The sequence below is a fragment of the Marinobacter sp. Hex_13 genome, from assembly GCF_001566815.1.
Classification (GTDB): domain Bacteria; phylum Pseudomonadota; class Gammaproteobacteria; order Pseudomonadales; family Oleiphilaceae; genus Marinobacter; species Marinobacter salarius.
On sequence record NZ_LSMM01000040.1, the window covers coordinates 1 to 51423 of the forward strand.

A 51423-nucleotide genomic window follows, 5' to 3' on the forward strand; every position below is an offset into this window, starting at 1 on the left:
GGTATGTGCGGACTGCTTCACGACCTGGGCAAGCTTAAGGTTCCTGACGAAATTCTTAATAAACCTGGCGCTCTGAGCCCGGCTGAATATGCGATCATGCAACAGCACACGACGTTCGGCTATGAGCTGCTGAGCTCTGACCCGAAGCTGGATCCGATTATCGGGGACGTGACCCGTCACCACCATGAGCGTCTGGATGGCCGCGGCTATCCGCAACAACTGGAGGAATGGCAGATCAGCCGCTTTGCCAGACTGGTCTCCATCGTTGACGCGTTCGATGCCATGACCAGTGACCGCTGCTACCGCGACGGAATTCCGGCATCTGACGCCATCCGCGTTCTATACCGCAATCGCGGCCGGCAGTTCGATGCTGACATGGTAGAAGCCTTTATTCGCATGGTGGGCATTTATCCACCTGGAACACTGGTGGAGCTCAACAGCGGGGAAGTGGCCCTTATCGTGACCGTGCACCCGGGTAAAAAACTCAAACCCAGGATTGAGATACTGATGGATGCCAACAAAAAGCCGGTCCCTCCCCGAATCGTTGACCTGGCAAACCCGACAACCGAAGAGCAGCAAGCGATTCACCATCCGTTGCCGGATGGCGCTTTCGGAATTTCACTGAAGGGAAGGATTCAGCAATTGGTAACAGATCATAGCGTTTATCCCTCATAATTAGATGAATACGGCCGATATGTTAGTCACTCACCTCATCAACCGGAGCATTTTGTGGACAAACCTGCATCGGCGCTAACCCTGTTCGTGAGGGGACTGCTGAACCCGGCATTTCCGGCACTGATTTTCCTGGTGTTTCTGGGAATCGCCCTGGTTTTGCAGTACGGCATCGAAAAACAGGACCACACCCAAATCCAGTCCAATCTTGGCAGCGAAGCCAGTTCCATGGCAAAGCGGCTGGAGCGGGAATTCCGTGTTCACGCAAACTCCATCAGCCGCATGGCGAAACGATTTGAAGCCCTACCGGACACGCCAAAAGAGATCTGGGAGCAAGACGCCCGCCGATACCTGTCAGATTTTGGCGTCTACCAGGCGATCGAGTGGATTGACCGCGATTATGTCATCCGCTGGATGGTGCCGATCGAAGGTAACGAAGACGCCATTGGTTTCAATGTGGCCTTCTCCCCGGAACGACGGGCATCACTGCTTGAGGCACAGACCACGGGGAACCTCGATATCTCCGGCATTGTGAACCTGAAGCAGGGTGGCAAGGGTATGGTCATCTACGCGCCCATATTCACCGGCAACGCCAACAACGGCTTTATTGCCGGTGTGTTCCGGATGGAAACCCTGGCTAATTACATGCTTTCCAACCGCGCCCTGACCTCCTTCCACATCGAAATCCGGGAAAAAGGCGAACCCGCCTATGTGCTTAACGATTCCATGGAAACAGACTCCAGGTTTTCCCGCACCCTGGATGTTGACCTGCCAACACTTGATTGGACACTGGCGGTAACCCCCTCCATCTCGTGGGTCGAGGAACAACGCAGCCGCTGGCCATTTGTGACCTTCATCGTCATGCTGTTCATGGGCCTGCTGACCAGCCTTACCACACTCCTGGTGCAGCTGACTCTCAAGCGCAACCATGCACTGCTGAAAACCCGCCGGGAGCTGGATGCGGAAATCAGCCAACGTCAGGCGGTGCAAAAAGATCTCGCTCGCCTGGAAACCACAGATGCGCTGACCGGCCTCGCCAATCGTCGTTTTTTCATGGAAGACATGGCGCACACCCTAAGCATCGCCGACCGTCAGATGCGCCAGGCAGCGCTGGTGATGATCGACCTGGACCGGTTCCAGACGCTCAACGATTCTCTCGGCCATCAATTCGGCGACGAACTGCTCATCAAAGTCGCTGAACGCCTGAATGCCCTGAGCGACGAAAAAGTGATGGTGGCCTATTCCGGCGGCGATGAGTTCATGGTGTGCCAGCAGCATGTTGAAAACATTGATGATGTAATCAATCTGCTGGGCCAGATCAAGCAATGCTTCGAAGAGCCGTTTGCCGTGCAGGGTGAGGAACATAGTATCACTGCCACTATGGGCGTGGCTGTCTATCCTCAAAGCGGCCTGGATGCCGATACCTTGCTGCGCAATGCCGATGTGGCGCTCTACCGCGCCAAGGAACAGGGCCGCAACACCTATCAGTTCTACACCGAGGGCATGCAGGACCGGGAGGTCATGCGCCTGGAATTGGACAAGGATCTTAACCACGCGCTGGCCAACGACGAGTTCGTGCTCTATTTCCAACCGCAACTGGATCTCAACGACTCGTCCATCAACAGCGTGGAGGCTTTGATACGCTGGCAGCATCCTCGCCGTGGCCTGTTGCCACCAGTGGACTTCATTCCCCTGGCGGAGGAAAGCGGCCGCATTACCGACATTGGTCGCTGGGTGGTCATGGCCGCCTGTCGGCAACTGGCGAAATGGCAGAAAGGCCCCTACTCCCATCTGCGCATTGCGGTGAATCTCTCTGGGCGCGAACTGGATGACGAAAGCATTGTCGACCATATCCAGGAAGCGCTGGAAAGCAATGGCGTTCCCGCGAGCCGGCTGGAGGTGGAGCTGACCGAAGAGATCTTCATCCAGAATATCGAGCACAACCTGAACCAGCTGACCAAGCTACACAAGCTGGGCATGCACCTGGCCATTGATGACTTCGGCGTGGGTTACTCTTCGCTGGGTTACCTGCGGGATTTCCCAGTGGACCTGCTGAAGATCGACCGCTCCTTCATTACCGACGTTACCGAGCGCCACGACGACGCAGTGATTACCCGCGCGGTGATTAACCTGGCCCATAACCTGGGCATCCAGGTGGTGGCGGAGGGCGTGGAAACCCATGAGCAGCTGACTTTCCTCAAGAATCACCGCTGCGATCTGATTCAGGGTTACCTGATCAGCCGCCCGATTCCGGCAGGTGAACTGGAGCGAGCGCTGAGCGCTGGTTTGCTGGATATCGACACGCCGGTTGGTAGCTGATTGAAATGAGTGCCGCAATTCACCACTATTGCCGTATTCATTTTCAAGGTGTGGCCTCATGAGTTCAAAGTATCTGACGGCGGAACAGGATGTCCGTCTGCGACGGTGGGAAGCCTGGAACAAGCGTTACTTTATTTTCGCGTTCTTCTCGCTGGTCATTGTTCTGGTCTTCAGCAGCCAGCTCGGGCTGTCCAGTGGCGACAGCTGGGGGCCGCTGGGACTTCTGATTGCCGCTTTAGTTACCCCCATTATCATTCTGCAACTGCGTCTTGCATGTCCCGCCTGTCGGCAGAAGATTGGCTGGCAGGCCAAGCTGATGGCCCCGGACCAGTGCAAAGCCTGTGGCACTTTCCTGCGCGCTAAAAACTCTTCCTGAAAAACCTTTGACCTGTGAGTAGCTCATAGGTTTTAGTCTATTCCTAATGCAATGCCTGGTGGTACCCGACATTGGGTGCCTGTTCGTGATTGAAAGGTATCTGTTTCCAAAACACGCTCCTGCGGCACATCCATGTGACGCTTGGGCTCCGCCATCCATGGCTCCGCACAGTTTTGGAAACAGATACCTTCCACTCACTTGTTCGACGTTCGGAATGGCCGGCAACGTTATGAAAGTCAAAGAAATCGCTATTGGCGCCGGGGTTAACCCGGACACCGTTCGGTTTTATACCCGTGAGGGGTTGCTGAAGCCCACGCGGAACCCGGACAACAACTACCAGCAATACGATTCTGAAGACCTGCGGCGGTTACGATTTGCCCGCAAAGCCCGGCAACTCGGATTTTCACTGCCGGAAATACGACAGATTCTGGAGCAGGCAGATGATCATCATTCACCCTGCCCGATGGTGCGGGACGTGTTCCAGCAGCGGCTGGTGGAAGTGGAGCGTGAGATTGCCGAGTTACAGCAACTGCGTAGTCGTATGACCGCCGCGCTGTCCGCCTGGCAGGATATGCCGGACGGCACACCGGACGGACACACGATTTGCAGGCTGATTGAACATTGGGATGAATCCCTGCCGGACGACGGTTGGAAGGAGTAAGGCTCGATGAATGAGAAAACCGATTTGAACGACGGCCAGATTCAACTGGCCGTTACCGGCGCCAACTGTGCCTCCTGCGTGAATACGATTGAGAGCGCCCTGAAGTCGGTGGACGGCATCACCGGCGCTCACATGAACCTGGCCGACCGAACTGCCACAGCGACCGGGCATGCTGACCCTCAGGCTCTGATCAGGGCGGTGGAAAGCTCCGGCTATGGAGCCAGCCAAATCGAAGACCCTGACGCGGCGGACGACCGCAAGCAGGAGGAGGATCGTAAGCAGTACAAGACCCTGCTGGTGAAGATGGCTGTCAGTCTGGGACTCGGTCTCGGCCTGATGATCTGGGGCATGGGTTTCGGCACCATGATGGTGACCAGCGAGAACCAACCGATCTGGCTGACCCTTGGCGTGGTCACCCTGGGCGTCATGGCTGTCACCGGTGGTCACTTTTTCTCCGGAGCGTGGAAAGCGTTCCGGCACCACAATGCCAACATGGATACGCTGATCGCCTTGGGGACCGGCACTGCCTGGGTCTATTCCATGACGGTAGCCAGCATCCCGGATGCACTGCCGGAAATGGCACGGCACGTGTATTTTGAGGCGTCAGCGATGATTATCGGCCTGATCAATCTGGGGCAGGCACTGGAGCTTCGCGCCAAGGGCAAGACCTCGGAAGCCGTGCGCCGGCTGTTGGATCTGCGCGCCAAAACCGCACGCGTAATCCGTGATGGCGAGGAGCAAGACCTGCCGGTGGAGCAGGTTCGGGCGGGTGATCACATCCGCGTTCGTCCGGGTGAAAAACTCCCGGTGGACGGGGAGATTACCGAAGGCAGCACCCGCGTTGACGAAAGCATGCTCACCGGCGAGCCCATGCCTGTCAGCAAGGGCGAAGGCGACGAAGTGTCCGCCGGCACCATCAACACCCACGGCTCCATTATCTACAAGGCCACCCGCGTGGGCAGCGAAACTGCCCTCGCACAAATCATCCGTCTGGTGAAAAAGGCCCAGGGCTCCAAGCCCGCTATCGGCCGCCTGGCAGACAGGATTTCCTCGATTTTCGTACCCAGCGTGATGCTGATTGCCGTGGTATCGGCACTGGTCTGGTACAACGTCGGGCCGGAACCGGCCGTGGTTCACATGATGGTGGCCGCGACAACAGTTCTGATCATCGCCTGCCCCTGTGCCCTTGGGCTTGCCACGCCTATGTCAGTGATGGTGGGCGTCGGCAAGGCGGCCGAATACGGCGCACTGATTCGCCAGGGGGACGCCCTGCAGACGGCCGGCAAGCTGGATCTGGTGATCCTGGACAAGACTGGCACCATTACCGAGGGGCACCCGGCCGTCACCCGTTTTCATGCCACCGACGGCGATACCCGCAGGTTGCTGGCCCTGGCCGCCGGTCTGGAACAACACTCGGAGCACCCGTTGGCCGAAGCCATTATGGCGAAGGCGAAGGACCAAGGGGCAACGCCGGACAATGTCACCCGCTTCGAAGCCCTCAACGGCAAAGGCGTGCAGGGCGAGCTGGATGGACAAACCGCGCGCCTGGGCAACCGCCGCTGGCTGGAGAGCGAGAACATTGATCTGGCCGAACTGCAGGAGGAGGCCAATGCCATCACCGCCGAGGCCGGAACCCCACTGTTCCTGGCCCTGGGCAATCAAGCCCTGGGGGTGGTCGGCGTTGCCGATGCGGTGAAACAGGATTCGGAAGCCGCCATACGGCGACTGCACGACGCCGGCATCCGGGTGATGATGGTGACCGGCGACGTCGACGGCACCGCCAGGGCCATCGCCGAGAAAACCGGGATCGACGATTACCGCGCTGAAGTTCTGCCGGAAGACAAGGCCACCATCGTCAGCGAGATGCGGGGCAAAGGTTATACCGTGGCAATGGTAGGCGACGGCATCAACGATGCGCCTGCCCTTGCAGCGGCGGACGTTGGCTTTGCCATTGGCACCGGCACCGATGTCGCCATTGAAAGCGCCGGTATTACGCTGATGCGGGGCTCTCTCCACGGCGTTGCCGACGCCATTGAGATATCCCGGGCCACGGTACGCAACATCCATCAGAACCTGTTCGGCGCCTTTGCCTACAATTCGTTGGGCATACCCGTCGCGGCCGGACTGCTTTACCCACTGTGGGGGATTCTGATGAGCCCAATACTGGCCGGCGCCGCGATGTCGCTGTCCTCGGTCACGGTCGTTACCAACGCCAACCGGCTGCGACTGTTCAAAACCACCAGTAACGCAGGCAAGGAGGGGAACCAATGAACGCACTTCTGGTCAATGCCGGAGGACTGATCCTGATGGCCGCCATCGTCTGGTGGTTCTGGTTGTCACCCTCTGGCGGCGGAGAACCAAACCACGATCACAGCCATCATCATTGAGGTAACATCATGAAAAAACAACTGTTGGCCCTTGGCCTCGTCGCAACCGTCGGCTTGAACGGTCAGTTACAGGCCGAAGACGGGCTGAAAGACATCCATGTCTACAAGTCACCGACCTGCGGTTGCTGCACGGATTGGGTGGACCACCTGAAGGAAAACGGTTTCAAGGTGGAAGTCACTGAAACCAATAACCTGAATCCGATAAAGATCGACGCCGGCCTGACACCGTCACTCGCCAGTTGCCACACCGCGTTTGTTGGCGACTATGTGATTGAAGGTCATGTGCCCGCCAACGACATTCACCGGTTGATCGCCCAGGCCCCGAAAGCAAAGGGTCTGTCGGTGCCCGGCATGCCGGCTGGCTCACCCGGCATGGAAGTGGGGGATCGCAAGGACCACTATCAGGTGTTGATGTTCAACGACAGCGGCCAGACCAAAGTCTTCGCAGAACACAACTAGTTTTCCTACACACTTTGCCATGCCTGCTCTATCATACCTTCCAGATAGATCCAGACTGTGCATAAGGAAAGCTTTTGAGCCTGAAAACCCGACTACTGGGCCTGGCAGCGGCTCTGATGATCATCGCCTCAGTCGCCTCCTGGCTCGCGTATCGTGAGCTTTCAGACGACATCATCGAGCGCTGGGGGCAGCAGGTTGCCGAAATACAGGTGCGCTATGACAGCGCCCGCCTGCTGCAATCCCTGGAACGGGAAATCGGGCTCGCCCGCCAGATGGCCGACTCCTCCACGCTGGTCAACTGGGCTACCTCACCGGAAGATAAGGCGTTACAAAGCGACGCCATACGCGAAATGGAAAGCTTCCGGAGCAATTTCCGCGACAACAGTTATTTCGTCGCCCTCCGTGATTCCCGCCGCTACTACTACAACAATGCCAACAACGAATTTGCGAATGATCAGTTCCGCTACATCCTGGACCCCGACAAACCCGAAGATGCCTGGTTCTTCCAACTGATTGAGGAAGGCCGCAACTTTCATCTGAACGTAAACCCCGATACCGAGCTCGGTGTGACCAAACTCTGGATCGACGTGCTAATGCGGGATGAGGAAGATCGCATCGTCGGCATGGTTGGTACCGGCCTGGACCTGGACGCGTTCCTGCAAGATATCGTGGATATTGACCAAGAGGGAATCACCACCCTGTTCGTGGACTACAACGGCGCGATACAGCTCTACCGCGACCGCAACTACATCGACTTTGCCAGCATCATCAAACCCGAAGGCCAGAAAAGCACCGTCGACCTGCTGTTTGATAACCCGGAAGACAAGCAGAAGGTGCTCGGCATGCTGCAACTTCTGAAAAACCGGGGCGGCGCCACCGGTGCCGTGGAGAGCAGCTTTGTGACCGTGGACGGCCGAAAACACCTGGCTGGCGTGGCCTTCCTGCCTGCCATCGGCTGGTTCGAGATCACCCTGCTGGATCTTGAAACGCTCCTGCCCCGCAGTTACCTATGGCCTCTGGTTGCCGTGTTCCTGACCAGTTTGCTGGTCACCCTGATCCTGTTCCATCTGATTATCCGTTCGCGCATCCTCAAACCCCTCGTCAGCCTTGAGAGTGCGGTTGAGAAGGTTCGAGGTGGCAGCTTTGCGCTTCCGCACCTGGAAAAACCGGACAACGAGATCGGCCGGCTTGCCAGTCATTTCGAGACAATGACCGACACCCTCGAGCATTCAACCCGCGAACTGGAACGGAAGGTTGCGCAACGTACTGACGAGCTGAACAGGCTGGCGCGTGTTGACGCCCTTACCGGGCTGAAGAACCGCCGTGGTCTGGACGAAGCCCTGGATGAAGAAATACAGCGGGCAAAACGACAGAACACGGGCTTTGGTCTGATCTGGCTGGACATTGACCACTTCAAGGCCATCAACGACGAGCTTGGCCATCAGGCCGGTGACGACATTCTCTGCCGCGTGGCACTGTGGCTCAAGGCCGGCGTGCGGCCCTACGACCACCCCGGCCGCTGGGGCGGCGACGAATTCGTGGTGGTGCTCTCGCCCTGCGATGAAGATACGCTGTGCCAGATTGCCGCGCGGATACGCGAAACCATCGAAAGGGACAGCATTCGCACCGGCACGCCGGTGACCGTTAGCGTGGGCGGGTACCTCTGCCAGCCCGGTGACGACGTTGACACCATTCTGCGACAGGCCGATCAGGCGCTTTACCGTGTGAAACAGCAGGGGCGGAATAAAGTGCTTATCACGGATGGATCAGGCCAGGAAATTAACCCCGCGTAACATGGTCTGACTCATACCGCCATAACCGGTATACTCCGCAGCGACACTCAAATTTTATCCAGCCAGGTTCTGTTCATGCTCAATGCCGACGCCCTCAGCCAGTTGCGCCAGCTGAAAACCAATATCGAGGAAAACAAGGTTGTCTTTCCGGGTACCGTCAAAGCCACCAATGGGCGTTTCGGCTTTGTTGCGCTGGATGAGGGGCGAGACGTCTTCCTGCCACCGGAAGAAATGCAGAAAGTGCTGCCCGGTGACCGCGTCAAGATCACCGAGGAAGAGGGCGACAAAGGCAAGACCCAGGGCATGATCGACGAGCTGCTGGACACCAGTCTGGACACGTTCGTTGGTCGCTATCTGGTGAAAGGTAAAGGCCACTTCGTGGTGCCGGAAACCCCCGGCATCAACCGCTGGATCTTCATTCCGCCGAAAGAGCGCCAGGGTGCCGAGCCCGACGATTACATCTACTGCCAGATTCACAAACATCCGATCAAGGATGGCAAAGGCCAGGCAAAGATCCTGAAAGTCCTCGGCAAAGCCGGTGATACCGGCATCGAACGCGCGCTCACCGTTGCCACCTTCCACCTGCCAGACACCTGGCCCGACGCCGTGCAGAAACAGGCCAGTGCGCTGGATGAATCAACCGTTGAAGCAAAAAGCGAAGGCCGGGACGATCGCACCGACCAGCCCTATGTGACCATCGACAGCCCCGGCACCCAGGACATGGACGATGCCCTGCTGGCAGAGCCCAACGCCACTGGCTGGAAACTGTCCATTGCCATTGCTGACCCGACGGCTGTTATCGAGCCGGGCAGCCCTGCCGAGCAGGAGGCCTTCCGCCGCGCCACCGCCATCTATTTTCCCGGCGAACCACTACCCATGCTGCCGGATACCCTCAGTACCCGCCTGTGTTCGTTAATGCCGGACACCAAGCGCCTGGCACTGGTCTGCGACCTTCAGGTGAACAACGATGGCAGCCTCGGCGACTATCAATTTCATCAGGCAGTGATTCGCTCCCACGGCAAACTCAGCTATGAACTGGTCTCCAACCTGATCGAAGGCCGGGAAGACGACGATATCAAGGCGCTTCCGGATACCGTTTCCAACAGCCTCGACCAGCTCCACCAGATCGCCACCGCTCTGCGCAAATGGCGAAACGAGCACGCGCTGGTGAACGGCGACCGCCCCGAATTCCGGCTGCGCCTGGACGAGAATCGCCGGATACGGCTGATCGAGCCCTCCGTTCAGAACGAGGCCCATCGCCTGGTGGAAGAATGCATGATCGCCGCCAACCGCTGCGCGGCCGACTTCCTGGGGCAACGTGACAAGGGGCTGTTTATCCAGCATCCCGGTTTGCGGAACGACCGCATCGACAACGTCCGCGCCTTGCTGGAAGGCTATGCCCCACAGCTCGCCGATATCGACGCCACCAGCGCCGCAGGCTTCCGCGACCTGATGAAGCAGACCGACGGGCTGGACGCAGAGGTTCCTGTCAAAGCCATTATTTCCCGCCAGCTTGCCCGCGCCGAGCTGTCGTTCACGCCCGCCCCCCATCAGGGCATGGGACTGGCCGCCTACACCACGTTCACGTCGCCACTTCGCAAGTTCAGCGACTTCCACGTGCATCGGCTGATCAAGTCGATCCTGTGGCAGGAATCGCTGAACGAGCTCAACGATGACCAACTGGCCGAACTGCAACAGACCCAGATCCGCGCCCGTCAGGCTGCCAACAGCCTTGAGAACTGGCTCAAGAGCGATTTTGCGAAAACCCTTGGCGAGGACTCGATGACTGGCGTGATCAGCCGCACAACGCCTGCTGGGTTCTTTGTACGGCTGGAGGCCAACGGCCTGGAAGGGTTCGTGAGCTGCAAGACACTTGAAGGTAAGTTCAGCTTCGATCCCGTTACGTTGCGCTTGGTTCACAACAAAAACGGCCGTACGTTCCAGTTAGAACAACCCGTGACTGTGACCTTGTCCGGCGTCGACGACGAAAGAAAGCAGATCCAGTTCAATCTGGTGGATGCGCCGACTGAAGGCCGCGAGCCTGCGAACACCGACGACGCTTGAAAATCCGGCTCCGGAGCGCCATCTTAGTGAATAAGCGGGCACTTATTCGTTACGGAGGTGAATCCGGATGCCTATCAGCCCAACCGAGTTCCTGAAGAAGTACGGCTTCGAAGAGGAAGAAGAGGAGCGCGACCACAGCCTGCGCCACAATGCGATGGAACACGCAAAGCACTTGAAGCGCCCTCATGCTGGCACACCCCATGACTGGGAAGAGTGGGAGCGCTACAAGAAAGAGCACCCGGACGAAATCGAAGACGAGGATAGCAATTAGTTCTGTCCGAGCATCTTCATAAGCGTTCGTCCTTGGCCTGTCACTGATCCCGCCAACCACCTTCCTTCAGGCGGGCTAACATTATCTTGCAAATTTTTGCATTTCTATATATTTCATGCCTCTTTTCCAAAAAGAGGCTTATGCTTTAATAGCTTACGCAACGGACTCTTTGTTTTCCGCGACGTATTTCTAACTCGATCCCCTGCCTCGCGACCTTCCGAGCCTAACACTGTCATTAAAAATTGTTTATACAGTTACCCTGTTAACAGAGTGTCGTTGTTATCGACACCACCTCTAAATCAACACATATAAGGTATCAGGGATGACATTAAGTCCTTCTCGTTCCACCTCAAAGGTAAAACGGTCCTCGATCAAACGGGCAGGCGTATCACTCCTTGGCCTGTCTCTGGCAACCCTGCTTACGGGCTGCCAAACCTACAGATTTGATCCCGACAGTGTGAGTGCCCCCACCTCGTCATCCTATAGCACCGGGACAGTCCCCTTCACCGTTGTCGGAGACGAACGTCCTGATTGGCTGGTTCCGGAATCCGCTGATGTCCCTGAGGTTGTCGTAACCCGCACAACTGAAATGGCTGGAACACCCGATTTAAATGGTTTGAGCTTTCTTGGCTACATCTTGACGCTGACGCTGGTCCCCATCAAGGACGAAACACCTTATGCAGACGTCTTCGCTCTGACCTGGCAGGGAGAAACGCTGCTGGAAAGCCGTGTCAATTACTCTATCGACGGCTATTTCTCTGTTTACTTCCCGACGCCGATGATGTTTCTGGGTACACTGGGCGATAAGGAAGAAGAGAAATCCGTCGCCGAAGACTACGTTACTGACTATCACAGGGACAACGTTCTGGCCACCATCGACCAGCAGCGCACCGAATTCGAGCGGTTTAATCCCCAAACCACCGAAGAAATTGCAGCTTACCTATCCGGCCCCGGCGCAAACTCCGTTTACCGGCCTTCCGCCATTCTGCAGCTGATCGATCAAGCCCCTGAAACCGACACTCTCGCCTACCATGCTGCCAACAGCAATATACCCGGCTACACCGATCTCCTGCCGGTTCACTATCAAGCGTGGATGATCGGCCCTGATAACCTGCGCGGCATCGACCTTGAAACCAGATTGGCGCAGGGCGTGGACGCAGACCAACTGCTGGTTCAGATGCTTAACGCCTACCCAAATCAGCCCATTCAGTCCGGCTACTACACTGGAATGACCCGGGCTCACCACCAAGTGCTCAAGGACGCTGGCCTCCCCGAGGGGTTGGTGGATCGCATGACTAATGAGGCCCCATCCCCCCAGTTATTGGCTGCGGCGAATACCGGCAAACTCCGTGACGAAAACGGCAACATCCGGATTCCAACCCAGGAAGAGCTCCTCGAACAACTGGTGCGCAAGGACAATCAAGGCAAATACATGAGCCCCTACACCAGCGACGACGTGCTGGCCGAGTGGGTCAACTCCGCAATTAACGCCAACATCGGGTCAACCGTTGGCACCGGCGTTGGTGCAGCAGCCGGTGCGTATCTGGGTGAAAAAGCTCTCGAACAGGTTCCGTTTGTTGGGGGGTTCCTTGGCGGTACTGTTGGCGCAGAAGTCGGCAAGAGCATTGGCCGTGAAACAGCTATCAGCGCGTCCGGCGGCTGGGAAGCCATTCGCAGCACCTCCGACCGCAGCTTTGACGATATATCGTCCATGGCGCGCTATCTGAAAGCAAAATACGGGCATACCGGCAACTTTGCTGACGCGATGAATGCCACCCGACAGATCTACCCCGAACTGGCCGAAACCCTCGCGCAAGTCCGCTAACATCAAATGGAGAATGGAATGCTTAGAAAAACTGCACTCACAGCGGCTTGCGCCCTGGCAACGGCGACTCTGGTTCTGTCCGGATGCGCCGGAAACATCGAGAACGTCAAAGGTAAACCTACGGTCTACGAAGATGTTTCCAGCACTGGCCGAGTTGGCGGCGTTGGTATTGAAAGCCAGGACGTTGTTGCTATCACCGACCAGATGATGCGGGATATGCTGGCCAACCCGATGCTGACCGGTCGCTCTACTCCGCCTCGCATTATCATCGACAACGAGTACATCAAGAACGAGAGCACCTCGGTGGTCAACACCAACATGCTCACCGACCGCCTGCGTATCGAACTCAACCGGGCCGCCAATGGCCGGATGGTTTTCGTGGGGCGTCACTTCTCGGACATGGTTCAGAAAGAGCGTGACCTTAAGCGTGACGGTGCCGTGGATGGCGGTACGATTCGCCAGACCGCGGCACAGGCTGGCGCTGATTTCCGCATGGGTGGTCGCATCTCATCACTGGACGCCATCGACCGCGACACCGGTACTCAATCCCGCTACAGCCAGATCAGTTTTGAAATGGTCGATCTTGAGCTTGGCACCATTGTCTGGAGCGGACTCTATGAAATGAGAAAGGCGGCCAAAGACAATGTGGTCTATCGATAAGCAACTGGTAAAACCAGCGCTGGCCACGATTCTGGCCGGTGCTATCGCTGGCTGCGCGAGTGGCCCCAAGGTTTATGACCGTGCAACGCTCGCTCCATCTGAACAGAGCCTGGTAAACAGCAAGCCTGCGGCTCTCCGGGCTGACTTCCAGAACCTGTTTGAAGAAGGGCCTCGCAACAAGGTGCTGAACCTGATGGAAATCGGGGTCAAGGCGTACCGGGCCGGCTATCGGGATGAGGCCAAAAACACACTGACCCAGGCCCGGCTTGAGATCGAGAACGTCTACGCCGATTCAGATGCAGCCAGAAGGGCACGCAGCATCTGGTACGAGGAAGCGGAGAAAGACTTCAAGGGCGAACCCTACGAGCGGGCCATGGTGTACTTCTACCTTGGACTCATCTACCTGGAAGACGGCGACTACGGCAACGCTCGCGCCAGCTTTCTGGCGGGTCTGCTGCAGGATGCCTTCGCGGAGGAAGAGCAGAACAGCACGGATTTCGCGCTGTTGTTATACCTTGCTGGCTGGTCCGCTCTTCAAATGGGCAGTGACCAACTGGCGGCAGAGCATTTTGAAGAGCTCAAACTGTATCGTCCCGATGCTCCCATTCCGGAAGCCAACGACAATGCCTTGCTGATTGTTGAAACCGGGAAATCGCCCCGCAAACTTGGTGACGGCGTTGGTCACTATCAGTTGGTGTATCGACGGGGCAAGAACTTCCGGGATGTTGGCGCCGAAGTCCGGAATGGCGAAGAGTGGTCGTCGGTTTACCCCATGGAAGATGTCTTTTTCCAGGCCTCAACCCGGGGTGGACGCGCCATCGACCGTATCGTGGAAGGTCAGATCCAGTTCAAGGAAAATACCCGAGCCGTCGGCTCGACCCTGAGCACGGTCAGTCAGGACAGCATACTGGCGGGTGCCAGTGCCGCGGCCGGTGGTGCACTGGGTGCCGGTTTCGCTGCTGTGAGCCTGATCAGCGTGGCCGCAGATGGTCTTTCAGCCTCCGCCAATACCCGTGCCGACATACGCTATTGGGCCGGACTGCCAGACACCATTCATGTCATACCGGTGACCGCTGCCGAGGGGGAGCCAGTCGTCGTTCGCTTCCTCGATCAGTACGATCAGCCTATCCCAGGGCTCACGGACTCAACCTCATTCCATTTTGATGGTCGCGGGGCGGGCCTGGCCTTTGCCACCTCCCGTCGCCCGAATCCAGGAGAAACTCAATGAACCCTCTCGTTAAAACATTGACCGCAGCAACCATGGGGCTCGGTCTGCTGGTGGGCTGTACCAGCCTGCCCTCTGACAGCACCGATCTGACTGAGCGCACGGCGCCAGTCACCATGAATTCCGTGGTGTTCAGCGACTATAATCTGAAGCGCACCTGGTCTGGCGGCCTGTTCGGCGACGGTGAGCGCTATCGGTTGTCGGTGGTTCAGCATGGTCAGCGTGCAACCGCGACGGGCACAACCGAGGTATACGCCGTCCTGCGCAACCACACCGATTATGACTATCAGGTTGAAGCCCGAACCCAGTTCTTCGACCAGGATGGCGTACCGACTGATGTGAAGCCTACCTGGCAGCGGACGACAGTACCGGCCAACAGCCTCTCCACTTACCGCGAACTGTCTACCACCGCTCAGCCTCTGCAGTACCGCGTGGAAGTACGGGAGCTGAACTGATGAAACATCTCGCCATTGTATTCTGTGCGCTCACACCGGGCCTCAGCCTGGCCGCCAGCCAGAGTCATGAAGCGGCACCGATGATGGCGCCGGCCCAGAAGCCGTTGACCGATAGCGATCTACAAAATGAGCGCTCGGCCCCCCAACGGCTGGAAAGTGAGGAGGCGATCCTCGATCGTTTCCGCGCAGCGTTTGACGGCAACATGCCCAGAGTGGCCGTGTTCTGGAACCGGGCGTTTGACGATCAGGTTAGTGACTGGCGCAGTAGCACCCGGGGCGTAGTATCCGCTCGGGGCTCGCTGAAAGGCAACGTTCCGGACGGCAACGTCGACCTGCAGGGGCAAAGCCAGATCGCTGCGCAGGGAGAGTACCGCTCGAACCGAACGACTGGCCCGGCAAGCCCCGCCTTTGAACTGCAGAGCGGCCTGGTCAGCCAACTGACAGAAGCCGGCGTCACCGTGGTGGACCGAAATGCGATCATGCGCATCACCGACAATGCCCTGGAAACCGGCGATTTCTCACGCCTGTCGCCGGATCAACGCCGTCTCGAGATGCGAGCACTGGGTGAACACGCTGACATGCTATTGGTATTCCGCCGAATCGCCGATGACCGGTTCGAAATTGAAGTACTGGACGTTCACAACGGTTCGATTCGCGCCATGTTGAGTTCCAACGGTGTCCCTCCCGAGAAGGACAAGGCTCGTCAATGGAAAGCAACCGACCATGGTTTCCAGAAAGTGGAGCACTCCGTCACGCTGGATGAAATCGGTGGTGAACTCGCACTCCAGACCCTGGCAAGCGTTGCCCGTTAACGCTCAATACCCGACCTAACCTGAGAAGGACTGTTGTTTCATGACGTTCCAATTGAAGCCTACCTTGCTCCTGCTTCCCATCGTCGTTGCGCTGGGTGGCTGCGCCAGTAAACCTGAGACGCCCACCGATCCCGCGCTCATGTCGAGTAACCAACTGTTTTGGGCCGGTCTGACGCAGTGCGTTCGATTGGACTCGGCGGGAGAGCAGATAAAAATCTACCCGGAACAGGCAGCCGTAACGGTGCGCCCCGAATCGTTTGCCTATACATGGTGGTGTCAGGACGACATTGGTCAGTTCTTACCGTCAGACGTCAGCAGCCATCCTATTCCGGAAGCAGACAAACCCGGCGACGGTCTTATCGGCGCTTCGTTGGAAAAAACAGAGGAAGGCTTCTTTGTTTCGTGGCTGACGCCGAACGGCCCGGCAGCGACCAGTGAACAACTGGCCGTTGGTGATCAGATTATCGCCATCCGCCCGACTCTGGATGGAAAACCGTATCCGGTGGATAATCTCAAACTCAGTCAGCTCGTGTGGCTGATTCGCGGAACGCCAGGCACGGAGCTCCAGTTAACCTTGCTGAATGCCGCCAATAGCGAACCCCGGGAGGTGACACTTCAACGCGCCTTAGCCACACAAAGCGATTTCCTTCTGGTCAAGCAGCATCAAGCTGACTTGAAACACCAGGCCGAAGCCAAAGCGAGGAAAAGCCTGGTCATCCATGACAATACCGGCAGCTTCATGAGCCCTTACACCAGCGACCGAGTAACCGCCGAATGGGTGAACAAGGCCTTGAATGCCAATATTGGCGCCACCGCCGGCAGTGCGGTAGGAGCAGTGGCGGGCGCCTATGCCGCCAACAAAGCCCTTGAATCCGTGCCGTTTGGAAGCTTTATCGGCGGCATGGTCGGCTCAAAGGTCGGCAAGGACGTTGGTCGCAGTACCGCCATTGAGAGCATCGGCGGATGGGAGTATGTCAGAGCAACGTCCGACATGAGTTTCCGGTCACTGACTGACATGGCCCGATACCTGAAATCAGAGTACGGATCAGACCCAAACTTCAGCGACGTCATCCAAGCGACCAGCCAGATTTATCCTGAGTTCGCGACGGCCCTTGCCTCGTCTCAGTAGGTATTATCAGCAGAGCGGCTGGAGAGCATACGCGTCAGCCGCTCATCTTTGGCACGCCACTGCTCTGCCAGCCAGTTCTTCACGTTTTTTCGGTGCTCTGCATCAGTGGCATAATCCCGGCCCTTCAGGTGCGCCGGGATGGTAACTGTGTCGATCTCCATGCCGACTTTACTCACCCTTCCACACATGAAATCCCAGAACGTTGGAGCGCCCCCCGGATAGGCAATCGTGACATCCACCAGTGTTTCGATGGAGTCGCCCATGGCATCCAGCACAAAGGCCACGCCACCGGCCTTGGGCGTCAGCAGGTGGGTGTATTTTGATTTCTGCTTGTCGTGCTTGGCCTGGGTAAAGCGCGTGCCTTCGACGAAATTCATCACGCTCACCGGGGTGTAGCGGAACTTCTCACAGGCCGTACGGGTCGCTTTAAGATCTTCACCGCGCTTTTCAGGATGCTTGATCAGGTACTCACGGGTGTAGCGTTTCATGAACGGGAAATCCAGCCCCCACCAGGCCAACCCTATGACCGGCACCCAGATCAGTTGTTGCTTGAGGAAGAACTTCAGAAACGGTGCACGGTGGTTGAACACCCGCTGCATGGCGAAGATGTCGACCCAGCTTTGATGGTTGCTCAACACCAGGTACCAGCTTTCCCGTTTAAGCTTTTCGTCGCCGTGGACGGTCCATTCCGTGCCTTGGGTAAGTTTCATCCAGCCGGTGTTGCAGGCAACCCAGGCTTCGGCGATCCAGATAATAACTTTGGTGCACAGAACCCGGAAACCGGTGTGGGGAATAATCAGCTTCAATATCGCCGGGATGTAGAGAAGCAGGCACCAGAACAGGGTATTCAGCCCCAGGAGGATGGAACTGATGACGCCGATAACGGGAGCTGGCAGGAAGCTGAGCATGGTGGTCCTGTTGTTGGTTTTTTAAGATGGCTGAATGATACCAATGGTTGGCAGGTTTGGGCAGTGGCCTGAAGTGACCGGTTTGCCATTAGTGGTGGACGTTCTTGCCATAGTTCCGATCTGTATAGGTAGTCTAGTCTTATTCCGAACCTGTTCTCGACATAAACCTTATGGAAACCTCTATGCCCGACCCGCTCAGCTACGCTTTCAACAAAGCCTCGGGAATAACCCGCCAGACGGCACTATACGCCGGTAACGCCTTCGACCGCGTATTCCGGGCCGCCAGCCTGGTGCAGGCAGGACAGACACCGTTCGAGACCTTGTACACCGATGGGCTGGTGAGCCTGCGATACTACCCGCCGCTGGCCGAGGATTTTATCGAGTTGGACGGCGAGATGATTGATGTGGAGCGCTCGCCCCACAAGACGCCCATCGTAATCGTGCCGCCACTGGCGGTGAACATGCTGATCTACGACCTGTTTCCCCAGCGTAGCCTGGTGCGATTCCTGCGGGCCAAGGGGTTTGAGGTGTACCTGATCGACTGGGGCGTACCCACGCGCCAGCACAGTCACTACAACCTGCACACCTACGTGGCGGAGTTGCTGCCGGCATACCTGAACCGGGTGCGGGAGCACAGCGGTGAGCAGGAGCTGTCGTTGCACGGCTGGAGCCTGGGCGGCATGTTCACGCTGTTCTATTCTGCCCTCAGCCGCGACCAGCACATCCGCAACGCCATCGTGCTGGGTTCGCCCATCGACAGCCACGCGTCAGGCCTGATGGGTTTGATGTACCAGCGGGTGTCCGACGTCGCCGATTTCGTCCGTAAGCGCACCGGCTTCCGCCTGCATGACGTGAAACCTCATTGGTTCCACTCTCCGGGCTGGGCCAACACCATCGGCTTCAAACTCACCAACCCCATCGGCAGCGTGATGGGCTACTGGGAACTCATCGTCCGCCTGGGCGACCGCGACTTCGTCGCCAGCCACGCCACCACCTCCGCCTTCCTCGACCGCATGGTCGCCTACCCGGGCGGCATCGTGCAGGACGCGGTAGTACGCCTGTGGATCGACAACGAACTCTCCAAAGGCCAGATCCAGATCGGCGAAGACGTCGCCCGGCTGGAGAATGTAAACGCCAACTTACTTGCCATCGCCGGCGATACCGACACCCTGGCAACCCCCGGCGCGGTGAAACGCATCGAAGACCATGTCAGCTCGAAGGACGTCACTTTCCGGGTTACCCCCGGGGGTCACATGGGCATTCTGGCCGGCAGCAAGGCGCCGAAGGAAAGTTGGCTGGAGATGGCGGAGTGGTTGGCTGAAAGATCGGACTGAATCACACAGAACGCGCGACTGGGAGACCGCCGGCACATAAGTCGGAAGCGCGTCTCGTAGCGTCCCTTCCAAACTGTGCGGAGCCATGGATGGCGGAGCCCAAGCCGAACAGGACGTCTTGAGGCGTGTTTTGGAAGGGACGCTACGAGACGCGCCACCCCGGAAGTTAAAGGTTATCCAATGTAGCAGGTAGCTCAGAAAGACTCCGAACCACCGCATTAGGCTCAACCCCCCAATCTTCAAACACCTTCCCGGCATCCCTCTGCACCCAGATGGCCGTCAACCCCGCCGCCCGGGCACCAATCACATCCCACGCGTTGCTGGACACCAGGCACAGAGGCTTATCCATCGCCCCGGTTGCCCGTCGTGCATAGGCATACACCGCCGGGTCCGGCTTGAAGCTCTTGATGTCATCCACCGACACCAGCCCCTCAAACTGATCCAACAAATGGTTATGCCCCAGCACCTTCTCCAACGCCGGATAGGTGCCATTGGAAAAGGCAAACATTCGATACTCGCCCTGCAGGGATTCCAGTGCCGGCAACGAGTCGTCAAACGCAGGCAGGGACAGATAGGCCCCCATCAACTCATCTTCCCGCTCTCCACTTAAGCTCAACCCATGGCTGGCCATCGCATACCTTAGCGCCTGCCGCGTGCAGGCCCCGAAATCCTCGTACATGCGCATCAGCCCCTTGCGAAAGGAAAACTCCAACTGTTTTTCCCGCCACTGGGCACTCACGGACTCCGCCGCCTGGCCTGCGTCCGGCGCCAACAGGTCTGCCATTCCCATAGGGTCCACCAGGGTTCCGTATACATCGAACGCCAGGATCGGTTTCATCGGGTGCTCCTAAATTTGTTCAACCAGTGTCACGACATCGTAAACCAGTCCGCATCGTTTTTTGAATGCTTACTCAAACCACCAACAACAAAGTACTCCGGAATGGGCAACCTCCCACGCCTCGGGTACACTGCTATTCATGAACCCTGTTGATACATTTAACCTCGACATTCGCTCCCTCAGCACCTTCATTGCAGTGCTGGATGAGGGCAGCGTTTCTCGAGCTGCTGTGCGACTGGGCGTGAGTCAATCGGCTGTCAGCCACACCCTGGACCGATTACGCCAGGCCCTGGGCGACGCTCTGTTCGTCAAATCCGGCCGAGGCATTGTCCCCACCCGGTATGCTCTCCAGGCCGGCCCACACATTCGCCAGATACTGGACGACCTGCACTCCCTGTCTTCCGGGCCGCCGTTTGCCCCGGCCACGGCCGAGTTCACCTTCACCATCGCCGCCAACGACTATCAGCGCGACCTGCTGTTACCCGGACTGTTGTCCGTGATCCGACAAGAAGCGCCTGGCATCCGCTTGCAGGTTGTCCCCTCGGGCATTCCGACCGCCGACATGTTGCGTAAAGACTTGTGTGACTTGATTATTTCCCCTCACGCACCGGAAGCTACCGACATCATGCAGCGGGGCCTGATGGCGGATCAGATGGTGGTTTTCTACGATCCCGCCATCCGCCAGGCCCCGGAGTCCCTGGCGGATTACCTGAAGGCGGACCACATCGCCATCCTGTTTGGCACGGGTGAAAAAACAGCTTTCGAAGGTTCGTTAGCCGCCCAGGGATTGACCCGGAGAACCGCCGTAACCGTGTCCAATTTTTCCGGCCTGCCAGCCTTCCTGCAAGGCACTGACATGCTCGCAACAGCACCCAAGCGCATGAGTGAGGACTTACTGCAGCAGTTTGCATGGACGCCCCTACCGTTCGACTACAAGCCATTCACATTGCTGATGCTGTGGCACAAACGCAACCAGAACGACCCCGCTCACCGCTGGATTCGAAACCACGTCAACGGCGTAGCAGCGACCATCAATGGCCTCAATACCTAATTCATCTGATTTGTTCATACATTGTATGAAATAGCTGGCCGTTATCCCAGGACAGGACGAGCGTAGACTCCCCATATCAGATTGAGCGCTGGGTGAGAGCCGGCCTTCTGAAACCGTGCGGAGCCATGGATGGCGGAGCCGAGCGTACAGGGATGTATTTACAGCGTGTTTCAGAAGGCCGGCTCTCACCCAGTGCCGTACTCCAAAGATTCCGGGATCAGTAATGCTCGCACTCACCAGTGTATGGACAACGATACTATTGGCAGCCGCTGTCGCCCTCGGGCCGCTGGCGATTGATATGTACCTGCCTGCCTTGCCCGCTATGGGAGAGGCGCTCTCGGCCAATACAGGTCAAGTACAGCTTACGCTGAGTATCTACATGGTCGGGTTCGCCCTAGCGCAGTTGGTCTGCGGCCCGCTGGCGGACCGGTTCGGGCGTAAGCCCATCATGATTGGCGGATTCCTGCTGTTTGCGATCGCCAGCGTTGTTTGTGCTCTTGCGACCAATATTGAAACACTGATCCTGTGCCGCTTCCTGCAAGCGCTTGGCGGCTCGGCCGGCCCAGTGCTGGGCCGGGCAGCCGTACGGGATATCTATTCCCCACGGGACGCCGCAAAAATCATGGCTATTCTGGCCAGCATCATGGCCCTGGCACCCGCTGTTGCACCAACTCTCGGCGGTTTTATGGTGGTCAGCTTGGGCTGGTCGTCAATTTTTCTGGCACTGGGTGGCTACGCGCTCATCATGGCTGTGGTGGTTGCAGTGGGTATTCCCGAGCCGATGCGCCCGGAAAACCGGCAATCCCTTCGCGTTAGCAGCCTATGGAAGAACTACCGGGCAATTGCCTCGGACATCAGCTTCCTGGGCTACACCCTGACCAACTCCCTGACCTTCGCCGGCCTGTTTGCGTTCCTGTCAGGCTCGTCGTTCGTGCTGATTGATTTCCTGGGCGTGGAACCCCAGCACTTCGGTCTGTTCTTCGCCTGTATCGTGGCCGGTTATATTGGCGGCAACCTCACGGCCATCCGCCTGGGCCGCTCGTTTGCGCCAGATCAGATACTGGTGCGAGGCCTGACGATATCGGTTATCGGTGGCGGCTTCATGGCCGCACTGGCAGCCTCGCAGGTTTACAACGTATGGGCAGTGGTGCTGCCACAAGCGTTGTTTATGGTCGGTGTGGGCATGGTCCTGCCTCAGACCATGGCCGGGGCCCTGGCTAATTTTCCCCAAATGGCCGGTTCGGCCTCCGCACTGTTCGGCTTCACCCAGATGGTGGTTGCAGCCATTGTGGGTGCTCTCGTGGGGCACTTCCACGACGGCACGTCACTGGTGATGGCAGGCATCATCGCTGCCTGTGCCATTGCGGCCCTCTGCAGCTACCTGCTAATGGTCCAGCGCCATCCTGCTCCCGGATTTGAGCCCGCCTGAAACCAACTTAACTCGACTCCCGGATGAAAAAACATCCAAAATGGGCTACACAGAGTAAGCTGTTAAACACAAATCCATTAGACCAGTATCAGGGAGTTCCAAATGAGCAACGTCACACTCGGCGGCAATCCAATCACCGTGAGCGGCACCCTTCCGCAAACCGGCGACACCGCCCCCAACTTCACCCTAACCACTCAGGGCCTGGAAGACGTCACCCTCGACAACTGGGCTGGTAAGCGCAAAGTTCTGAATATTGTCCCCAGCGTAGACACCCCGACCTGCGCCACCTCCACCCGTAAGTTCAATGAAAAAGCCAGCAGCCTGGACAACACGGTGGTGCTGGTCATTTCTGCCGACCTGCCCTTCGCCGCCGGTCGATTCTGTGGTGCCGAAGGCCTGGAAAATGTCACTACCCTTTCCAGCTTCCGAAACTACAGCTTCCAGGAAGATTACGGTGTTGCCATCCAGGACGGCCCACTTGCTGGCCTGACCTCCCGCGCGGTGGTGGTTCTGGACGAGAACAACAGGGTTCTGCACAGTGAGCTGGTTGGTGAGATCAAGGAAGAACCGAATTACGAAGCCGCTCTTTCGGCGCTTTGATTCCCAGCACTCCGACTTACTGAAAGCGACTCCGTAATCGATGTGCGAAGGCCGGGGCGCCTTCCCCAGACCGTGCATTGCCAGGGATGGCAATGCCGAGCCCCCATGGATGGGTTCACGGCGTGTCTGGGGAAGGCGCCCCGGCCTTTGCACCCACTCACAAACCGATAGCTGCTAGAATCGCCCACCGAGCAAACACCTGGAACAGAAGCCACCAACGTGACGAACGCCACCCCACAAGCCAGCCTGCCGCGCCAGTTGTTCACCATGACCTGGCCCATGCTCTTCGGCGTACTGTCACTGATGACCTTCCAACTCGTCGACAGCGCCTTTATTGGCCAACTCGGCCGCGACCCACTGGCCGCACTGGGCTTCACACTGCCCATGCAGCAGCTCATCATCGGCCTGCAGGTGGGCCTTGGCATCGCCACCACCGCCATCATCTCCAGAACGCTAGGCGCCGGCGACCAACTCCGTGCTGAACGCCTGGGCGGTCTCGTCGTCACCGTGGGCGCCACTCTGGTGATTATCCTGTGTATCGCCCTCTGGCTGCTGCAAACCCAAATCATGGCTGGCCTGGGTGCCGAACAGAGCCTACTGCCGCTGATCCGCAGCTACTGGATACCCTGGCTGCTCTCCGCCTGGACCGGCGCCATGCTCTACTTTGGCTACAGCGTGTGCCGCTCCCACGGCGACACCAAACTCCCTGGCTATATGATGGTCGCCACCAGCGTGGCAAACATCGCCCTGGACCCGTTGTACATCTTCGTTTTCGGGTGGGGCCTGCAAGGCGCTGCCCTGGCAACCGTGACCGCCTTCGGTATCGGTTGCCTGTTTATCTACCCCAAACTGCTGCGCTCTGGCTGGATACGCTTCGACCTTTCCCAGCTGGCCCTCGGCAAGGCACTGAAACAACTGAATGGCATCATGGCGCCGGCCATGGTCAGCCAGCTGATGCCGCCAGCCTCGGCCATGTTCGCGACCGCCATGGTGGCTGGCTTTGGCTCCGCCGCCGTCGCGGCCTGGGGCCTGGGCACTCGCCTCGAGTTCTTCTCCATTGTAGTGGTGCTGGCACTGACCATGTCGATGCCGCCCATGATTGGCCGCATGCTTGGGGCCGGTGAGCTTGCGCGGATTCGCGTTCTCGTGCGATTGGCGGTTCGTTTTGTGGTGGTGTGGCAACTGGCCATTGGGTTGATCTGGCTTTTAGCGTCAGGAGTGGTCTCAGAGCTGTTTACCAGCGATCGCGCCGTCAGCGATGTGTTGGGCAGTTATCTGGTTCGGGTGCCGCTGAGCTATACCGGCCTGGGCATCTGCATGCTGATGGTGTCGGTGTGCAATGCGCTGGGGCTTGCCATGCGGGCGCTGCTGGTGTCGGTCCTGCGGTTATTCCTCTGCTTTCTGCCACTGCTTTGGCTCGGCTCACAGCTCGGCGGTATCAACGGCCTGATGAGCGGTGCGCTGGTTGGCAATCTGATGGCAGGTGTCATGGCCTACCTGTTCTACCGGCAAGGCATCCGAAAGCTGGCACTCCAGGACTAAATACTAATCGCCGAAGCGTGCGCGGAAACTCTCTGGCATCGGCACAACCGATTTGCGCTGGTAATTGAAGAACACGAAACCGTACTTGGCCAGGGCCACGGGTTGACCGCTCTCCGCCTTGGTTACGCGGAATACGAAATCCCCGCCGTATTTGTTGAAGTCCATCAGCCCCACTTCAAAGCGGAGCATCTCCGGAAAGAACGATTCCGATTGGTACATCGTTGCCAGGTCGGTCACGATAATACCCACGCCGTTTTTGTCGGCTTCCTCGACACCATAGTTCACCAGGAATTGTGCCCTGGCTTCAGACAGCATGGAGATTAACGCATCGTTTCCCAGATGGTTGGCTCCATTGATATCGGTGATCCGAACCGGCATCTTGGTTTCAAAATAAAAGGCGTTATCCGGAAAAGAGAGCTTGATGCGAGCCAAGTCGGCGTTCCTGTGTGGGGGGATTTTCTGTAAACCCAATGATACTTGGTTGTAACCATGCCGACACCCCGAGACAGCAGACCGCACATTGGTTATCTTGGGAGTTATTTTCGGCGCGTCTGGCTTTAGAGTCGCAGGGATAGGGATGGCCTTTTCAAAACACGCTCAAGCACATCCATGTGACGCTTGGGCTCCGCCATCCATGGCTCCGCACAGTTTTGAAAAGGCCATCCCGATCCCCGCTCAGGAATCTGGCGCGCACCACTATGTGAAAACAACGGACACTCCATGGATATTCGCCCTGCTGCTACGCTGGTTTTGACCAAAGACACCGACGAAGGTCCGAAAATACTGTTGCTGCAACGAACCTGGGACGCGGTATTCATGCCGGGCTATTTTGTCTTTCCCGGTGGTTCTGTCGACGATCAGGAAAACAATGGGCGGGCCCACGCAATCGGGCGGGCTGACACTGAAATCAGCCAGACAATGGCTATGGATGAAGGTGGCGCCGACTACATGCTTGCGGCTGTCCGGGAGTGTTTTGAGGAAGCCGGCATTCTGTTAGCCGTTGATGAAAAAGGGGCTGCGCTGACTCAGGACCATCCCATTCACAGCGACCGCGAAGCTCTGTTTAAAGGTGAGTTAACCCTGGCGGAACTGTGCCATCGCTATAACCTCACCATTCCCCTGGACCGTCTGGGCTACCTCGGGCACTGGGTGACACCGCCGGGACCTCCCCGGCGCTTTGATACCCGCTTCTTCATTGCAGTGGCACCGGAAGGGCAACGGGCAAGTCATGACGGCAATGAAACCATTGACCACGTATGGCTGAGCCCGGCGGAAGCCCTGGAAGATCATCGCAGTGGCCGCCGCCTGCTAGGGTTACCAACCATTGGGACGCTGCGGATACTGGCGGAGTTCGGCACCACGGAAGCCCTCATGCGCTATGTCCACGCTAATCCGCCGGAACCCTATCCCAACAAGCCTTGGCCGGTGGTCAAGAAAGACAGGACCACGATGCTGGAGCCGGGGGCACCCGCCTATGATGAAGCGGTCAAGCTGGACCCGGAGGGTGCAGGCTCTACACACGCGGACATTGTTCCCGGGAAACCGGTGGAGGTGGCGGCCGGTGTGATTCGCCTGACAGCGCCAAACCCGGGAATGATGACCGGCCCCGGCACCAACACCTATGTGCTTGGCCACAAACGGTTTACGGTACTGGACCCCGGCCCGGACGACGCAACGCATATTGAGCGCATTCTGGAACTCACTGGTGGAGCGATTGATCAAGTGGTGGTCACTCATACCCACCAGGACCACTCGCCGGCAACAGTGGCACTGAAGGCAAGAACCGGCTGTCGCGTTTACGGCCAGCCGGCTCCCGAAGGCCCGGCCCAGGACCAGACGTTTTCGCCGGATGTAGAGCCGGTGAATGGTGACCTGATCGTCACCGAGGCTGGCACCCTGAAAGCCCTTTACACCCCGGGGCATGCCTCCAACCATCTTTGCTATCTGCTCCTGGAACAAGAGCTGCTGTTTTCCGGAGACCACATCATGCAGGGCTCCACCGTGGTCATTAATCCGCCAGACGGTGACATGAAGGCCTACCTGGAGTCGCTGTACGACCTGCTGGCCGAGTCCGTGCGTTACATAGCGCCTGCCCACGGTTTCCTGATGGCACGCCCCGAATCGGTGATCGATTATCTCATCACGCATCGTCTGGCACGGGAGCACAAGGTTGTCAGGGTGCTGAAAAGCCTCGCCCCGGCCAGCCTGAAAGATCTGACCGCAAAGGCCTATGACGATGTTCCAGCGGCGATCCATGGCGTCGCCGCCCGCTCCGCGCTGGCGCACCTGCTAAAACTGGAGGCAGATGGCCGGGCTGCGCGAGAAGGCGACATCTGGCGCACCACTCCCGACATTTGAAGCCCGCCCCTCACAGACACTTGGTTCCTGCTCAGGGGCGGCCTATTTTTTCGCGATGATCCAGACGGCGTGCACGATACCGGGAATGTAACCGAGAATCGTCAACAGGATGTTGATCCAGAAGTGCTTGCCAATCCCCACCTGTAAAAAGACGCCCAACGGCGGTAACAAAATCGCAACCAGAACTCGCAAAAGATCCATACAGTTTATCCTCCATCGAACGTATAACGGATACAGAACTGCAATCCGCATCCTGTAACCTCTTTGAATAGGTCATTTTGCGGAATTACACAATGAGTTCATGAAAGTGGCATTAAACCTTTGTCACAGCCGTATTCATGAAACAATGGGGTCTCTATCCTTGTACCGTTTTCACAGATCGGACAACGAGCCTCAAACTGGCTGAAGACTCGAGAGGAATTATGCTGTATCGCTGGCTGACACATCTGTTTCGCGCTGGCCTGATGTTTACCCTGACTGGCAGCCTGGTCGCAATCCCTGCCGTCTACGCAAACAAGTCCGATGACTCCGATAACACGGAGATGCTCGTCGCGGAGCTTGCCGAGGACGAGAGTGTTGAGGATGTCGAGCATTCGGAACCCTTGCGCTCGTCTGAACCGAAAAAGAATAGCGGTAAAGCAGACACCACTCAGAAATCCGATGAGGAGCTCGCCTCACAGGATAAAACACCAGATTCCATGGCAGAACCGGCCGTGGAAGAAGTGGCCCCCAATGTTGATTTAAAGGAGGTGGCGCCGCCTCCAAAGCCCGCTGAACCAGCGGAGTCGAAGACTTCGGAGCCCGAACCTTCGAAGCCCGACGCAACGGCGGATCAGCCCAAACCCACTGCCCAGGGCGCAGACCCCGCAACGGCGACCGATGATAACGGCGTGGAAGAGTCTGCTGAGGTGACGGAACCCGAAAAGGCCACCAGCCTGAAAATGCTCGGTGCCGAGGTTCTGCCCGGAACGTCGACTCGCCTGGCCTGGTCCCCTGCCATCCAGATTGCCGGCCTGTCGCAACCAACACCGGTTCTGGTGGTCAATGGCGCCAAACCCGGCCCTAACCTATGCCTGACCGGTGCCGTTCACGGTGATGAACTCAACGGCATCGAGATCATCCGCCGCACCATGTACGACCTGGAGCCAGACAAGCTCTCCGGCCGGGTGATCGGCATTCCCATCGTCAACCTGCCGGGTTTCCAGCAAGGCAGCCGCTACCTGCCCGACCGCCGTGACCTCAATCGTCACTTCCCCGGCAGCACCGATGGCAGCCTGGCGGACCGGATTGCCCACTCGCTGTTCGAGAACGTAATCCGTCATTGCGACATGTTGGTGGATATCCACACCGGGTCTCTCAAGCGCACCAACCTGCCCCAACTGCGTGCGGACATGAATAACCCGGAAGTGGCGGAACTCACCCGTGGATTTGACCGCATGGCAGTCGTCCACAGTACAGGCACCACCGGCATGCTTCGTCACGCCGCTGTCGAAGCCGGTATCCGGTCCGTCACCATGGAGGCCGGTGAATCACTGCGAATCCAGGAGCACCAGATCAAGGCCGGGGTGAACAGCCTGACCAGTCTGATGGACAAGGAAGGCATGATCTCAAGGATGTTCGTCTGGGGAGACCCCGAACCCGTCTATTACGATTCCGAGTGGATACGGGCCGAACACGGCGGCATTCTGTTCAGCGAAACCAAGCTGGGGGCCAAGGTTTCTGAAGGTGAAATCCTGGGTTATGTTTCGGATCCCATCACCAACGCCCAGCATCCCATCCGCGCCCGCAGCAGCGGCCGAATTATCGGCATGGCGGTGGATCAGGTGGTCATGGCCGGTTTTGCGGCCTATCACGTCGGCACAGAAGCGGAAGTGCCGGGAGAATAAAAAATCGGGTCAGAGCAAGCTCTGACCCGATTTTATCGTTCAACTGTCAGGATACTAAACGCAACCGTTCAGGCTGAACGGCGGCGGGCACGCAGCCCCATACCGAGAAGACCGAGGCTCAGGATGGCCAGAGTTCCAGGCTCTGGTACTTCGCTGGCTTCAGAAATCAGTTCAATCTTCGCCTTAACCTTGGAGCCGTAGCTGCCCAGCCCAAAGATGCCTTCGTTAAAAGTGGTGTCGAGGAGGGACACACGAAGCAGACCATCGCCCAATGCGCCAAACACCAGGTCAAGCGAACCGTTCCAGGACAGCACACCTTCCTGGTAAAGGCCAAAGAGTACGGAATCTCCGGAGGTGTTCCCGTTGACAGAGCCACTCATCAGTTCCGGTGCTGTGAAGTTGAAATCGACGGAAATCGGTTTGGCGACTTTGTCATCGCTGTTGACCGTGCCTTCAGTCGTCCAGATTTTGAACAGATTAAAGGTCGTACTTTCACCGGCATTCAGATCAAAAGAAAACGGGTTGGCTGCATAGTCTGCAGAATCAACAACCAGTCCGGGGTCTGAATCATTCAGGTTGACCTGATAGCTGGCAGAAATCATTGCCGCGCTTGCCATGGCCGGCAGGCACATGGAAATCAGTAGTGCAATGGTGAGTTTAAGATGTCGCATAGCTGCTCCCTGGGTTATCCCACATTTCATTCGTTTTACTGCCCCGCCATACAGGCACCTGCTATACCAACATCTGAATTTCCAATCTAAAACAAGAATCTATATTGAATCCTGCATTTATCCAGCAGCGGGCTTGTAAGAAATCCTGACACCCAATCAGACAGTCACCAGCCGGATACGATCAACCAATATCTCCACTACCACTTTGGTAACAAGGCATTAGCTCGCAGGGCGTAGTATCCTTCGGGCTTCCGAACCAGATCAGAAACCCAAAAACCCTGACAGGAGTCGGTGTGCCCTCAGAAACCCCGAAACCACTATGGCTGGCCTACACCGGCCTGGTCCTGACCCCGTTGTTCTGGGCGGGCAACGCCGTGGTGGCCAAAAGTGTGGTTGGCGAGATTCCTCCCCTGTCCATGTCGTTCTGGCGCTGGGTGATTGCCCTGACGATACTCCTGCCCTTCGGGCTGCCGGGGGTCTGGCGCCAGCGCCGGGTCATCCGCGAACACGCACTGTCGATACTGGCACTCGCCACGTTCAGTGTGGCGGCGTTCAACTCGCTGCTTTATTTTGCCGCGGTGACCACCACGGCCACCAACATCGCGCTGATTAACGCCACCATACCCATCATGGTGGCGTTACTGGCCTGGTTACTGTTGGGAGATCGCACACGCCCCATTCAGGCTCTCGGAATCGGGCTGGCGGTACTGGGCATCCTGGCGGTTGTGGCGCGGGGGGACCTCTCGGTACTGACCGGTTTGCGGGCGCAACCCGGTGATCTGATCATGGTACTGGCGGTATCCAGTTGGGGCTTGTTCTCAGTACTGCTTCGCCGCCAAGCGGTACCATTGCCACCGCTGACCTTTCTGACCGTCCAGATCGCCTGCGGCACTATGGTGATCTTGCCGTTTTTCCTGGTGGACCTACTGTTCTTCTCAGGTGGATTCGAGCTGAACGCATCAACCGCGCTGCCCATGATGTATTTTGCAATCTTCCCCGGTATTCTGGCTTACGCGTTCTGGAATCATGGGGTGCATCGGATTGGTCCTGCAAAAGCGGCCATCTTCATGTACCTCACCCCTGTATTTGCGTCGGTGATGGCGGGCATTTTCCTCGGGGAACGCCTGGGCCTGTTCCATGTTATTGGCGGCCTTCTGATTCTGGCCGGACTGTTCCTGGCCACCCGAACCACCGAACTTCGCCGCAAATACCGTTGAGCACCCAACAACAAATATCGACAAGGCAGGCATTCATGGTCAATGGCATGACAAGGCGCTTCAGATGGGCCGGCGTACTGATACTGGCGGCTTTCAACACCCCAGCGGTCGCTGCCCCCTGCGATCCTGAGGAAAATACCTGGATACCGAGCCGCTATTACCCACCGGGACAGGCGGTCTTTCACCAGGGTGACTGGTACCAGTCCCGCGAACTCCACGAGGGTAAAACACCCGGTGCGGATTTCGAATGGGAAAGACTGGCGTCTGTGCCTGATTGCGGCGTCGGTCGTGATGACAGCAACGTCGCTGAGCGCAAATCGGAAGGTGGGCTGAACCGTCAGCCACAGGCACCGACCGACGCCGGCCAACCGCCTGTAAAAGCCTCCAACGAGCGCCCACAGGCCTGCAAAGAACCCGGGCGATGGAGCTTTGGCGGCAGCTATACCGTGGGCCAGATGGCCATCCATGAAGGGCAGACTTACCGCGCCATCCGCCCCAGCAACGGCCAGATGCCAGGCATGAGCCAGCCGCCTCACTGGCAGCCGGTAGACGATCCCTGCAGTAACGGCGCTGAAAACGCCGACTGATCCGGTTATTTATTCAGCGCCTGCCGGATCTGCTCCAGGGCCGTGTCCAGAACCCGGCGCGGGCAACCAATATTCATACGCATGAACCCGCTGCCGGGCTCACCAAAGGTGATGCCCGGGTTCATGCCAATACCCGCTTCCTGCACAAAGAACCGTTTCAGTTCCGCGTCGCTCATGCCCAGGCCCCGGCAGTCCAGCCACAACAAGTAGGTGCCCTCCGGCTCCGTTACCCGGATGTCAGGCAGGTGTTGGCGGATGTAGTCCATCACCCTGTCACGATTGCCTTGCAGGTAGATCATGAGTTCGTCCAGCCACGGGCCACCCTGGCGATACCCGGCCTCGAAGCCGGCGATACTGAAGGGATTGCACTGGTTCATGTGCATGGTGTCGAACACGTCTTTCAATAACTTCCGATGCTCTGGATTCCTCACCACCAGCGCCGACAAGCCCAGACCGGGCATATTGAAGGATTTACTGGGCGCTACGGTGGTAATCAGGGCCTGTTCCTCATCGGCCAGTTTCGCCAGTACATGATGGGCAGGCTTGTCCGGATAGGTGAGGTCGCAATGAATCTCATCCGACAGCACCACCAGGTTGTGGCGCCTGGCAATGGCCAATACCTCCCTGAGCTCGCTTTCGCCCCACACCCTTCCCACCGGGTTATGGGGCGAGCACAGCAGCAACACTCTGGCATCGCCCCGCGCTGCACAGGCCTCAAGGTGTTCGAGATTCATCTGATAACGGCCATCCACCTGTTCCAGCGGGTTTTCAATCACCGCACGACCGGTTTTCCGAATGGCACTGAAGAAAGGCGGGTAAACCGGAGGCTGTATTATCACCCCTTCACCTTCGCCAGCAAACGCCAGTGCCGCCGCGTGCAGCGAAGGCACCACCCCCGGGGCCATCATTAGCCATTCCCGCTCAATGACCCAGCCATGCCGATGTTCAAACCAGTCAATCACCGACTGGTACAGGCTCTCCGGAAACAGTGTATAACCGTATACCGGGTGCCTTGCCCGTTCTTCCAGAGCCCTGGTCACCGCTTCCGGCGCTGGAAAGTCCATATCCGCCACCCATAGGGGGATAACGTCATCTTTGCCGAATACCGCTTTGCGGGCGTCAAATTTTACGGAACAGGTGTTTTCCCGCTCAACAGGCTGGTCAAAGGTCTCAGGCACAAGTGGCTCTCCGCTAGGATGGTGAGTTAGGCAAGGTTATTCTGTGGCAGTCGTTACAATCCGTGCAAGTTGGGCGCTGCTTCCCCAGCTTATAGAAGGGGTTATCTTTGGTCGCAAGGGCACAGGTTTTACTTGCCTGGAACCCGGTATAATTGCGAACCTAACGAGTTATTTGCTTACCCTGATCGACCCTCGGAGCCCCTGAATGCTTGCCCAGATCCTGTCCACGATGTTGCCGGTCTTTCTGATCGCCGGTTGTGGTGCCCTTTACGGCCGATATCGCACTCCAGACATCAAAGGCTTGAACACCCTCAATATGGAGCTGTTCGTCCCCATGCTGGTGTTCGCGGTTCTGGCTGATCAACAGGCTCCGCTGCAGGATTACACCAGCCTGGCTCTGGCGGCAACGGTGGTCGTTCTGGGTTCCGGCATCGTGCTCTATCCGCTGGCCAGGATTCTGAACCTGAACCTTAAAACCTTCCTGCCGCCGATGATGTTCAACAATTCCGGCAACATGGGCATTCCCGTACTGGTATTTGCGTTCGGCGAGGCAGCCCTGCCCGCGGCCGTTGTCCTATTTGTCGTGGAAATGCTGCTGCACTTTACGGTGGGCATCTACATGCTGGACCCGCACACGTCGATCATCAGACGGCTTCGCATACCCGTTATTGCGGCAAGCATCGCCGGCCTTACCGTCAACTTCGGTGGCGTACCCATGCCACAATGGCTGCTGGAAACCCTGAACATGCTAGGCGGAGTGTGTATCCCGCTCATGCTCTTTACGCTTGGTGTTCGCATGCTGGATGTGGATTTCAGCGACTGGAAACTCGGGGTTCTGGGCGCTATTTCCGCGCCTGCATCCGGGTTGATTCTTGCCTGGCCAATGATAGCGATTCTGGATCTGCCGGGCCTGCAGATAGCTGCTTTGTGGGTCTTCGCCGCCATGCCCTCTGCTGTGTTGAACTACATGCTGGCGGAGCAGTATCAACAGGAACCTCATAAAGTAGCCTCACTGGTGCTTATGAGTAACCTCGGAAGCCTTGTGGTGATGCCGATTGTGCTGGGCCTGGTCTTTACAGCCGGCTATGTATGAACCGCTTCAGATAACGATCAATGTCGGAATCCTCGCCGATGCGTCAAGATCACTAACGCAAGCGCTTGCAACCTCTCTGGCTTTGGCCGAAGGTAAGAACGATTCAGGTTGAATTTCTTCTCGATATGGAGATCCGCCCATGAGTGTTCTGCTTCTACTGATCAGTGCGCTGGTACTGATCTACCTTGGCATCGGCGGCACCACTGCCGCCACCGTGCTTGTGATTGCAACGGTCGTCGGGCTGTTTCAGGATGGCTGGCACATCCTCAGTATACTGTTTGGTGGCGGGCTGCTTGCCCTCAGCCTGGTGCTGGTGATCCCAGGTGACCTGCGGCGCGAGAAGTTCAGCACTCCGCTGCTGAACTGGGTGCGCGGTCGGCTCCCGAAGCTCTCGGATACCGAGGCCGAGGCCCTGCGCTCAGGCACCGTAGACTGGGATGGCGAGCTTTTCTCCGGGCAACCCAAGTGGTCGAAACTGCTCGATGCCAAACCGGCCCACCTCTCCAGCGAAGAACAGGCGTTCCTCGACGGGCCGGTCGAGAAGCTTTGCGGCATGCTGGATGACTGGAAAATCACCCACGAAGAGTACGACCTGCCCAACAAGGTCTGGAAGTTCATTCGCGAGAATGGCTTCTTCGGGTTGATGATTCCCAAGGAACAGGGCGGCAAGGGCTTTTCCCACACCGCCCACTCCGAGATCGTGATGAAGATTTCCACCCGCAGCGTATCCGCCGCTGTGACCGTCATGGTGCCCAACTCGCTTGGCCCGGGCGAGCTGCTTATGGAATACGGCACCGATGCCCAGAAAGAACATTACCTGCCCCGGCTGGCCGGCGGCGAGGAAATCCCCTGCTTTGCACTGACGTCGCCGGTCGCCGGTTCTGACGCCGGAGCTATTCCGGACAAGGGCATCGTCTGTAAGGGCCAGTGGAATGGCGAGGAAGTACTGGGCCTGAAAGTCACCTGGAACAAGCGCTACATCACACTGGCACCGGTGGCGACGCTGATTGGCCTGGCCATCAAGGTCTACGACCCGGACAAACTACTGGGCGACTCCGACGACATCGGCGTTACCTGCGTGATGGTTCCACAGGACCTTGAAGGGGTTCACTCCGGCGCCCGTCACCTGCCAATGAATACCGTGTTCATGAACGGTCCGACCTGGGGCAACGACGTGTTTATCCCCATGGATCAGGTGATTGGCGGCCAGGACATGTTGGGCAAAGGCTGGAAAATGCTGCTGGAATGCCTGTCCATCGGCCGTTCCATCTCCCTGCCCGCACTGGGTACCGGTGCTGGCAAAGTGGCCAGCATGGCCACAGGTTCCTATGCCCTGACCCGGGAACAGTTCGGCCGCTCTATCAGCCAGTTTGAGGGGGTTCAGGAAGCGCTGGAGCCCATCGCCGGCTACACCTACATGATGGATGCCGCCCGATTACTGACATCCGGCATGCTGGACCGGGGTGTACGCCCCTCCGTGCCGTCAGCGGTGCTCAAGTACCGCAATACCGACTTGATGCGCACGGTGATCAACCATGCCATGGACGTGGTTGCCGGCCGCGGTGTTATTACCGGCCCCCGCAACTTCCTGGCCAGGGCGTACCAGGCGGTGCCCATCGGCATCACGGTGGAAGGCGCAAACATCCTGACCCGCAGCCTGATGGTGTTCGGCCAGGGTGCCATCCGTTGTCACCCGTTTATTGTTGAAGAAATCGAAGCAGCGGGCATGGACGATAAAAAGGCGGCGGTCGAGAAGTTCGACGGCATCTTCTACCGCCATATCGCCCACACCACCCGCAACGCGTTACGCTCGTTAGTGCTGGCACTGAGCGGCGGCTTGCTGGAAACCGTGCCCCGCCAGGGTAACATCCAGTCCAGCTATCGCCAGCTTGCCCGGTTCTCGGCCGCGTTTGCCCTGATGACCGACGTCACCCTGCTGACGGTTGGTGGCGGCCTCAAGGCACGTCAGCGCCTGTCCGGGCGGATGGCGGACTGCCTTGTACACCTGTATTACGCCACGGCGGTGATCAAGCAATGGCACGAGGAAGGCTATCCGGAAGACCAGCGGCCGCTGGTGGAATGGTGCCTTCAGACCAGTCTGCGCGACCTCAAGACATCCATGCGCGAGCTGATCATCAACTTCCCGGTTCCGCTGTTGCGCTGGCCGCTGCGGATGCTGGTGTTCCCTCTGGGCGCCACCGGCCTCAACGGCCCGGACGACGCCCTGGGCACGGAGGTGGCCGCCAGCATTGTGAACGATACGCCGCTACGCCAGCGCATCAGCCGTGGCAGTTACATCAATACCGATCCGGACGACCCTTTGGGCCGTGTACTGAACGCGTACCGGCTGGCCAATGAAACCAAGGACATGCGCGATCGCCTGCATGAAGCCCTGCGCAATCGGGATGAAGACGAGCTGGGCGGTATCGACCTGCTGATGGGGCATCAGCGTAAGGAACTGGTGGACTGGGCCTGCGAGCAGGGCGTTGTTCAGAAAGACGAATGCGACAAACTTCTTGAGGCACTGGAAGCACTCTACGATGTCATCCGCGTGGATGCCTTCGAAGCCGACGGGCTGAAAGCCCTGTCCCGGTGTGCCAAGGGTAAGCGCAAAGTGGTCGAACGCCCGCCACGGGACGAAGAATAACCACTGGAATAACCACTAAAGGCACGCCCTGAACGGGGCGTGTCTCCCCCACTGTTCCCCTCTCCCATTCTTGACAGAATCCACATTCGCCAACTATTACTGAATGTCGGTTCAAATAGCTGTATTTGCGACCTTTCAAGAAACCAGCTGTCACAACAACGAATAAAAACACGCGGCATCAGCGCCGCTCACCTGAATTGAAAGGGGTGTCTTTCCGTGGAAGAGCAGGCTGCAGGCGAGCAGACACAACCATCCTCAACCATCCTTGAAACCAGGAACCTGACCAAGGATTTCAAAGGCTTTACCGCCATCAGTGACGTCAGCATCAACGTCAAGACAGGCTCCATACATGCGTTGATAGGCCCGAACGGGGCCGGAAAAACGACGTTTTTCAACCTGTTGACCAAATTCCTCAAGCCCAGCGCCGGGCAGATTATCTACGCTGGCAAAGACATTACCAACGCGCGCCCCGCGGGTATTGCCCAGCAGGGGCTGATTCGCTCTTTTCAGATTTCGGCGGTATTTCCCCACCTGTCTGCCCGCGAAAACGTTCGGGTCGCCCTGCAACGCAAGTTGGGCATTTCCTATCACTTCTGGCGGCCGGTACGAATTCTTGATCAACTGAATGAAGAAGCGCAGGCCACCCTGGAACAGGTCGGCCTGGGGCCCTTTGCCGATACCAAGGCGGTGGAACTCGCCTACGGACAGAAGCGGGCGCTGGAGATTGCCACCACCATTGCACTCAAACCCAGGCTCATGCTGCTTGATGAACCCACCCAGGGCATGAGTTCAGAGGACGTAGGCACGGTCACCGAGCTGATTCGCAAGGTGGTGGATGGCAGAACCATCGTGATGGTTGAGCACAACCTCAATGTGGTGTCCACGCTGGCCGACACCATCACCGTCCTGAACCGCGGGGAGGTGTTGGCTGAAGGCAACTACGACACGGTATCGACCAACCCCGCCGTCATGGAAGCCTACATGGGAACCACCGATGCAGCCTGATCAACGCCCGGAAATGCTCAAAATCGAGAATCTTCACGCCTGGTACGGCGAATCCCACATTCTCCATGGCCTCGATCTGACTCTGCGGGAAGGCGAGGTAATTACCCTGCTTGGCCGCAACGGGTCCGGACGCACGACCACGCTCAAGTCGATTCTGGGGCTGGTCAGCAAACGCACCGGCTCCATCAAGATCCACGGCACCGAAATCATCAACATGCCCACCCACCGCATTGCCCACGTTGGCAAGCTGGGGTATTGCCCCGAGGAGCGGGGGATTTTTGCGTCTCTCAACGTGGACGAGAACCTGGAGCTTCCCCCCGTGGTGGCCGATGGCGGGATGTCCGCGGACGAGATCTACAAAATGTTCCCGAATCTTGAAGAGCGCCGCAAAAGCCAGGGCTCCAAGCTCTCCGGGGGCGAGCAACAGATGCTGGCCATTGCCCGCATCCTTCGTACCGGCGCCAATCTCCTGTTACTGGACGAGATCACCGAAGGGCTTGCGCCGGTTATCCTCAAATCCCTGGATGATGTCATCCGCAAACTGCGTGACCGGGGATTCACCATCATTCTGGTTGAGCAGAACTTCCGCTTTGCCGCTCCGCTGGCCGACCGACACTATGTGATTGAGCACGGACGAGTGGTTGAGCAGATAGAAGCGGCCGATCTCGAGGCCAAGAAAGAGCAGTTGAACAGGCACCTGAGTGTCTGAACCCGAATCTAATAACAAAAGGAATCCCACCATGTTCAAGCACTGGAAATCTGGACTGGCAGGCGCCGTGGCAGCGGCTACCCTGGCAATGCCCCTCACGGCAGCGGCCGAATTGACCGACGGCAAAGTAAAAATCGGCGTCCTCAGTGACATGTCCGGCGTTTACAAGGCCCTCGAAGGGCCGGGCGCGGTGACTGCCGCCAAAATGGCGATCGAGGATTTTGGCGGCTCGGTGATGGGCAAACCCATTGAGATTATTTCAGCGGATCACCAAAACAAGCCGGATATCGGCGCCAGTACCGCCCGGGAGTGGATCGATGCGGAAGAGGTGGACATGATCACCGCCCTCGACAACTCCTCCGTTGCCTTGTCCGTTCAGGGCCTGGCCAACGACAAGAAAATCATCACCATGAACACCGGCGCCGGCACCACCGCACTGACAGAAGAACAGTGCACGCCTTACGGTATTCACTACGTCTACGACACCCACGCGTTGCCGGTTGGTACTGCTACGGCGATGGTCAAGAACGGCGGTGAAAGCTGGTTCTTCATTACCGCCGATTACGCCTTCGGCCACTCTTTGCGGGACAATACCGGCGCCGTGGTGGAAAGTCTCGGTGGCGAGGTGGTCGGTAACGTCAATGCGCCACTGTCCACCAACGATTTCTCCTCCTACCTGCTCCAGGCCCAGTCTTCCGGAGCCGATGTCATTGGCCTGGCCAATGCCGGCCAGGACACGGTGAACGCCATCAAACAGGCCAACCAGTTCCGCATCGTGCAGGGCGGACAGAAACTGGCCGGCATGCTGGTGTTCATCACCGACGTCCACAGCATGGGGCTGGACATTGCCCAGGGCCTGCAGTTCACCACTGCCTTCGTGTGGAACCAGAACGACGAGACCGAAGCCTGGTCCCGCCGCTTCTATGAACGCCACAACGCCATGCCCACCATGGTTCATGCCGGCGTTTACTCGGCGGTCACCAATTACCTGAAAGCAGTCAAAGCCACCGGTTCTGACGACAGCGATACCGTGCGTGCCGAACTGGGCGACATGACCCTTAACGACATGTTCGTGAAAGGGGGCAAGATTCTGCCCAACGGCTCCATGCTCCACGACATGTACCTGGTGGAAGTGAAGAAGCCGGACGAAGCCAGTGAGGAATGGGACCTGCTGCGGGTAGTCTCGAAGATCCCCGCGGATCAGGCCTACATCTCGCTGGAAGACACCAAGTGTTCGCTGGTTAACTAACCACACCGATTAACCACTGCTTCAGGGGAGATAGCCAACGTGTCGATGCAGGTCATACTGGCCCAGGCGCTGCTTGGGCTGAATGTGGGTGTGTTCTACGCCATGTTGAGTCTCGGGCTCGCGGTGATATTCGGGCTGCTGAATATCATCAACTTTGCCCACGGTGCCATGTACATGCTGGGTGCCTTTATCGCACTGATTGGCTACTCTCTGCTGGAGCAGTGGTTCGGTATCAGCCTTCAGATCGGATTCTGGGCGTCACTGCTGGTGGCGCCCGTGATCGTCGGTATTCTGGGGGTGACCATTGAACGCTTCATGCTCAAGCGTCTCTATGACCTTGACCACATCTATGGCCTGCTGCTGACGTTCGGTATCACGCTGATCCTGCAGGGCCTGTTTGCCAACTACTTCAACGTCTCCGGCACACCCTATCCCGGGCAACCGGAGAGCCTCAGTGGCGTGGTAAACCTCGGGTTCATGTACTTCCCCACCTACCGGCTGTTCGCCATCATTTTCTCCCTGGTGGTCTGTTTTGCCACCTGGTACGTCATCGAACACACCAAACTGGGTTCACGGCTGCGCGCCGGTGTCGAGAACCCGGACCTGACCCAGGCGTTTGGCCTGAATGTGCCACTGATGATCACCCTCACCTTCGCCTTCGGGGCCGGCCTAGCCGGCCTGGCAGGTGTACTGGCCGCGCCGATCTATTCGGTCAGCCCGTTAATGGGGGCGGACCTGATCATCGTCGTGTTTGCCGTCGTGGTGATCGGCGGCATGGGCTCGATTATGGGCGCCATTCTGTCCGGGCTTGCGCTGGGCTTGATTGAGGGCCTTACCAAAGTGTTTTACCCGCCAGCGGCCAGCACCGTGATCTTCTTCCTGATGGTGCTGGTGCTGTTGTTCCGCCCTGCGGGCTTATTCGGTAAGGAGAAGTAAGGCCATGATCAACCGCGTTCTGTTTATCATCATGCTGGTCGCCGGCCTTGGCGCGCCCTTCTATGCCTACCCGGTCTTTGTGATGGACCTGCTGTGCTTCGCGCTCTTCGCCTGCGCCTTCAACCTGCTGCTCGGCTACGCTGGTCTGTTGTCGTTCGGGCACGCCGCCTTCTTCGGCGGTGCCGCGTACATTACCGGTTATGTGACCAAAGAGTGGGGATTCGGGCCGATATTCGGCATTCTTGCCGGCACCGGGTTTGCGTTGATTCTCGGCACGATATTCGGCTTCCTCGCCATCCGCCGACAGGGCATCTACTTTGCCATGGTGACTCTGGCGCTGGCGCAGATCATCTACTTTCTGGCGCTTCAGATGCCGTTCACCGGAGGTGAAAACGGTCTCCAGGGCATTCCCCGTGGCGAACTCTTCGGCTTCATCAGCCTCAACAACGAAATCGCCATGTACTACTTTGTGTTTGCGGTATTCATGATTGGTTTCGCCATTATCCACCGAACCATCAACTCCCCCTTTGGCGAGGTCCTCCAGGCCATCCGGGAAAACGAATCCAGAGCACTCTCGCTCGGTTACGACGTCGACCATTTCAAGCTACTGGCGTTTATCATTTCCGCCACACTCGCCGGAACCGCCGGTGCCACAAAAGCCGTGATATTCCAGTTTGCGGCATTAACCAACGCGCACTGGCAAACCTCCGGGGAAGTCATCCTGATGACACTGGTGGGAGGCCTTGGCACCATATTCGGGCCAGTACTGGGTGCGATTACCGTCGGCGCCCTGAGCCATGAACTGTCGGCATTCGGCTCCTGGGTACAGGTGATCCTGGGGACTGTGTTCGTCGTCTGCGTGATGGTATTCCGCCGCGGTATCGTCGGTGAAATACAGCATCGGCTGCTGAAGAAAAAAGCGGATAAATAGGCCGCCGGGGCTTGTTACTCGCCCCGCAAGCCGCCGCGGATAGCCTCATCCACCAGCCAGCGACGCAACACCTGCAGCCCACGCTCCCGCCGACGGCTGGTTTTCCAGGCGAAATAGAACTTGTCGCCCGTCATCACCGAGTGACTGGGCAAACGGACAAAATCGCCGGAATCCAGTCGTGTGCTCAACATGTAATCGTTGGTCAGCGCGATGCCCTGATGAAAACGGGCCGCCTCCAGAGCCAGCAACATGTGGCTGAAGTGCTGTATCCGCGCCGTACCGGGAATTTTCTGATCCACCGCCCGATACCAGGCTTCCCAGTCACCGGCGGCCTTGTCGAAAATGCTGTGGGTGGACAACAGTGGGAAACGACTCACCTCCTCCGACGACAGCTCTGGCTCATCCCTCCCTTCAACCTCCGAATCCCGCCCCAGTTCCCGACGGATGCGCTGCCAGTAATCCTGGCTGCACACCGGAAACAGCCGCTCGGTATACAGCAACTCATAACTGAATGCCGCGGAAGACGGCTTGATAGTGATAAAACAGTCCGCCACCCGGTCGGACAGCACCGGGTTCTCACTGCTCATCTCCAGGGAAAGATCCAGTTGCGGATACTCCCGCTGCAAATCCGGCAACCGCGGCACCAGCCAGCGCACCGCAAATGAACTGAACACCGACAACCGTAACCGCGACTCCTCATGGCCCAGCAACTGCTCACTCACCCGTTCAATCTGCAACAATGCCGACCCCACGCCATCCAGATACTGCCGGCCTTCGTCGGTCAACGTCAGAGTGCGGCCACTGCGCCAGAACAGTTTCTCACCGAGATAGCTTTCCAACTGCTTGATCTGGTGACTGACCGCACTTTGACTGACCGCCAGCTCCTCCGCCGCCAGCGAAAAGCTGTTCAGCCGGGCAACGGCTTCGAAGACGGGTAGAGCTTTGAGAGGTGGAAGCTTCATTATCTAAATTTCTAATGATAAGTGATTAAAGATCATTTTATCGGATAGTAATACACCACTAGACTCACCATCACAAGATTCAGGGAGCCCTGCACACCACCCTTTCCAAAACTGTACGGAGCCATGGATGGCGGAGTCCAAGCGTCACATGAATGTGCCGAAGGAGCGTGTTTTGGAAAGGGTGGTGTGCAGGGCGACAACTCCGATGTCGGAGCACAACCAAGAGGAGCCGAAATCATGTCAGGCAAAACCGTAAACAGTGCAATCCTTCTGCTGGTGATCGGCAACGCCATGGCATTGATCAGCGATGTGTTCATCAAACTGCTGGAACCCGGCGCCCCCGTATTCCAGTTTGCCTTCCTGCGCTGCGTCATCACCCTGTTGCTGCTACTGCCCCTGGCCGGCCAACTCAACCGGAAACACCTGTTTTCCGGTATCAAGGTCCACGCCGTGCGGGCCCACATACACCTGGCTGGCATCCTGTGCATGGTTGTTGCCCTCGGCAATCTGCCGCTGGCCACCGCCAACGCCGTGTTCTACGCAGCTCCCATCCTGGTCATGGTGCTGTCCGTCATGCTGTTCCGGGAAAAGCTGACCCCGCTGAGCGTCTTTGCCGTCTTCAGCGGATTTGGCGGCATCGTCGTTATCCTGCGGCCAGTAGAATTCAACTGGGCGGCCATCGCCGCACTGGCCTCCGCCTTTGCACTGGCCATCAACGCCGTCATGGTTCGTAAACTGCCGAAGCAGCAGTCCACCGTTCACAAGCTGTTCCTGAATTACGCGCTGATCATCCCGGCCGCCGGCGCACTGGCCTTATGGGAAGGCGCCGCCTGGGACAGCTCCATACTTATCAGTGCACTGGGATCTGCCCTGTTTATTCTGGGCTACAACATCACCGTGTTGCTGGCCTACCAGCAGGTGGATGCCAACCAGGTGACCAGCGCCGAATACACCGGCCTAATCTGGGCGGTGCTAATTGGATGGATAGGTTTCAATGAAATGCCCGACCTTTGGTTCGCCGCGGGCAGTGCCATGATTGTGGTGCCACTTATCATGGTGGGGTTGCGTTCGCGTCATCGGAGTCGCCGGGTATTGCAGCCTCAGCCGGTGAATAGTTGACGCGTTCAGTCCATAGAGATACCAAGGAGTAACCTGCGCCCATCTGATGGACCTAATCCTGCGGTTACTCCTCAGCTTCGTAGGTCACACGAAACTGAATGCGGTGTTCCAAAGTTTGATTGGCCGAGATACGGAACTGAAGCTGCGGTCGCAAAGCGAACATTGAGCTCCTCCTGAGCGAGATTCTACCTTTCTTTGCTCAATTTAAGCTTCCTTGAATCGGCTCGCGATTGAGCTATTGTTAATTTCGAGAGAACAGGAAAGGAAAGATAGGAAGCAAAATTTTCGAAATCTTTCGGAATTATCAATTGCGTCATTAAGCGGCGCGTAATTCAATCCAAGAATGAGATCGATAGATATATATTTCTAGCGAAATGGAGGCTTTCGTCATGGCAAAAAGTGAAAAAGAAAAGCAGCGTATTGAAAAAAGGATAAAAAATAGCGAGTTAAAAGCACTTCTAGAAAAAGTCGATCCCGAATATGTACAGAAGACCGTCATAAGAAAAAGCTCTTCACACGCCAAAGCATAGGTCATTGGGTTATTTTTAATTTATCAAGGACGAAAAAGGAAAATCAGTATGCCTGCGCTTTTCGGAAAGAATTTAGATGAAGATGCCGCTTTCGTTTCGAAACTTTGGAGCGAGCTCAATAAGAAAACAGTTGCGAACGTAGGGCCTGCCCAAAACCCGAGCGAAGATCATTTCAAGCCTTGGGACTGCCTTAAAATCTGCTCGCTCTGTGACAGTAATTCCTTTGACATTGAAGAAATGGAGTATAGAAAAGGCGACTTGATTACAGACCCATACCAGCTTAATTCGATACAGCACCTTTTGCTGAATGAGGGCTCGCTGATTACCGAAAACATGCCTATAGATCAGAGCGAATGGCCGGTCATGGTCGACATAAAGCATCGTCGGCAAGATGCTATATCGTCATTTCAAGAGGGTAGGGCGCTGCTAAGCACTTCTCCTTTCTTAGATGAGCTTTACTCGAATTTAATTGAATTCGTTGTTCCCTTAGATCGCGATAAGCCTTCAGGATATGATAGTAGCCTAGCACGAGGTGTCATTTTTAGGACTTTTCCAGAAGGTCGCACGGGACTACTCGCAGGATTTCAGCTTGCCCATGGCTTGGGGCACCAGGTCGGTATGAGCTTGTTCAGTATTGACTCAATATTTGATTCGGATCCAGAGAAAGAGATTTTTTATGAGGTGCGCCATGACATTAGAACCGCCGAACATGCTTTCGTGTCTGCTACCGCACTTGCCTTTATGACTATATTTTCGCGATCAATTTATGGCGATCGAGCAAGGCCATTCATATCAGATGACCACGTATCGGGATATGCAGAGCATTTGCCCGATGCGTTATCGGCAGCCGTCCGATCTCTTCGTAACGGTTGTGTATTGACGCAGTTCGGCGAAAAAACAGTGAATGGAATGGCTTCACTTATATATTAGGAGGCTGAGTTGTCACCATGATAATCGGTAAAGACTCATCTTCAACTCTCTCTACTTTGAGCTCAAACCTTCGAAAGAAGACTTTGATGAGGGCGAATCTTGAAGGCGGAAATCATAAGAGGTACTCCCCTTGGATGTGCTTGTTCTCAATCGATGAAATTCCTCCCAGAATATTGCTAGACTACTACTCTTCCGATAAAGGCATTGTCATTACAAGTAGAGACTATCTGGAAGCAAGCTCCGAATTTCTTAAGAGCAAACCCGAACTTTTGCTCAACGATCTTATTGGCAGATCAAGAGATTGGGAAATGCTATGTGAGATCAATGAAATTAGGCCGGAGATGGCTATCGAGCTTAGAAGTATTTGCTTTGAAATTCAAAGAACGTCCATTTTTTTTAGAAAAGTCTTCGGATCGTTAATTTGCTCTATAGTCCCGTTAAAAGACCAAAGGGCGCGAGGCTTAAGTTCTGATTTGATCCGTGGTGAAATCTTCATTGGCTATCCGCAAGGTTATTCTAGAACTCTACTGGCTATGGACATAGTTCATGAGATGGGGCACCAAGCGCTGTCTTTGGTATTGAGCTGTGACGATATATTTATTAGTGATCCTCGAATCCCAGTTTTTTCTGAAATTAGGCATACAGATCGCCCTGCTATCCAAAGCCTTCATGCCGCCGCCGCAATTGCCTACATGACACTTTACGTGAAGCAGATTGGTGCTCCATCCCAGAGGCATCCAGATTGCCCTGATGATCTCTCAGAAACGCTACATAGAGCCGTAAATGCGCTGACCAAAACTTGCAAATTTACACCAGTTGGTGATCAGGTTTTGAGGGATTTTGACGAGATTGCGGCAATGTAATACTTCCGCCTTGTGCATGGACTTTCGAGCAGGTGCATAAAAGCATCATTCTTCGGATGTTCGCTTTTGTTTAGGTATTGCCTGGGATGCGGGACGGTCGCAAAGCGAACCTTCAGATTCGTGGATTACGAAATCATAGGTCGCGCTGGACTAGCGTGTCCAGTGGAGGTCGCAGACTGGAATGGACTTGCCCCAGGCGCAAGACATCCGACGGTTTTGCTCACCCCCGTGATGAGCGAGTTGGGATCTGCCAAATGGAGGAAGGACCAAAGCTGATTTCCACCTGACTTTGGGGTGTTTTGACTCCAAGATATGTATCTAATCGATCAAAAATAGGCGCCAAGGGGATAACCAGTCCTTCTGAAACGGTTTCATTCAGTTGGGCGTATGAAACCGACGGTACCCCTGTGATGATCACCAGGCAGGCATACGGATCGACTTCGCGTGGGACTTGGAGAGTCTCTAGGAGCTGGTCCAATATGGTTCCGATAGCGGCACGCTTAATACCATATCTCTGCTCCATAAATGAGATCACGGCAATCGCCAACAGCTCAACGCGCGTGAAAACCCGACTTCGACCGGCACCTTGATCACCTGTAAAGGCAGGCAAATCCCGTAAAAGGGCTCGCATCTGGTCTCGTGTATAACCCGATATTGAACACGCATCTGCCATTTTCAGTGTTCGAACATTCATCAGATCTGTGGTTCTGTTGTGGAGTTTGCCGTCTATTAAACCAGTTAGTGGGATGCTCTGACAAATTAGCGTGTCTGTTAGACGCATTTCTATGCTAAAATGGCAGATAATGTCGGAACTACATTTTTGCCTATTGGCCAATGTTGAGTTCCTGTAGAATGAAACGCTATTTTTGAAGAGTTGAACTGGGCAGAACTATGGCCACCGCGGATCAGATTAAATCACTTATTCGCTCTTATTCTGAGGAGGATCGAGAGCGTTTCTACTCGATTGCCCTTCAGATGGCGGCCCATGAGGCAAAACAAGGACATGCGACACTCGCGCATGAAATTCGCGGGCTTGTGGACAATCATAGGAAGAGAGTCCAGCAGGGCTTGAAGGTAGTCCCTTTCCCGCAGGAGTTGAAAGGTCTGGTGGTATCTGATATCCCGGATATCCCATTTACATCCCTAGTTGCGCCCAAGACCACGCTGGACCGTTTCCACCGGGTGATCAAAGAGTTCTATCAGCGTGGCAAGTTGCAGCAACATGGCTTATCTAATCGCCGACGCATTCTTCTTGCTGGCCCGCCCGGTACCGGAAAGACCATGTCAGCTCGGGTTCTAGCCCATGAGTTGAAGTTGCCACTTTACACAGTACAGGTGGACCGACTAGTGACGAAGTTTATGGGCGAAACCAGTGCTAAGTTGCGCCAGATCTTCGACATCATGGAACAAAAGCAAGGGGTTTATTTCTTCGATGAATTTGACGCCATCGGAGGTGACCGTTCAATGGACAATGATGTTGGGGAAATGCGCCGGGTTCTGAACGCCTTATTGCAGTTCATCGAACAGGATAATTCGGACAGTATTATTGTTGCTGCAACGAACAATCCCAAACTTTTGGATCAGGCATTGTTTCGTCGATTTGATGATGTGCTTTATTACTCGCTTCCGGGTGAAAGTGAACGAAAACATCTAATTGAATTGATAATGGGAGCTTTTCTCGCCAGCCGTTTCTCGTGGAAAAAAGTGTTGTCTGCCTGTGAGGACCTGAGTCAGGCGGAAATAGGCTCGGCATGCCGCGACGCGATTAAAGAAGCGGTACTCCATGATCGATCGAAGGTAACGGCCACGGAATTAATTGGTACTTTAAATCAGCGGAGGCTGGTCTATTCTGGGCTCTGATACTCTCCTTTTTGGAAAACGAAATAGTTTATGGATAAGCTTCCTCATATTGTTCTACCTGACCAGCCAGAAACCCGCCTTTATACCAGTACCGCTTCCGCTCCAATTGAAAAGACAGTTATTCCCAGGAATCGCGCTCAGCATGGCCAGTATTTGCAGAGCCAGTTTACAGCAGCTTGGGAGGAATCTCAGCGTAGCCAGCTTGCTTTAGTCGGGGCGCGGAATGGTGTTTATCTCGAATTCATTAGTGATCCAGATACGGAGTTAGTTACCAAAAGCCTAGAGGATATGCGATCCAAAGAAATCAGGCTGCTAAATGTCCGTAAAGAGAAGAACACGTCCGGTCAATTGATCACGTTGGCAACCGTATATGTCTCTAATCAGAAGCGGAAATATTTTGCCAAGAAGTTGGACGAATACCTGAGCCAGAATACTGATAAAGGGAACCCCAAACATCAGGATTTGGTAGCAAGCATATCAGATATCAGAAGCGCCCTGTTGGTTGACTCATTTTGGACGGATACCAATGCCTCGAAGCCGGGGACGGACAAAAAATGGGTGGAAGTATGGCTGCGAGGAGAATCTGATGAAGATGTAAACATTTTTGACAGGCTGCTCGCCCAACTAGAACTGGAAGCCCGCCACGGCGTAATAAAATTTCCAGAACGGATGGTTAAAGTTGTTTTCGCCAGCTCCGCTGACTTGGAAAAGCTGACACAGGCAAGTGACCTAATTGCAGAATATCGCTTGGCAAAGACCACCACTGCACTTTTTATGGAGATGGACGCCAAAGAGCAAGCTGGTTGGGTTGATAACTTGCTGAACCGTATTTCCCGACCTGAAAATCCATTGTCATCGGTGTGCATTCTCGATACAGGCATAAACAATGGAAACCCATTGATTAAACCGTTTTTATCTGGCGAAGACTGTCAATCTGTCGACCCTTCATGGGGAACACATGACCATGATCGTCATGGCACGCTTATGGCGGGGACCGCTTTGTATGGAGATTTAACTCCATTATTGGAAAGCTCTGATTCTGTGCCTGTTCCTCACATTTTGGAGTCGGTGAAAATCTTGCCACATGATGGTGAAAACGAGCCCCAACTTTGGGGATATATTACGGCTCAAGGAGTCAGCAGAGCAGAAATACAAGCGCCCCATAGAAAACGATCTTACTGCATGGCAGTCACTGCAACGGATACTCGCGATAGAGGGCGCCCTAGCTCCTGGTCAGCTGGCATTGATCAGTTGGCGGCCACGTGGGACGAGCAAAGATTGTTCATCATTAGTGGCGGTAATTCCCTGCAAACGATGGAGGTAAAAGAGGCGGCGCAGCAATATCCTGATATTCAGGTGACAGAGTCGGTTCATGATCCAGCCCAGTCGTGGAACGCGCTTACAGTTGGTGCGATCACTAATCTCGTCGATATCATTGACTCGAAACTTGCGTCTTATCAGCCTGTTGCTGAGGCGCAAACACTTTCGCCATTTTCTACTACTTCGAGTACTTGGGAAGAGAACAAGTGGCCCATTAAGCCTGAGCTAGTGTTAGAGGGTGGCAATTTAGCAATAGACGATTCGGGATTCGCTACTGAATGCGATGATCTTTCAATCCTATCCACAACCTATCAGCCAGATGTGCAGGGCTATTTTTACCCCTTTAATATGACGAGTGCCGCCACCGCACAATTGGCGAGGATGGCGGGAGCCATAAGGGCTGAATACCCAGACTATTGGGAAGAAACCATCCGTGCACTTTTGGTTCACTCCGCGAGCTGGCCGGAGCCCCTCAAAAAACAGTTCATGAGTAGAGATAGCAAGAGTGAGTATAAGAACCTGCTGAAAATTTGCGGGTATGGCGTACCCAGTCTCGATAAAGCTCTCTACAGTGCCAGAAATTCGTTAACGCTGATTGCCCAAGCAGAGCTCCAGCCATACGATAAAAGGTCTGGCGGTGGAATGCGTACACGCGATATGCATTTCTATGATCTTCCATGGCCGGTGAAAGTTTTGCAGGAGCTCCCTGATGATGTGCAGGTGAAGATGAAAGTCACGCTGTCATATTTTGTTGAACCAGGGCCAGGTGAAATCGGTTGGAAAGATCGATACCGCTATGCTTCTCACGCGCTACGATTCGATATCAATAATCCAGGTGAATCCAAAGATGCGTTCATCAAGCGGATAAACAAGGCTGCTAGAGAACAAGATGAGCAACTGACGAATACTCAATCAGCTTCTGACCATTGGGTGCTTGGTTCAACAGCCAGAGACCGGGGGTCCATACATTCAGATACCTGGACAGGAACCTCTGCTCAGTTGGCAGCTTCCAATTTTATTTCGGTTTTGCCGAAAATTGGTTGGTGGAGAGAAAGGGCGCACCTTGGGTGCTGGAATCGAAAAACTCGTTATAGTTTGGTAGTTTCGATCGAGACAGAAAGCACGGAAGTCGATGTTTATACTCCGATTGTGACGAAGCTGAGGTTGCCGATCCCAGTTGAAATTGGAACTTAAGACCAAAATGCTATTGGCAAGCACCCGATATCGGATGAAATGGCTGTGATTAGCTTGGAGTCTGTGGAGAAAAGCCCTAACTCGAATGTCCGCTCTTGTTTAGGTATTGCCTGGGATGCGGGACGGTCGCAAAGCGAACGTTCAGGTCCAAATCCGAAGGACTCAGTTTGAGGCTAGGGCGTGTCACGCGTATCGGAGCAATTCCAGAAGGTTGTTTCATGACTTCGGCTGGCATTCACGCTGCATGCCTTTTCTGTTCAGTAGGCGTTAGGCTTTTGCCATTTTGCTGCGCCGCCATAGCCGTCCATCGATGGCAGATAAGCCCAGAGCAATCAGCGCCATTCCCACAAAATGGACAGCCTCCAGTGATTCGTTTAGGAAAAGTGATCCGAGCAGTATCGCTGAGACAGGAACCAGCAATGTAACTAGTAGCAGGTTGGTGGCTCCTGCTGACTCCAATATTTTGAAATAGAGAACATAAGCGACAGCTGTAGAGAGGACGGCAAGCCCAACGATAGCGCCCCATGTCCTCATGCTGGGCGCTGCAATATCAAGAGGACCGTCTACGATCAGGGCGATTGGAGCCAACACGAGCGCTGATGCAGTGACCTGGCCAGCAGCAGTAATCATAGGGTTTATAGTCATTGCCTTAAATCGGCGACCATACACGCCAGCAAACGCATAGGACACAGTTGCAGCAATGATAGCGAGTTGTGCTAGCAGGCTGTTGTCGCCATCGATAGCGGGTAAGCCGATCATCACAACTACTCCGATAAAACCAACCACTACTCCTACAATTTTCAAGGGCGTGGCACGCTCGTCAGGTAGGAACATACTAGCGACAACTACAGTGAATATCGGAGTTGCTGCGTTAAGGATCGATGCCAGTCCAGACGCAATTTGAGTTTGCCCCCAAACGATGAAGACAAAGGGGATGACATTGTTCAACAACCCCATTCCCAGAAATGCCGCCCAAACCCCCAAGCTCTTTGGCGGGCGCAACCCCATGACCAACGCGAAGCTCCATAACGCTATGGCAGCGATTCCTACCCTGAGCGTAACAATTGTGAGTGGCGGCAGGTCTGCAACAGCTACACCGACGAAGAAAAATGATCCTCCCCACAGGACGGACAGAACGATCAACATTACCCATTCACGAGCGCCCATAGCGGTGTTTATTGAAGATGTCATAGTGAGTGCCTGTCCAAGTTAATACATGTTGTAACCAGCTTAGGGGGTGATCAAAACTCAAAACATCCGATTATTGCGTATTCCGGCGAACGTGACCGGTCATTCCGGGGATCGTGACCGGTTTGCACACGGCCATCACGCTGGAGTCAGTTTTGTACTCTGAGCGGTCACGATGGG

General features: G+C 56.3%; 46 protein-coding genes. 37 read left to right on the plus strand and 9 right to left on the minus strand.

The window, feature by feature from the left end; translation table 11 throughout:
- The 15 genes from AXW11_RS10625 to AXW11_RS10695 form a co-directional block, all read left to right on the plus strand.
- On the plus strand, positions 1-675 hold a 675-nt coding region (locus tag AXW11_RS10625; protein ID WP_286792259.1), incomplete at its 5' end, for an HD-GYP domain-containing protein.
- Between the two features lie 54 nt (positions 676-729).
- Positions 730-2991, plus strand: coding sequence for a bifunctional diguanylate cyclase/phosphodiesterase (locus AXW11_RS10630; RefSeq protein ID WP_091643126.1), 2262 nt, complete (start codon positions 730-732; stop codon positions 2989-2991).
- Positions 2992-3049: 58 nt separating this feature from the next.
- Positions 3050-3367: a hypothetical protein gene (locus AXW11_RS10635; protein WP_091643123.1), complete on the plus strand. Its 318-nt coding sequence runs from the start codon at positions 3050-3052 to the stop codon at positions 3365-3367.
- Positions 3368-3596: 229 nt separating this feature from the next.
- Entirely contained in the window at positions 3597-4028 is a 432-nt protein-coding gene (locus tag AXW11_RS10640) for a MerR family transcriptional regulator (protein ID WP_036212011.1), read from the plus strand.
- Between the two features lie 6 nt (positions 4029-4034).
- Positions 4035-6299: a heavy metal translocating P-type ATPase gene (locus AXW11_RS10645; RefSeq protein ID WP_051947086.1), complete on the plus strand. Its 2265-nt coding sequence runs from the start codon at positions 4035-4037 to the stop codon at positions 6297-6299.
- 125 nt (positions 6300-6424) lie between these two features.
- Positions 6425-6874: a DUF411 domain-containing protein gene (locus AXW11_RS10650; RefSeq protein ID WP_036211433.1), complete on the plus strand. Its 450-nt coding sequence runs from the start codon at positions 6425-6427 to the stop codon at positions 6872-6874.
- 74 nt (positions 6875-6948) lie between these two features.
- Positions 6949-8667 (plus strand): sensor domain-containing diguanylate cyclase, encoded by a 1719-nt coding sequence (locus AXW11_RS10655; protein ID WP_075194687.1) that lies wholly within the window; start codon positions 6949-6951, stop codon positions 8665-8667.
- Positions 8668-8742: 75 nt separating this feature from the next.
- The gene (locus AXW11_RS10660) at positions 8743-10731 is read left to right on the plus strand and encodes a ribonuclease R family protein (RefSeq protein ID WP_091643120.1); all 1989 of its coding nucleotides are present in this window, start codon (positions 8743-8745) and stop codon (positions 10729-10731) included.
- A gap of 67 nt (positions 10732-10798) precedes the next feature.
- The gene (locus AXW11_RS10665; RefSeq protein WP_085678484.1) at positions 10799-11002 is read left to right on the plus strand and encodes a hypothetical protein; all 204 of its coding nucleotides are present in this window, start codon (positions 10799-10801) and stop codon (positions 11000-11002) included.
- 589 nt (positions 11003-11591) lie between these two features.
- A complete protein-coding gene (locus AXW11_RS10670) occupies positions 11592-12827 on the plus strand; it encodes a carboxyl-terminal protease-like protein (RefSeq protein WP_258955209.1) in 1236 nt (411 codons plus the stop codon).
- 18 nt (positions 12828-12845) lie between these two features.
- Positions 12846-13487 carry an LpoB-related protein gene (locus AXW11_RS10675; RefSeq protein WP_091643114.1) on the plus strand — a complete coding sequence of 214 codons (642 nt, stop codon included), beginning with the start codon at positions 12846-12848 and terminating at the stop codon, positions 13485-13487.
- Positions 13471-14715 carry a COG3014 family protein gene (locus AXW11_RS10680; protein ID WP_091643111.1) on the plus strand — a complete coding sequence of 415 codons (1245 nt, stop codon included), beginning with the start codon at positions 13471-13473 and terminating at the stop codon, positions 14713-14715. The genes AXW11_RS10675 and AXW11_RS10680 overlap by 17 nt, the downstream gene beginning before the upstream one ends.
- On the plus strand, positions 14712-15167 hold the full coding sequence (locus tag AXW11_RS10685; protein ID WP_075194681.1) for a YcfL family putative periplasmic lipoprotein: 456 nt from the start codon (positions 14712-14714) through the stop codon (positions 15165-15167). The genes AXW11_RS10680 and AXW11_RS10685 overlap by 4 nt, the downstream gene beginning before the upstream one ends.
- A complete protein-coding gene (locus AXW11_RS10690; protein WP_091643109.1) occupies positions 15167-15979 on the plus strand; it encodes a hypothetical protein in 813 nt (270 codons plus the stop codon). The genes AXW11_RS10685 and AXW11_RS10690 overlap by 1 nt, the downstream gene beginning before the upstream one ends.
- Positions 15980-16019: 40 nt before the next feature.
- Entirely contained in the window at positions 16020-17108 is a 1089-nt protein-coding gene (locus AXW11_RS10695) for a S41 family peptidase (protein ID WP_091643106.1), read from the plus strand.
- On the opposite strand, the gene yihG is transcribed toward AXW11_RS10695, so the two are convergent.
- Entirely contained in the window at positions 17102-18016 is a 915-nt protein-coding gene (gene yihG, locus AXW11_RS10700) for a 1-acylglycerol-3-phosphate O-acyltransferase, YihG family (protein ID WP_075194678.1), read from the minus strand. The two genes, AXW11_RS10695 and yihG, sit on opposite strands and share 7 nt — an antisense overlap.
- Before the next feature lie 182 nt (positions 18017-18198).
- On the opposite strand from yihG, the gene AXW11_RS10705 reads away from it, so the two are divergent.
- Positions 18199-19350 carry an alpha/beta fold hydrolase gene (locus AXW11_RS10705; protein WP_091643103.1) on the plus strand — a complete coding sequence of 384 codons (1152 nt, stop codon included), beginning with the start codon at positions 18199-18201 and terminating at the stop codon, positions 19348-19350.
- Between the two features lie 166 nt (positions 19351-19516).
- Here AXW11_RS10705 and AXW11_RS10710 read toward each other — a convergent pair whose 3' ends face one another.
- Positions 19517-20188 (minus strand): haloacid dehalogenase type II, encoded by a 672-nt coding sequence (locus AXW11_RS10710; RefSeq protein ID WP_075194676.1) that lies wholly within the window; start codon positions 20186-20188, stop codon positions 19517-19519.
- 139 nt (positions 20189-20327) lie between these two features.
- Here AXW11_RS10710 and AXW11_RS10715 point away from each other — a divergent pair, with 139 nt between their 5' ends.
- From AXW11_RS10715 to AXW11_RS10730, 4 genes are all read left to right on the plus strand, one after another.
- On the plus strand, positions 20328-21239 hold the full coding sequence (locus AXW11_RS10715; protein ID WP_036211452.1) for a LysR family transcriptional regulator: 912 nt from the start codon (positions 20328-20330) through the stop codon (positions 21237-21239).
- Positions 21240-21462: 223 nt separating this feature from the next.
- Complete coding sequence (locus AXW11_RS10720) at positions 21463-22668, plus strand: Bcr/CflA family multidrug efflux MFS transporter (protein WP_075194675.1); 1206 nt, start codon at positions 21463-21465, stop codon at positions 22666-22668.
- A 102-nt stretch (positions 22669-22770) separates the two neighbouring features.
- On the plus strand, positions 22771-23268 hold the full coding sequence (gene tpx / locus AXW11_RS10725; RefSeq protein ID WP_036211458.1) for a thiol peroxidase: 498 nt from the start codon (positions 22771-22773) through the stop codon (positions 23266-23268).
- Between the two features lie 267 nt (positions 23269-23535).
- Positions 23536-24810: an MATE family efflux transporter gene (locus AXW11_RS10730; protein WP_051947109.1), complete on the plus strand. Its 1275-nt coding sequence runs from the start codon at positions 23536-23538 to the stop codon at positions 24808-24810.
- A 3-nt stretch (positions 24811-24813) separates the two neighbouring features.
- Here AXW11_RS10730 and AXW11_RS10735 read toward each other — a convergent pair whose 3' ends face one another.
- Positions 24814-25242, minus strand: a complete 429-nt coding sequence (locus AXW11_RS10735; protein ID WP_036211464.1) for a thioesterase family protein — start codon at positions 25240-25242, stop codon at positions 24814-24816.
- 288 nt (positions 25243-25530) lie between these two features.
- Between AXW11_RS10735 and AXW11_RS10740 the strand changes: the two genes are divergently transcribed.
- Positions 25531-27168, plus strand: coding sequence for an MBL fold metallo-hydrolase (locus tag AXW11_RS10740; RefSeq protein ID WP_091643100.1), 1638 nt, complete (start codon positions 25531-25533; stop codon positions 27166-27168).
- A gap of 42 nt (positions 27169-27210) precedes the next feature.
- Here the strand turns inward: AXW11_RS10740 and AXW11_RS10745 are convergent, their stop codons facing one another.
- Positions 27211-27369 (minus strand): YqaE/Pmp3 family membrane protein, encoded by a 159-nt coding sequence (locus AXW11_RS10745; protein WP_007155136.1) that lies wholly within the window; start codon positions 27367-27369, stop codon positions 27211-27213.
- A gap of 221 nt (positions 27370-27590) precedes the next feature.
- Between AXW11_RS10745 and AXW11_RS10750 the strand changes: the two genes are divergently transcribed.
- Positions 27591-29054 carry a succinylglutamate desuccinylase/aspartoacylase domain-containing protein gene (locus AXW11_RS10750; RefSeq protein ID WP_091643097.1) on the plus strand — a complete coding sequence of 488 codons (1464 nt, stop codon included), beginning with the start codon at positions 27591-27593 and terminating at the stop codon, positions 29052-29054.
- A 68-nt stretch (positions 29055-29122) separates the two neighbouring features.
- On the opposite strand, the gene AXW11_RS10755 is transcribed toward AXW11_RS10750, so the two are convergent.
- Positions 29123-29725 carry a PEP-CTERM sorting domain-containing protein gene (locus AXW11_RS10755; protein ID WP_177190635.1) on the minus strand — a complete coding sequence of 201 codons (603 nt, stop codon included), beginning with the start codon at positions 29723-29725 and terminating at the stop codon, positions 29123-29125.
- 293 nt (positions 29726-30018) lie between these two features.
- Here AXW11_RS10755 and AXW11_RS10760 point away from each other — a divergent pair, with 293 nt between their 5' ends.
- Together AXW11_RS10760 and AXW11_RS10765 are read left to right on the plus strand one after the other, a co-directional pair.
- On the plus strand, positions 30019-30942 hold the full coding sequence (locus tag AXW11_RS10760) for a DMT family transporter (protein ID WP_036211473.1): 924 nt from the start codon (positions 30019-30021) through the stop codon (positions 30940-30942).
- Between the two features lie 47 nt (positions 30943-30989).
- Positions 30990-31529 (plus strand): carbohydrate-binding protein, encoded by a 540-nt coding sequence (locus tag AXW11_RS10765; RefSeq protein WP_228209977.1) that lies wholly within the window; start codon positions 30990-30992, stop codon positions 31527-31529.
- 5 nt (positions 31530-31534) lie between these two features.
- On the opposite strand, the gene AXW11_RS10770 is transcribed toward AXW11_RS10765, so the two are convergent.
- Positions 31535-32707 (minus strand): MalY/PatB family protein, encoded by a 1173-nt coding sequence (locus AXW11_RS10770; protein ID WP_091643090.1) that lies wholly within the window; start codon positions 32705-32707, stop codon positions 31535-31537.
- A gap of 205 nt (positions 32708-32912) precedes the next feature.
- Here AXW11_RS10770 and AXW11_RS10775 point away from each other — a divergent pair, with 205 nt between their 5' ends.
- The 7 genes from AXW11_RS10775 (at position 32913) to AXW11_RS10805 (ending at position 41277) form a co-directional block, all read left to right on the plus strand.
- Entirely contained in the window at positions 32913-33800 is an 888-nt protein-coding gene (locus AXW11_RS10775; RefSeq protein WP_036211478.1) for an AEC family transporter, read from the plus strand.
- Positions 33801-33939: 139 nt separating this feature from the next.
- The gene (locus AXW11_RS10780) at positions 33940-36447 is read left to right on the plus strand and encodes an acyl-CoA dehydrogenase (RefSeq protein ID WP_091643087.1); all 2508 of its coding nucleotides are present in this window, start codon (positions 33940-33942) and stop codon (positions 36445-36447) included.
- Positions 36448-36663: 216 nt separating this feature from the next.
- Positions 36664-37452 (plus strand): ABC transporter ATP-binding protein, encoded by a 789-nt coding sequence (locus AXW11_RS10785; protein ID WP_091643085.1) that lies wholly within the window; start codon positions 36664-36666, stop codon positions 37450-37452.
- A complete protein-coding gene (locus tag AXW11_RS10790; RefSeq protein WP_041332967.1) occupies positions 37442-38161 on the plus strand; it encodes an ABC transporter ATP-binding protein in 720 nt (239 codons plus the stop codon). Before AXW11_RS10785 ends, AXW11_RS10790 begins: the two co-directional genes overlap by 11 nt.
- A 31-nt stretch (positions 38162-38192) precedes the next feature.
- Positions 38193-39410: an ABC transporter substrate-binding protein gene (locus AXW11_RS10795; protein ID WP_091643082.1), complete on the plus strand. Its 1218-nt coding sequence runs from the start codon at positions 38193-38195 to the stop codon at positions 39408-39410.
- A gap of 45 nt (positions 39411-39455) precedes the next feature.
- A complete protein-coding gene (locus tag AXW11_RS10800) occupies positions 39456-40346 on the plus strand; it encodes a branched-chain amino acid ABC transporter permease (RefSeq protein ID WP_036211490.1) in 891 nt (296 codons plus the stop codon).
- A gap of 4 nt (positions 40347-40350) precedes the next feature.
- The gene (locus AXW11_RS10805) at positions 40351-41277 is read left to right on the plus strand and encodes a branched-chain amino acid ABC transporter permease (protein ID WP_007155124.1); all 927 of its coding nucleotides are present in this window, start codon (positions 40351-40353) and stop codon (positions 41275-41277) included.
- A 14-nt stretch (positions 41278-41291) separates the two neighbouring features.
- Here the strand turns inward: AXW11_RS10805 and AXW11_RS10810 are convergent, their stop codons facing one another.
- Positions 41292-42239, minus strand: coding sequence for a LysR family transcriptional regulator (locus AXW11_RS10810; RefSeq protein ID WP_091643080.1), 948 nt, complete (start codon positions 42237-42239; stop codon positions 41292-41294).
- A 237-nt stretch (positions 42240-42476) separates the two neighbouring features.
- Here AXW11_RS10810 and AXW11_RS10815 point away from each other — a divergent pair, with 237 nt between their 5' ends.
- From AXW11_RS10815 to AXW11_RS10830, 4 genes are all read left to right on the plus strand, one after another.
- The gene (locus AXW11_RS10815) at positions 42477-43358 is read left to right on the plus strand and encodes a DMT family transporter (protein WP_091643078.1); all 882 of its coding nucleotides are present in this window, start codon (positions 42477-42479) and stop codon (positions 43356-43358) included.
- Positions 43359-43747: 389 nt separating this feature from the next.
- Positions 43748-43888: a hypothetical protein gene (locus AXW11_RS10820; RefSeq protein ID WP_177190634.1), complete on the plus strand. Its 141-nt coding sequence runs from the start codon at positions 43748-43750 to the stop codon at positions 43886-43888.
- Positions 43889-43936: 48 nt separating this feature from the next.
- The gene (locus AXW11_RS10825) at positions 43937-44818 is read left to right on the plus strand and encodes a hypothetical protein (RefSeq protein ID WP_091643075.1); all 882 of its coding nucleotides are present in this window, start codon (positions 43937-43939) and stop codon (positions 44816-44818) included.
- Between the two features lie 86 nt (positions 44819-44904).
- Positions 44905-45681, plus strand: a complete 777-nt coding sequence (locus tag AXW11_RS10830; RefSeq protein WP_091643073.1) for an aKG-HExxH-type peptide beta-hydroxylase — start codon at positions 44905-44907, stop codon at positions 45679-45681.
- 220 nt (positions 45682-45901) lie between these two features.
- Here the strand turns inward: AXW11_RS10830 and AXW11_RS10835 are convergent, their stop codons facing one another.
- Positions 45902-46312, minus strand: coding sequence for a hypothetical protein (locus AXW11_RS10835; protein ID WP_143071153.1), 411 nt, complete (start codon positions 46310-46312; stop codon positions 45902-45904).
- Positions 46313-46572: 260 nt separating this feature from the next.
- On the opposite strand from AXW11_RS10835, the gene AXW11_RS10840 reads away from it, so the two are divergent.
- Together AXW11_RS10840 and AXW11_RS10845 are read left to right on the plus strand one after the other, a co-directional pair.
- Positions 46573-47541 carry an AAA family ATPase gene (locus AXW11_RS10840; protein WP_091643067.1) on the plus strand — a complete coding sequence of 323 codons (969 nt, stop codon included), beginning with the start codon at positions 46573-46575 and terminating at the stop codon, positions 47539-47541.
- A 30-nt stretch (positions 47542-47571) separates the two neighbouring features.
- A complete protein-coding gene (locus AXW11_RS10845; RefSeq protein ID WP_091643064.1) occupies positions 47572-50055 on the plus strand; it encodes a S8 family peptidase in 2484 nt (827 codons plus the stop codon).
- 267 nt (positions 50056-50322) lie between these two features.
- Here the strand turns inward: AXW11_RS10845 and AXW11_RS10850 are convergent, their stop codons facing one another.
- Positions 50323-51246 (minus strand): DMT family transporter, encoded by a 924-nt coding sequence (locus tag AXW11_RS10850; RefSeq protein WP_091643061.1) that lies wholly within the window; start codon positions 51244-51246, stop codon positions 50323-50325.
- Positions 51247-51423: the final 177 nt, after the last annotated feature.

What these genes read in the sequence shown, in the direction of transcription:
- AXW11_RS10635 (WP_091643123.1), top strand. Translation starts at nt 3,050, where the DNA reads ATGAGTTCAAAGTATCTGACGGCGGAACAGGATGTCCGTCTGCGACGG.
- AXW11_RS10640 (WP_036212011.1), top strand. Translation starts at nt 3,597, where the DNA reads ATGAAAGTCAAAGAAATCGCTATTGGCGCCGGGGTTAACCCGGACACC.
- AXW11_RS10645 (WP_051947086.1), top strand. Translation starts at nt 4,035, where the DNA reads ATGAATGAGAAAACCGATTTGAACGACGGCCAGATTCAACTGGCCGTT.
- AXW11_RS10650 (WP_036211433.1), top strand. Translation starts at nt 6,425, where the DNA reads ATGAAAAAACAACTGTTGGCCCTTGGCCTCGTCGCAACCGTCGGCTTG.
- AXW11_RS10660 (WP_091643120.1), top strand. Translation starts at nt 8,743, where the DNA reads ATGCTCAATGCCGACGCCCTCAGCCAGTTGCGCCAGCTGAAAACCAAT.
- AXW11_RS10665 (WP_085678484.1), top strand. Translation starts at nt 10,799, where the DNA reads ATGCCTATCAGCCCAACCGAGTTCCTGAAGAAGTACGGCTTCGAAGAG.
- AXW11_RS10670 (WP_258955209.1), top strand. Translation starts at nt 11,592, where the DNA reads ATGGCTGGAACACCCGATTTAAATGGTTTGAGCTTTCTTGGCTACATC.
- AXW11_RS10675 (WP_091643114.1), top strand. Translation starts at nt 12,846, where the DNA reads ATGCTTAGAAAAACTGCACTCACAGCGGCTTGCGCCCTGGCAACGGCG.
- AXW11_RS10680 (WP_091643111.1), top strand. Translation starts at nt 13,471, where the DNA reads ATGTGGTCTATCGATAAGCAACTGGTAAAACCAGCGCTGGCCACGATT.
- AXW11_RS10685 (WP_075194681.1), top strand. Translation starts at nt 14,712, where the DNA reads ATGAACCCTCTCGTTAAAACATTGACCGCAGCAACCATGGGGCTCGGT.
- AXW11_RS10690 (WP_091643109.1), top strand. Translation starts at nt 15,167, where the DNA reads ATGAAACATCTCGCCATTGTATTCTGTGCGCTCACACCGGGCCTCAGC.
- AXW11_RS10695 (WP_091643106.1), top strand. Translation starts at nt 16,020, where the DNA reads ATGACGTTCCAATTGAAGCCTACCTTGCTCCTGCTTCCCATCGTCGTT.
- yihG (WP_075194678.1), bottom strand. Translation starts at nt 18,016, where the DNA reads ATGCTCAGCTTCCTGCCAGCTCCCGTTATCGGCGTCATCAGTTCCATC.
- AXW11_RS10705 (WP_091643103.1), top strand. Translation starts at nt 18,199, where the DNA reads ATGCCCGACCCGCTCAGCTACGCTTTCAACAAAGCCTCGGGAATAACC.
- AXW11_RS10710 (WP_075194676.1), bottom strand. Translation starts at nt 20,188, where the DNA reads ATGAAACCGATCCTGGCGTTCGATGTATACGGAACCCTGGTGGACCCT.
- AXW11_RS10715 (WP_036211452.1), top strand. Translation starts at nt 20,328, where the DNA reads ATGAACCCTGTTGATACATTTAACCTCGACATTCGCTCCCTCAGCACC.
- AXW11_RS10720 (WP_075194675.1), top strand. Translation starts at nt 21,463, where the DNA reads ATGCTCGCACTCACCAGTGTATGGACAACGATACTATTGGCAGCCGCT.
- tpx (WP_036211458.1), top strand. Translation starts at nt 22,771, where the DNA reads ATGAGCAACGTCACACTCGGCGGCAATCCAATCACCGTGAGCGGCACC.
- AXW11_RS10730 (WP_051947109.1), top strand. Translation starts at nt 23,536, where the DNA reads ATGACCTGGCCCATGCTCTTCGGCGTACTGTCACTGATGACCTTCCAA.
- AXW11_RS10740 (WP_091643100.1), top strand. Translation starts at nt 25,531, where the DNA reads ATGGATATTCGCCCTGCTGCTACGCTGGTTTTGACCAAAGACACCGAC.
- AXW11_RS10745 (WP_007155136.1), bottom strand. Translation starts at nt 27,369, where the DNA reads ATGGATCTTTTGCGAGTTCTGGTTGCGATTTTGTTACCGCCGTTGGGC.
- AXW11_RS10750 (WP_091643097.1), top strand. Translation starts at nt 27,591, where the DNA reads ATGCTGTATCGCTGGCTGACACATCTGTTTCGCGCTGGCCTGATGTTT.
- AXW11_RS10755 (WP_177190635.1), bottom strand. Translation starts at nt 29,725, where the DNA reads ATGCGACATCTTAAACTCACCATTGCACTACTGATTTCCATGTGCCTG.
- AXW11_RS10765 (WP_228209977.1), top strand. Translation starts at nt 30,990, where the DNA reads ATGACAAGGCGCTTCAGATGGGCCGGCGTACTGATACTGGCGGCTTTC.
- AXW11_RS10775 (WP_036211478.1), top strand. Translation starts at nt 32,913, where the DNA reads ATGCTTGCCCAGATCCTGTCCACGATGTTGCCGGTCTTTCTGATCGCC.
- AXW11_RS10780 (WP_091643087.1), top strand. Translation starts at nt 33,940, where the DNA reads ATGAGTGTTCTGCTTCTACTGATCAGTGCGCTGGTACTGATCTACCTT.
- AXW11_RS10790 (WP_041332967.1), top strand. Translation starts at nt 37,442, where the DNA reads ATGCAGCCTGATCAACGCCCGGAAATGCTCAAAATCGAGAATCTTCAC.
- AXW11_RS10795 (WP_091643082.1), top strand. Translation starts at nt 38,193, where the DNA reads ATGTTCAAGCACTGGAAATCTGGACTGGCAGGCGCCGTGGCAGCGGCT.
- AXW11_RS10800 (WP_036211490.1), top strand. Translation starts at nt 39,456, where the DNA reads ATGCAGGTCATACTGGCCCAGGCGCTGCTTGGGCTGAATGTGGGTGTG.
- AXW11_RS10805 (WP_007155124.1), top strand. Translation starts at nt 40,351, where the DNA reads ATGATCAACCGCGTTCTGTTTATCATCATGCTGGTCGCCGGCCTTGGC.
- AXW11_RS10810 (WP_091643080.1), bottom strand. Translation starts at nt 42,239, where the DNA reads ATGAAGCTTCCACCTCTCAAAGCTCTACCCGTCTTCGAAGCCGTTGCC.
- AXW11_RS10815 (WP_091643078.1), top strand. Translation starts at nt 42,477, where the DNA reads ATGTCAGGCAAAACCGTAAACAGTGCAATCCTTCTGCTGGTGATCGGC.
- AXW11_RS10820 (WP_177190634.1), top strand. Translation starts at nt 43,748, where the DNA reads ATGGCAAAAAGTGAAAAAGAAAAGCAGCGTATTGAAAAAAGGATAAAA.
- AXW11_RS10825 (WP_091643075.1), top strand. Translation starts at nt 43,937, where the DNA reads ATGCCTGCGCTTTTCGGAAAGAATTTAGATGAAGATGCCGCTTTCGTT.
- AXW11_RS10830 (WP_091643073.1), top strand. Translation starts at nt 44,905, where the DNA reads ATGAGGGCGAATCTTGAAGGCGGAAATCATAAGAGGTACTCCCCTTGG.
- AXW11_RS10835 (WP_143071153.1), bottom strand. Translation starts at nt 46,312, where the DNA reads ATGCGAGCCCTTTTACGGGATTTGCCTGCCTTTACAGGTGATCAAGGT.
- AXW11_RS10840 (WP_091643067.1), top strand. Translation starts at nt 46,573, where the DNA reads ATGGCCACCGCGGATCAGATTAAATCACTTATTCGCTCTTATTCTGAG.
- AXW11_RS10845 (WP_091643064.1), top strand. Translation starts at nt 47,572, where the DNA reads ATGGATAAGCTTCCTCATATTGTTCTACCTGACCAGCCAGAAACCCGC.
- AXW11_RS10850 (WP_091643061.1), bottom strand. Translation starts at nt 51,246, where the DNA reads ATGACATCTTCAATAAACACCGCTATGGGCGCTCGTGAATGGGTAATG.